Source organism: Paraburkholderia sp. SOS3, from assembly GCF_001922345.1.
Taxonomy (GTDB): domain Bacteria; phylum Pseudomonadota; class Gammaproteobacteria; order Burkholderiales; family Burkholderiaceae; genus Paraburkholderia.
Window position 1 is genome coordinate 1,201,493 of the sequence record NZ_CP018811.1, and the last position, 57,671, is coordinate 1,259,163.

General features: G+C 61.6%; 49 protein-coding genes (1 of these 49 cut by a window edge). 24 read left to right on the forward strand and 25 right to left on the reverse strand.

The window, feature by feature from the left end:
• The 5 genes from BTO02_RS05515 to BTO02_RS05535 all read right to left on the reverse strand — a co-directional run.
• Positions 1-948 carry the 5' portion of a zinc-binding alcohol dehydrogenase family protein gene (locus BTO02_RS05515; protein ID WP_075156183.1) on the reverse strand. 63 nt of this gene lie to the left of the window's left edge, so the window shows 948 of its 1,011 coding nt (coding positions 1-948); its start codon is at positions 946-948; the stop codon falls past the left edge of the window.
• 67 nt (positions 949-1,015) lie between these two features.
• The gene (locus tag BTO02_RS05520; RefSeq protein WP_075156184.1) at positions 1,016-2,032 is read right to left on the reverse strand and encodes an aldo/keto reductase; all 1,017 of its coding nucleotides are present in this window, start codon (positions 2,030-2,032) and stop codon (positions 1,016-1,018) included.
• Positions 2,033-2,135: 103 nt separating this feature from the next.
• Positions 2,136-3,083: an ABC transporter substrate-binding protein gene (locus BTO02_RS05525; protein WP_075156185.1), complete on the reverse strand. Its 948-nt coding sequence runs from the start codon at positions 3,081-3,083 to the stop codon at positions 2,136-2,138.
• Between the two features lie 76 nt (positions 3,084-3,159).
• A complete protein-coding gene (locus BTO02_RS05530; protein ID WP_075156186.1) occupies positions 3,160-4,191 on the reverse strand; it encodes an ABC transporter permease in 1,032 nt (343 codons plus the stop codon).
• A complete protein-coding gene (locus BTO02_RS05535; RefSeq protein WP_075156187.1) occupies positions 4,184-5,737 on the reverse strand; it encodes a sugar ABC transporter ATP-binding protein in 1,554 nt (517 codons plus the stop codon). The genes BTO02_RS05530 and BTO02_RS05535 overlap by 8 nt, the downstream gene beginning before the upstream one ends.
• 243 nt (positions 5,738-5,980) lie before the next feature.
• On the opposite strand from BTO02_RS05535, the gene BTO02_RS05540 reads away from it, so the two are divergent.
• Positions 5,981-6,682, forward strand: coding sequence for a FadR/GntR family transcriptional regulator (locus BTO02_RS05540; RefSeq protein WP_075156188.1), 702 nt, complete (start codon positions 5,981-5,983; stop codon positions 6,680-6,682).
• A gap of 34 nt (positions 6,683-6,716) precedes the next feature.
• Here the strand turns inward: BTO02_RS05540 and BTO02_RS05545 are convergent, their stop codons facing one another.
• Positions 6,717-7,688 (reverse strand): LysR family transcriptional regulator, encoded by a 972-nt coding sequence (locus BTO02_RS05545; protein WP_075156189.1) that lies wholly within the window; start codon positions 7,686-7,688, stop codon positions 6,717-6,719.
• Between the two features lie 135 nt (positions 7,689-7,823).
• Here BTO02_RS05545 and BTO02_RS05550 point away from each other — a divergent pair, with 135 nt between their 5' ends.
• Positions 7,824-10,127, forward strand: coding sequence for an NADP-dependent malic enzyme (locus BTO02_RS05550; protein ID WP_075156190.1), 2,304 nt, complete (start codon positions 7,824-7,826; stop codon positions 10,125-10,127).
• Between the two features lie 283 nt (positions 10,128-10,410).
• Here the strand turns inward: BTO02_RS05550 and BTO02_RS05555 are convergent, their stop codons facing one another.
• On the reverse strand, positions 10,411-11,658 hold the full coding sequence (locus BTO02_RS05555) for an MFS transporter (protein WP_083614997.1): 1,248 nt from the start codon (positions 11,656-11,658) through the stop codon (positions 10,411-10,413).
• A gap of 173 nt (positions 11,659-11,831) precedes the next feature.
• Here BTO02_RS05555 and arsH point away from each other — a divergent pair, with 173 nt between their 5' ends.
• Complete coding sequence (arsH, locus tag BTO02_RS05560) at positions 11,832-12,608, forward strand: arsenical resistance protein ArsH (protein ID WP_083614998.1); 777 nt, start codon at positions 11,832-11,834, stop codon at positions 12,606-12,608.
• Positions 12,609-12,626: 18 nt separating this feature from the next.
• Positions 12,627-12,947 (forward strand): ArsR/SmtB family transcription factor, encoded by a 321-nt coding sequence (locus BTO02_RS05565; protein ID WP_075158620.1) that lies wholly within the window; start codon positions 12,627-12,629, stop codon positions 12,945-12,947.
• Positions 12,948-12,997: 50 nt separating this feature from the next.
• Here BTO02_RS05565 and BTO02_RS05570 read toward each other — a convergent pair whose 3' ends face one another.
• Entirely contained in the window at positions 12,998-13,324 is a 327-nt protein-coding gene (locus tag BTO02_RS05570; RefSeq protein WP_075156192.1) for an ArsR/SmtB family transcription factor, read from the reverse strand.
• A gap of 86 nt (positions 13,325-13,410) precedes the next feature.
• Between BTO02_RS05570 and BTO02_RS05575 the strand changes: the two genes are divergently transcribed.
• Complete coding sequence (locus BTO02_RS05575) at positions 13,411-13,926, forward strand: arsenate reductase ArsC (protein WP_075156193.1); 516 nt, start codon at positions 13,411-13,413, stop codon at positions 13,924-13,926.
• 2 nt (positions 13,927-13,928) lie between these two features.
• The gene (gene arsB / locus BTO02_RS05580) at positions 13,929-15,002 is read left to right on the forward strand and encodes an ACR3 family arsenite efflux transporter (protein WP_075156194.1); all 1,074 of its coding nucleotides are present in this window, start codon (positions 13,929-13,931) and stop codon (positions 15,000-15,002) included.
• 43 nt (positions 15,003-15,045) lie between these two features.
• On the opposite strand, the gene BTO02_RS05585 is transcribed toward arsB, so the two are convergent.
• From BTO02_RS05585 to BTO02_RS05595, 3 genes are read right to left on the reverse strand one after another with little or no spacing between them, the layout of a single operon-like run.
• Positions 15,046-15,486, reverse strand: coding sequence for a YeeE/YedE family protein (locus BTO02_RS05585; RefSeq protein WP_075156195.1), 441 nt, complete (start codon positions 15,484-15,486; stop codon positions 15,046-15,048).
• A gap of 1 nt (position 15,487) precedes the next feature.
• Complete coding sequence (locus BTO02_RS05590; protein WP_075156196.1) at positions 15,488-15,922, reverse strand: YeeE/YedE family protein; 435 nt, start codon at positions 15,920-15,922, stop codon at positions 15,488-15,490.
• An 11-nt stretch (positions 15,923-15,933) separates the two neighbouring features.
• Entirely contained in the window at positions 15,934-16,254 is a 321-nt protein-coding gene (locus BTO02_RS05595) for an ArsR/SmtB family transcription factor (protein WP_075156197.1), read from the reverse strand.
• 83 nt (positions 16,255-16,337) lie between these two features.
• Here BTO02_RS05595 and BTO02_RS05600 point away from each other — a divergent pair, with 83 nt between their 5' ends.
• Positions 16,338-17,198, forward strand: a complete 861-nt coding sequence (locus BTO02_RS05600) for an MBL fold metallo-hydrolase (protein ID WP_075156198.1) — start codon at positions 16,338-16,340, stop codon at positions 17,196-17,198.
• Positions 17,199-17,346: 148 nt separating this feature from the next.
• Here BTO02_RS05600 and BTO02_RS05605 read toward each other — a convergent pair whose 3' ends face one another.
• Positions 17,347-18,918, reverse strand: coding sequence for a sigma-54 interaction domain-containing protein (locus BTO02_RS05605; RefSeq protein ID WP_232243459.1), 1,572 nt, complete (start codon positions 18,916-18,918; stop codon positions 17,347-17,349).
• A gap of 426 nt (positions 18,919-19,344) precedes the next feature.
• Here BTO02_RS05605 and BTO02_RS33795 point away from each other — a divergent pair, with 426 nt between their 5' ends.
• The 5 genes from BTO02_RS33795 to BTO02_RS05635 all read left to right on the forward strand — a co-directional run bounded on the left by BTO02_RS33795 (position 19,345) and on the right by BTO02_RS05635 (position 26,036).
• A complete protein-coding gene (locus tag BTO02_RS33795) occupies positions 19,345-19,713 on the forward strand; it encodes a DUF485 domain-containing protein (RefSeq protein ID WP_198039194.1) in 369 nt (122 codons plus the stop codon).
• Complete coding sequence (locus BTO02_RS05615) at positions 19,710-21,269, forward strand: solute symporter family protein (protein WP_075156200.1); 1,560 nt, start codon at positions 19,710-19,712, stop codon at positions 21,267-21,269. Before BTO02_RS33795 ends, BTO02_RS05615 begins: the two co-directional genes overlap by 4 nt.
• Before the next feature lie 59 nt (positions 21,270-21,328).
• Entirely contained in the window at positions 21,329-22,018 is a 690-nt protein-coding gene (locus BTO02_RS05620; RefSeq protein ID WP_075156201.1) for a haloacid dehalogenase type II, read from the forward strand.
• A 684-nt stretch (positions 22,019-22,702) separates the two neighbouring features.
• Positions 22,703-23,866 (forward strand): porin, encoded by a 1,164-nt coding sequence (locus BTO02_RS05630; RefSeq protein WP_075156203.1) that lies wholly within the window; start codon positions 22,703-22,705, stop codon positions 23,864-23,866.
• Between the two features lie 580 nt (positions 23,867-24,446).
• Positions 24,447-26,036 carry a sensor histidine kinase gene (locus tag BTO02_RS05635; protein ID WP_198039195.1) on the forward strand — a complete coding sequence of 530 codons (1,590 nt, stop codon included), beginning with the start codon at positions 24,447-24,449 and terminating at the stop codon, positions 26,034-26,036.
• Between the two features lie 40 nt (positions 26,037-26,076).
• Here the strand turns inward: BTO02_RS05635 and BTO02_RS05640 are convergent, their stop codons facing one another.
• Both BTO02_RS05640 and BTO02_RS05645 read right to left on the reverse strand, forming a co-directional pair.
• A complete protein-coding gene (locus tag BTO02_RS05640) occupies positions 26,077-26,760 on the reverse strand; it encodes a response regulator transcription factor (protein ID WP_075156205.1) in 684 nt (227 codons plus the stop codon).
• A 52-nt stretch (positions 26,761-26,812) separates the two neighbouring features.
• Complete coding sequence (locus BTO02_RS05645) at positions 26,813-27,979, reverse strand: acyl-CoA dehydrogenase family protein (RefSeq protein WP_198039196.1); 1,167 nt, start codon at positions 27,977-27,979, stop codon at positions 26,813-26,815.
• Positions 27,980-28,257: 278 nt separating this feature from the next.
• On the opposite strand from BTO02_RS05645, the gene BTO02_RS05650 reads away from it, so the two are divergent.
• From BTO02_RS05650 to BTO02_RS05675, 6 genes are all read left to right on the forward strand, one after another.
• A complete protein-coding gene (locus BTO02_RS05650; RefSeq protein WP_075156207.1) occupies positions 28,258-29,295 on the forward strand; it encodes an aliphatic amidase in 1,038 nt (345 codons plus the stop codon).
• A 22-nt stretch (positions 29,296-29,317) separates the two neighbouring features.
• Positions 29,318-30,127, forward strand: coding sequence for a CbbQ/NirQ/NorQ/GpvN family protein (locus BTO02_RS05655; RefSeq protein ID WP_075156208.1), 810 nt, complete (start codon positions 29,318-29,320; stop codon positions 30,125-30,127).
• Positions 30,108-31,700: a nitric oxide reductase activation protein NorD gene (locus tag BTO02_RS05660; RefSeq protein ID WP_075156209.1), complete on the forward strand. Its 1,593-nt coding sequence runs from the start codon at positions 30,108-30,110 to the stop codon at positions 31,698-31,700. Before BTO02_RS05655 ends, BTO02_RS05660 begins: the two co-directional genes overlap by 20 nt.
• A 120-nt stretch (positions 31,701-31,820) precedes the next feature.
• Positions 31,821-32,351: a YkgB family protein gene (locus BTO02_RS05665; RefSeq protein WP_075158622.1), complete on the forward strand. Its 531-nt coding sequence runs from the start codon at positions 31,821-31,823 to the stop codon at positions 32,349-32,351.
• A gap of 227 nt (positions 32,352-32,578) precedes the next feature.
• On the forward strand, positions 32,579-33,457 hold the full coding sequence (locus tag BTO02_RS05670) for an aldo/keto reductase (RefSeq protein ID WP_075156210.1): 879 nt from the start codon (positions 32,579-32,581) through the stop codon (positions 33,455-33,457).
• A 550-nt stretch (positions 33,458-34,007) separates the two neighbouring features.
• Positions 34,008-38,942 carry an ATP-binding sensor histidine kinase gene (locus BTO02_RS05675; protein ID WP_232243509.1) on the forward strand — a complete coding sequence of 1,645 codons (4,935 nt, stop codon included), beginning with the start codon at positions 34,008-34,010 and terminating at the stop codon, positions 38,940-38,942.
• Between the two features lie 160 nt (positions 38,943-39,102).
• On the opposite strand, the gene BTO02_RS05680 is transcribed toward BTO02_RS05675, so the two are convergent.
• A complete protein-coding gene (locus tag BTO02_RS05680; RefSeq protein ID WP_075158623.1) occupies positions 39,103-39,990 on the reverse strand; it encodes an alpha/beta fold hydrolase in 888 nt (295 codons plus the stop codon).
• Positions 39,991-40,329: 339 nt separating this feature from the next.
• Complete coding sequence (locus BTO02_RS05685) at positions 40,330-42,063, reverse strand: FAD-dependent oxidoreductase (protein WP_232243460.1); 1,734 nt, start codon at positions 42,061-42,063, stop codon at positions 40,330-40,332.
• Between the two features lie 699 nt (positions 42,064-42,762).
• On the opposite strand from BTO02_RS05685, the gene BTO02_RS05690 reads away from it, so the two are divergent.
• Positions 42,763-43,149: a histidine kinase dimerization/phospho-acceptor domain-containing protein gene (locus tag BTO02_RS05690; RefSeq protein WP_156883753.1), complete on the forward strand. Its 387-nt coding sequence runs from the start codon at positions 42,763-42,765 to the stop codon at positions 43,147-43,149.
• 65 nt (positions 43,150-43,214) lie between these two features.
• On the opposite strand, the gene BTO02_RS05695 is transcribed toward BTO02_RS05690, so the two are convergent.
• The 6 genes from BTO02_RS05695 to BTO02_RS05720 all read right to left on the reverse strand — a co-directional run bounded on the left by BTO02_RS05695 (position 43,215) and on the right by BTO02_RS05720 (position 49,338).
• On the reverse strand, positions 43,215-44,483 hold the full coding sequence (locus BTO02_RS05695; protein WP_075156214.1) for a cation:proton antiporter: 1,269 nt from the start codon (positions 44,481-44,483) through the stop codon (positions 43,215-43,217).
• A 73-nt stretch (positions 44,484-44,556) separates the two neighbouring features.
• On the reverse strand, positions 44,557-45,687 hold the full coding sequence (locus tag BTO02_RS05700) for a mechanosensitive ion channel family protein (RefSeq protein WP_075156215.1): 1,131 nt from the start codon (positions 45,685-45,687) through the stop codon (positions 44,557-44,559).
• A gap of 154 nt (positions 45,688-45,841) precedes the next feature.
• A complete protein-coding gene (locus BTO02_RS05705; protein WP_075156216.1) occupies positions 45,842-47,011 on the reverse strand; it encodes an osmoprotectant ABC transporter ATP-binding protein OsmV in 1,170 nt (389 codons plus the stop codon).
• Positions 47,008-47,661 (reverse strand): ABC transporter permease, encoded by a 654-nt coding sequence (locus tag BTO02_RS05710; RefSeq protein WP_075156217.1) that lies wholly within the window; start codon positions 47,659-47,661, stop codon positions 47,008-47,010. Before BTO02_RS05710 ends, BTO02_RS05705 begins: the two co-directional genes overlap by 4 nt.
• A gap of 10 nt (positions 47,662-47,671) precedes the next feature.
• The gene (locus tag BTO02_RS05715) at positions 47,672-48,625 is read right to left on the reverse strand and encodes a glycine betaine ABC transporter substrate-binding protein (RefSeq protein ID WP_075156218.1); all 954 of its coding nucleotides are present in this window, start codon (positions 48,623-48,625) and stop codon (positions 47,672-47,674) included.
• Positions 48,622-49,338 carry an ABC transporter permease gene (locus tag BTO02_RS05720; RefSeq protein WP_075156219.1) on the reverse strand — a complete coding sequence of 239 codons (717 nt, stop codon included), beginning with the start codon at positions 49,336-49,338 and terminating at the stop codon, positions 48,622-48,624. Before BTO02_RS05720 ends, BTO02_RS05715 begins: the two co-directional genes overlap by 4 nt.
• A gap of 867 nt (positions 49,339-50,205) precedes the next feature.
• Here BTO02_RS05720 and BTO02_RS35010 point away from each other — a divergent pair.
• The 5 genes from BTO02_RS35010 (at position 50,206) to BTO02_RS05740 (ending at position 53,870) form a co-directional block, all read left to right on the forward strand.
• A complete protein-coding gene (locus tag BTO02_RS35010; RefSeq protein ID WP_232243461.1) occupies positions 50,206-50,367 on the forward strand; it encodes a hypothetical protein in 162 nt (53 codons plus the stop codon).
• 288 nt (positions 50,368-50,655) lie between these two features.
• Complete coding sequence (locus BTO02_RS35015) at positions 50,656-51,042, forward strand: hypothetical protein (RefSeq protein ID WP_232243462.1); 387 nt, start codon at positions 50,656-50,658, stop codon at positions 51,040-51,042.
• Between the two features lie 21 nt (positions 51,043-51,063).
• The gene (locus tag BTO02_RS05730; protein ID WP_083615005.1) at positions 51,064-52,932 is read left to right on the forward strand and encodes a chloride channel protein; all 1,869 of its coding nucleotides are present in this window, start codon (positions 51,064-51,066) and stop codon (positions 52,930-52,932) included.
• A gap of 67 nt (positions 52,933-52,999) precedes the next feature.
• Positions 53,000-53,257: a hypothetical protein gene (locus BTO02_RS05735; RefSeq protein ID WP_156883754.1), complete on the forward strand. Its 258-nt coding sequence runs from the start codon at positions 53,000-53,002 to the stop codon at positions 53,255-53,257.
• A gap of 322 nt (positions 53,258-53,579) precedes the next feature.
• Positions 53,580-53,870: a hypothetical protein gene (locus BTO02_RS05740; protein WP_075156221.1), complete on the forward strand. Its 291-nt coding sequence runs from the start codon at positions 53,580-53,582 to the stop codon at positions 53,868-53,870.
• Positions 53,871-54,074: 204 nt separating this feature from the next.
• Here the strand turns inward: BTO02_RS05740 and BTO02_RS05745 are convergent, their stop codons facing one another.
• The 3 genes from BTO02_RS05745 to BTO02_RS05755 form a co-directional block, all read right to left on the reverse strand.
• A complete protein-coding gene (locus tag BTO02_RS05745; protein WP_075156222.1) occupies positions 54,075-55,412 on the reverse strand; it encodes a chloride channel protein in 1,338 nt (445 codons plus the stop codon).
• A gap of 4 nt (positions 55,413-55,416) precedes the next feature.
• Positions 55,417-56,595, reverse strand: a complete 1,179-nt coding sequence (locus BTO02_RS05750) for an MFS transporter (protein WP_075156223.1) — start codon at positions 56,593-56,595, stop codon at positions 55,417-55,419.
• Positions 56,596-57,102: 507 nt separating this feature from the next.
• Positions 57,103-57,426: a DUF1840 domain-containing protein gene (locus BTO02_RS05755; protein ID WP_075156224.1), complete on the reverse strand. Its 324-nt coding sequence runs from the start codon at positions 57,424-57,426 to the stop codon at positions 57,103-57,105.
• Positions 57,427-57,671: the final 245 nt, after the last annotated feature.

Genomic DNA, 57,671 nt, shown 5'->3' on the forward strand with positions numbered 1-57,671 from the left:
CGGCACGTCGGCAAGGCGCATGCGATGCGTATTGAGCGCCTGGTCCGGAATCTGGCCGCTGCGCATCGCCTCGAGCACCGTTTCGAAATCGGCGGCTGTCGCGTTGCGGCTCGCGAGCAAGGTCGTCTCCCGCTTATGGAACTCGGGGTCCGAAAACGTGACCTGGCCGGGCACGATCGAAATCAGCGTATAGGTGCCGCCATGCGCGACAAAGCCGAAACCGCGGTTCATCGCATCGATGTTGCCGGTCGCGTCGAACACGACATCGAAAAATTCGCCGTTCGTCAGCGACGAGAGTTGCGCCGTATCGTCGGGGCCGACCGGCACCGCGGCGTCGACGTGCAGTTGCGAACTGCAGAACGCGAGCCGGTCGGCGCGCGTGTCGAGACACACGACGCTGCCGCCGCGCAGCTTCGCGAAGATCATGGCCGCCATGCCGATCGGACCGGCGCCGACGACGAGCACGCGTTGCCCCGCCTGCACGTTCGCGCGCCGAACCGCGTGCGCGCCGATCGCGAGGAATTCGAGCATGGCCGCCTGGTCGAGCGACACGCCTTCGGCCTTGTGGACGAACTGGGCCGGCACGCTCAGATACTCGGTCATCGCGCCGTCGCGGTGCACGCCGAGCACCTTGATGTTCACGCAACAGTTGGTCTTGCCCTGGCGGCACGCAACGCAGGTTCCGCACGATAGATACGGCATGACATACACGCCGTCGCCGGCGGCCAGTCCCGAATCGCCATCGGCTTCGACGACGACGCCGGACAGCTCGTGGCCCATCACGCGCGGATATTGAAGGTACGGCTGGTTGCCGGTGAAGATGTGCAGATCGGTGCCGCAGATGCCGACGCGGCTCACGCGCAACAAGACCTCTCCAGTCTTGCGCTCGGGCACGTCGGATTGTTGCGCGCGAAGCACGCCGGGAGATTCGCAAATTACGCTAAGCATAGGGATATCCTCATGAGCGACGCTGGCATGGCATGCGCCGCGCCAACGCAAAAGACAGTCAGACGCGTCATGCCCGCCCGTCCGGCAGCGGCACCTGGGCGTCTATCAGGTGTGCGGCACGCAGCGCGGTCCAGAAGTCCGCGGGTATCGTCTGCTCGAGCCACGCAATGTTCTGCTGAAGCTGCGACACACTGCGCGCACCGACGACGCACGACACGACCGCCGGATGCGCGAACGGAAACTGCAGCGCGGCGGCCGGCAGCGGCACCTCGAAGCGCGCGCACAAGGCCGACAGTTGGCTCACCCTGTCGACCACTTCGGCAGGCGCATCCGCGTAGTTGAATTTGCCGTTGCCGGCCAGCACGCCCGAGTTGAATACGCCGCCGACCACGATCGCGGTTTCGCGGCGCACGCAGACATCGAGCAACGGTTCCAGCGCGGTCTGCTCCAGCAGCGTGTAGCGGCCCGCAAGCAGAATCGCGTCGAGTTCGACTTCGTTCAACGCATCGGCAGCGACTTCCCACTCGTTGACGCCCAAGCCGATGCCGCCGATCTCGCCGCTGGAACGCAGCGCGAGCAGCGCGCGAAAGCCGCCGCCGTCGGTCAGTTGCGTCCAGTAGTGCGCATGCTGTTCGCCGTGCGTCATGCGGCCGATGTCGTGCACGTAGAGCACGTCGATTCGCGCGAGCCCGAGACGCTGCCGGCTGTCTTCATACGAACGCATGATGCCGTCGTAGCTGTAGTCGTACACCGGACGGAACGGTAGCGGCTCGGCCCAGTTGTCGTCGCCCGGTTTGACGCTTGCGTCGGGGCGCATGAGCCGGCCGACCTTCGTGCTCAGCGTGTAGGCGCTGCGCTCGCGTGCGCCGAGCGCCTGGCCGACGCGCCGCTCGGAAAGCGTGTAGCCGTAGTACGGCGCCGTGTCGAAGTAACGCAGCCCGGCGGACCAGGCCGCATCGGCAAGCGCGGCGGCTTCGGCGGCTGCCATCGGCCGGTAGAGTCCGCCGAACTGGGAACAGCCGAGGCCGAGCGCGGTCATCGACAGGCCGCTGCGCGGCAGGGTGCGGGTTGCGCTTGCCTTCATGAAAGAGTAGGGAGCCCTAAGTTCGTTGCGTCGAGCCGTCGACCGGACCCGCACGCGTCGCGCGTGCGACGCTGCGGGACGGCTACGGTTCGTTGCGTTGCTGTCAGTAGAGGACGTTCTTTGCCTGCTGCGAATCGAGGTTCTGCTTGTCGACCATCACCACGCCCGTATCGATCTGCTTCGGCACGGGCTTGTGTTCGATCACGCCGACGACGGTCTCGATGCCCTTGTGTCCCATCTGCCACGAGCCCTGCACCGCAATCGCCTGCACCGTGCCGTCGCGCACGAAGCCTTGCAGATCTTCGTTGCCGTCGAAACCGATTGCGACGAGCTTGCCGGCCTTGCCCGACTGTTTGAGCGCGCGGCCCACGCCGACGGCGGTCGGTTCGTTCGCGCCGAAAATGCCCTTGAGGTCGGGATTGGCAGACAGCACGTCGGTCGTCTGATTCAAGGCCATCGCCATCTGCGATTGCGAGTAGTACGGTCCGACGATCTGCAGTTTCGAATGGCTGGCAATGTACTTGCGGAAGCCGCCGACGCGGCTCACTTCGGAGCCGGCGCCCGGCACGTACGACATGATCGCGATCTTGCCGGTCTGTCCGACGCGATCGATCAGCGCCTGCGCGCAGAGCTCGCCGGCCTTCTCGTTGTCGGTCGACAGGAACGACTGGTAATACGGCTTGCCCGAAGCGGAGATAGCGGAATCGATAAGCACGACCGGGATATGTGCGTTCCACGCCTGCTTGATCGCGGGCACGAGCGCATCAGGATCGGACGGCGCGAGCACGATGCCGGCGACATGGCGATTGACCGCGTTCACGACCATATTGACCTCGTCGGTGATATCCGATTCGGCAGCGGGGCCCTGAAACGTCATCGTGTAGCCCTTCTCCTTCGCAAGCGCTGCGTTCGCGCCTTTCTGCACGTTTTGCCAGTAGTTCGAATTGACCGTCTTGACGATCACGGCGATCTCGCCGCCGGCCGCGTACGCGCCTGTACTGAACGCCGCGCACAGCAGTGCGGAAAGTGCCAGCATCGGGAATTTCTTCATGTCTCGCTCCTGTTTTGGTGGTTAAACTTCTTTTGACTGCTTTGAATGCCTGCGCGGATCGCTTACCGCTTACCGCTTACCGCTTGCGGTTGCGAAGCTGATCGATCCACACGGTGCCGAGAATCACGACACCGATGATGATCTGCTGGATAAAGCTCGAAACGCCGTTCATGTTGAGCCCGTTGCGCAGCACGCCGATCACGAATGCGCCGATGGCCGTGCCCGAAATCGTGCCGACGCCGCCCATCAACGAGGTTCCGCCGATCACCGAACTCGCGATCGCGTCGAGCTCGTACATCACGCCTTCGTTCGGCTGCCCCGTTACGAGCCGCGACATCAGCACGCATCCGGTTACGCCGGCAAGCGCGCCGGACAGCACATACGTGAAGAGCTTCACGCCCTGAACATTGACGCCGGACAGCCGAGCCGCTTCGGCGTTCGAACCGACCGCGTAGATGTGACGGCCCAGCGAGGTCCTCGAAAGCAGAACGGAGACGACGACGAACAGCGCGACCATGATGACGACCGGGTACGGTATGCCCGGAAACGTCGTGTCCGGAAAACCGTCTGCGCCGATGTGCGAGATGCGGAACAGGGCGCCGTTGCCGAGCGCGCCGAACGCGTCGCCAAGGTCGGACACGGGGCGTGCGCCCGTGATCTGCAGCGCCATGCCGCGCGCGACGAGCATCATGCCGAGTGTCGCGATAAACGGCGGCAGGCCCATGCGCGTCACGCAGATACCGTTGATGAAACCGCAAAGCGCGCCGACCAGAATGCCGCCCAGCATCGCGACTGGAATCGGCACGCCGGTCTTGGCGAGCAGCGCGGCGCACACGCCGGCGAGCGCCAGTACCGAGCCGACCGACAGATCGATGCCGCCCGTGATGATGACGCAGGTCGCGGCCACGCCCAGATAGGCGATCGACGTCACCTGCAGGCCGACCGTCATCAGATTGTCGACCGAGAAGAACGCGGAGCTCGCCACCGAAAAGGCGATGACGAGCACGACAAGGCTGCCCAATGCCGCGAATTTCTGGATGAGTTCGCGCCGCCGCTGCTGTGCGGACCGATTGGCGGCCTGAGTGCGATCCGATGTCATTTCAAGCATGGGTGCGCCCCGAAGCGTAGTGCATGATCTCCTCCTGGCTGGTGTGTTTGGTTTCGAGCACCTTCGCGATGCGGCCTTCGTGAAATACCGCGATCCGGTCTGTCATGCCGAGCAATTCGGGCAGTTCCGAGCTGATCAGCACGACGCCGACGCCATCGGCCGCGAGCCGGTCCATCAGGCCGTAAATGGCGAATTTCGCGCCGACGTCGATACCGCGCGTCGGTTCGTCGAAGAACAGAATGTTCGATCCGCGATAGAGCCACTTGCCGATCACGACTTTTTGCTGGTTACCGCCGGAAAGGTTGCGTGCGATCTGATGGACCGAAGGCGTGCGAATCGCAAGCTCCTGGACGTAGCGGGCAGCAATGCGCGCTTCCTCGTTGAATCGCAGGAAGCCCGCACGCGACGAGATGCCGCGAACATTGGCAAGCGTGACGTTCGCGGCGACCGGCATGCTGAGCGCGAGGCCTTCTTTCTTGCGATCTTCCGAAAGATAGGCAATGCCGTGGCGAATCGCCTCGCGCGGCGAACGTATCGTGACGGGCTCGCCGCGCAGCGAAACCGTGCCGCCGTCGAGCGGATCGGCGCCGAAAATCGCGCGTGCGACCTCGGTGCGGCCCGCGCCCATCAGGCCGGCGAAGCCGAGAATCTCGCCCTTGCGCAGTTCGAACGAGAGCGGCCCGAACACGGTTTCACGGTGCAGGTCCTTGACGCTGAGCAGCACTTCGCCGGTCGGCACCGACTGACGCTGCGGATAGGCATCGTCGAGCGAGCGGCCGACCATGCGCGCAACGACGTCGTTCACGGTCAGTGCCGCGAACGGATCGGTCGAGATATAGCGGCCGTCGCGCAATACCGTTACGCGGTCGACGATCTCCGCCATCTCGTCGAGGCGGTGCGAAATGTAGAGGATCGCCACGCCTTCGGCGCGCAGTTCCTTGATGATGCGAAAGAGGTGGACGGTTTCGGACTCGGTCAGCGACGAAGTCGGCTCGTCCATGATCAGCACCTGTGCGTCGAGCGACAGGGCCTTCGCGATTTCCACCATCTGCTGCTGGGCGATGGAGAGCGCGCCGACTTTGGTGGTCGGTGCGAGGGTGAGCCCGATGCGCGCGAGACACGCTTTCGCGTCGGCGTTGAGCTTGCGCCGGTCGACGAAGGGGCCGCGCTTCGGTTCGCGCGCGAGATAGAGGTTTTCCGCAATGGAAAGATCGGGAACGAGGTTCAGTTCCTGGTGAATGATCGCAATGCCGGCCGCCTGGGCGTCCGATGTCGACCGGAAATTCACCGGCTCGCCGCGGTAGACGATGGTTCCTTCGTCGGGACGGTACTGGCCGCTGATGATCTTCATCAGCGTCGATTTGCCCGCGCCGTTTTCGCCGCAGATCGCATGGACTTCGCCGCACTGCAGGTCGAGGTTGATGCCGTCGAGCGCAATGACGCCCGGAAACTGCTTGCGAATGCCTTCGAGCCGCAGAATCTCTCCCTCCCAGGTGCGGCTGTTCGGCTTGCCGACGAAGTCGGGCAGGCTGCGCGGCGTGCTCATTCTGTCTCCTATGGCGGCTGACCGGTTGGCGCCAATTGGCGCTGGTCAGTCCAGTTGCGACACATTAGAGCGCAATATCGCCGCTTGGTCAATCCAGTTGAAAATTTACGAATTGACCTTACCAATGCTGACAGTCCAGGGTAAACGAGGTCATTTGCGGGCCCGCATCGGCCGCTGCTAGACTTCGCCACGACGCTGTTTCAAGTTTCAGGCGTCTTTTGTGTACCCGATGCTGTTCAATTTATGAAATCACAAGAGCCCAAGCGGCTTTACCAATCCGTCGCTGCAGAGATTCTTACGCTGATCCGCGAGGGCGAATTTCCCGCTGGCGAGCGTTTGCCGGCCGAGCGCGAACTCGCGCTCAGACTCGGCGTCTCCCGTCCTTCGTTGCGCGAAGCATTGATTGCGCTCGAGATTGGCGGTCGCGTCGAAATCCGCATGGGTTCGGGTGTCTACGTGCGCGATACGGGCGCCGACGATGAAAACGCGGTGGGCGCGTTGGGCGAGAGCCCATCGGAACTGATGCAGGCGCGCGCGGCCATCGAGGGCAGTGTCGCGGCGCTTGCCGCTGCGCATATGACGGCCGCCATGATCGACCGGTTGAAACGAAGCGTCGATCGGATGCGCCGGCTCGCCGCGGCCGGCAAGACACCGGTGGACGCCGACCGGCAGTTCCATATGCTGATCGCGGAGGCAGCCGGCAATTCGGTGCTGGCGCGCTTTGTCGGCGAATTGTTCGATAGCCGCCACGATCCGATTGCGGCGGCGATGCGCGGTCATACGGAGAGTGTCGAGACGTGGTCCGATGCCGTCAGGGAGCATCAGGATATCTTGCGGGCATTGCAGGCGGGCGACCCGATCGCGGCGCAGACCGCGATGCGCGCGCATCTGATGGCATCGGAAGAGCGTTGGGTCGGCGGCGTGCTCAAGCGCGATACCGATTGAGACACGCTTGAGCCGGCAGTGGTCGGTGCCGACCTCAATCGCCTGTTTTAGCGTACGTGTCAGCGCAGATCTGCCGCAACGATTCGACGAACAGCTTCTGTGCGGCCGAGTGCGAACCTTCTGCGCGCGTGAATAGCGCAATGGGCGGCAGCGTCCATTCGAACGAGTAAGGCACGATTGCGACGCCGGCAATTCGCACGAGTTCTTCGGCGATATCGGCGGGCACGATGGACACCGCTTCTTCACTGGAAGCGATCATTTCGCCGATGAGCTTGGACGAATAACTCTCGACCACCGGCACGGGCGGCGCGGTTCCCGCAGCCAGAAACAGATCGGCCACCTGTTCTCTTATCGGCGTGTGCGGGGCGCCGAGAATCCAGTCCAGCGTCAGCAGTTTGCGCCAGTCCAGATTCGTGCGCGCCAGTTTTGCCGCGAGGCGCCGGTTCGCGATCAACCGTGGCCGCTGCCGGAACAGCACCTCAAAGCTCGTCCTGCTCAGGTCCACCGACGACGACGCCCGCCCGATCACCACGTCGACGACGTGGTCCCGCAATTGCGGCAACAGCTGATCGCTGGTTCCCTCGTGGATGGTGACCGTTACGCGCCGTGCCATGCTGGAATGCACCTGCTTCAAGGCTGCCGCCAGCAACTGGCCGGAGATGAACGGAATCACGCCAATGTGCAGGTGCGCCGCGTGCCCGACCGCAACTGCGGTCATGTCGCGAGCGAGATGGTCGAGATCGTGGATCATCGCCCGCGCCCGCTCGAGCACCACGGAGCCGAGCGCGGTGGGCAACATGCCGCGCGACGAGCGCTCGAAGAGCGGCATGCCGAACATGCTCTCGAGTTCCGCCAACGCATTCGTGACGGCCGGCTGACTACTGGCCATATGTTGCGCGACACGCGTTAGCGAGCCGTGCTGCTCGATCTGCAGCAACAGCACGAGGTGCCGCATTTTCAGACGTGCGCTCAGCCGCCTGACCATGTCGTTCGACTCGAGCGTCATTGACGTTCAGCGACCATTACCAAAAAGTGATGGGGTGATACTAAAACAAAATAGTCCGCTTATGTCGGTTGTCTAGAATCGTCTCGACGGATCGCGCCGGGACGGGCCCGGCGCCTATGACACAAGGCACAGGACATGAGGCAGACAGATACCGACCAGCAAGCCGCTTTCGATTACCACGCGTACCCCACGCCGGGGAAGATCTCCGTGGTCGCCAGCAAGCCCCTCGTCACGCAACGTGATTTGTCGCTCGCTTACACGCCGGGCGTGGCCAGCGTGTGCGAGGCGATTGCAACGGACCCGATGCAGGCGCATCGGTTCACCGGGCGCGGCAACCTCGTCGGCGTCATCACCAACGGCACGTCCGTGCTGGGTCTCGGGAATATCGGCCCGCTCGCCTCGAAGCCCGTGATGGAAGGCAAAGCCGTGCTGTTCAAGAAGTTCGCCGGCATCGACGTATTCGACATCGAGATCAACGAAACCGATCCGGACAAGCTCGTTGAAATCATCGCGGGTCTCGAACCCACTTTCGGCGGCATCAATCTCGAAGATATCAAGGCGCCGGAATGCTTTATCGTCGAGCGTAAATTGCGCGAGCGAATGAAGATTCCGGTCTTCCACGACGATCAGCACGGCACGGCGATCACGGTGGCCGCCGCCTTTATCAATGGCCTGAAAGTGGTGGGCAAAGCGATCAGCGAGGTCAAGGTGGTGACCTCGGGAGCGGGCGCGGCGGCTTTGGCCTGTCTCGACTTGCTCGTCGATCTGGGTCTGCCAGTGCAAAACATCTGGGCGACCGACATCGAAGGCGTGGTTTACCGCGGCCGGACCGCGTTAATGGATCCGGACAAGGCACGCTTCGCGCAGGAAACCGGCGCACGCACGCTGGCCGAAGTGATCGAAGACGCGGATGTGTTCCTCGGGTTGTCGGTAGGCGGCATTCTCAGCGCCGGGATGCTGAAGACGATGGCGCCGCGTCCGCTGATTCTGGCGCTCGCCAATCCGACGCCGGAAATTTTTCCGGAACTCGCGCATGCGACGCGCGACGACGTCGTCATCGCTACGGGGCGCTCGGACTATCCGAACCAGGTCAACAACGTGCTGTGCTTTCCGTATATTTTCCGCGGCGCACTGGACGTCGGCGCGACGACGATCACGCGTGAAATGGAAATTGCCGCCGTGCATGCGATCGCCGGTCTCGCGGAAGAAGAGCAAAGCGAAGTGGTCGCGGCCGCATACGGTGTCTACGACGTGAAATTCGGCCCGCAGTACCTGATACCCAAGCCCTTCGATCCGCGTCTGATCGCCCGCATCGCGCCGGCGGTGGCGAAGGCGGCAATAGACGGCGGCGTGGCGACGCGCCCGTTGCCTGACCTCGCCGCTTATGTCGAGCAGTTGCAGCAGTTCGTCTATCACTCCGGCGCCTTCATGAAGCCGCTGTTTTCGACTGCGAAGCGACTCGTGCGCGATGGCGGCAAGGCTCGCATCGTCTTCACCGAGGGCGAAGACGAGCGCGTGCTGCGCGCCGTGCAAGTGCTCGTCGACGAAAAACTCGCGCGGCCGATTCTGGTCGGACGCCCCGAAGTGCTGCTCGCACGCATCGAGCGATTCGGCTTGCGCCTGAAGCTCGGGCAGGACGTGGAAGTGACCAACCCCGAGTATGACGAACGCTTCCCGCAGTACTGGACGACCTATTGGGAACTGATGTGCCGCGACGGCATTTCGAAGGAGATGGCGCGTGTCGAGATGCGCCGCCGGTTGACCTTGATCGGCGCGATGATGGTGAGGCTCGGCGATGCCGACGGCATGATCTGCGGCACGGTTGGCGCTTATCACGACCATCTGCGATTCGTCGATCAGGTGATCGGCAAGAAGAGCGGCGCGAACACCTATGCCGCGATGAATATTCTGCTGCTCGACGAGCGTACCGTGGCGCTCGTCGATACTCACATCAACGATGATCCGAGCGCCGAGCAGATCGCCGAATTTACGATCAGCGCAGCGAGGCAAATGAAATGGCTGAACCTGACGCCGAAGGCCGCCTTGCTTTCGCGCTCGAACTTCGGCTCGGGTAGCGCGGCATCGGGCGCGAAAATGCGTCATGCGCTGAAGCTCGTCAGGGAGCAGGCGCCGGAGCTCGAAGTCGACGGCGAAATGCATGGCGACTGCGCGCTCGATGAATCGCTGCGTGCTCGCGTGCTGCCGACTTCGCCGCTCAAAGGCGACGCCAACCTGCTCGTCTGTCCGAACGTGGACTCGGGCAATATCGCCTACAACCTGCTGAAGACCGGTGCAGGCAGTAACGTCGCAGTGGGGCCGTTCCTGCTCGGCGTCAATGCGCCGGTGAACATCCTGACGTCGAGCTCGACGGTGCGACGGATCATCAATATGGCGGCGTTGACGGTGATCGAAGCAAATCGCAATGCATCGCTGCCCTAAAGATCGATTTTTTCCGTGGCGGCGGCAGGCAGGCTCTGCCGCCGCCACTGGAAGTCGATGAGGGCAGGCGGGACTGGCGGACCGCAACTGCAATTCCCCCGTGATAGGCACCACCGGCGCCTATCGGCAATATGACGGCGTGCTGCTCACCGAACCGCTCGGGGACGGCACGTTCAGTCAGATGGTCACGTTGCGCCGCATCGCGAAGTAACCGCGCTAACAGGAACGTTAGCCAAAACGTTAAGATGCGGTCGTCTGTCATGAGGCGCTGTCGCCTCGCGACCTACTTGCGCCGACTGAGCCGTACGGCCGCGAAGAACGCCACCGCCGTGACTACGGAGACCAGCAGCACCGCCCACTCGACCGTGACATAGTTGTGTGCCACGCTCCATATGCCGGCTGCTGCAATCGGCGCGACACCCTTGGCAATATTCGAAGGCAACGACAACATGCCGCTCACCGCGCCGTAGCCCTCTGTCCACAACATGTCCTGGACCACCGTGCCGCGCAGGATGGTCATCATTCCATTGCCGGCGCCGTAGCACAGCGCGAATACCCACAGGAGCCAGGCCGAGTTTCCCGCGCCGATCAGAATGGCCGCCGATACGGGAAAGAGTATGACGACGATGACGCCTACGATACTGGCGTGAAGATGCCGGCCGAAAGCGAACAGGAGGGCGCGTGCAGCCACCTGTGCGGGTCCGATAAGGGCCATGGTCGTCACCAGAACAGCATTTGCGACGTGCCGCTCGACCATCAAGGGCACGAGGTGGAACGTCAGTGCGGCAAACGTCGCATAGTACGCGGTGAAACACACGGCGAGCGCCCAGAAGGTCGGCGTGCGCAGCGCGCGGCGCGTGGCTGCGTCGTGCACATCCTTGACCGATGCCTTCGGCAACTTCACACCTTCGTCGGAGCGCGACGAGCGAATTGCCACGATATGGATCGGAAGGCAGATAACAAGGTTGACGACCGCGAGTACCTCGAGGGATTCGCGCCACCCAATGGTCCCGACGAGGAACTGCGTCAACGGGATGAAGGCGGTGCTGGCAAATCCGCCGACGAGCGTGATGAGCGTAATCCTGGTCCTGAAGCTATCGGGGTACTGGTGCGTAATGACCGCGAATACCGGGTCGTACAGCGTGGCCGCCATCGCGATGCCGAGACCGATCCAGGCGACGAATAGCAAGGGCAGCCACTGAGCGTGGGCCCACAGCAGCAGCATGGCGGCCGCGACGACCGAGCCCGTGGACATGACCCTGCGCCCGAGCCCATGGTCTATCCAGCGGCCGATCGGATACGCGGCCAATCCGGAGATCAGCAGCCCGACCGACAGCGCCGCGTTCGTGGCCGTTCTGCTCCATCCCATCGACTGCTCCATCGGCACCACGAGAAGCGAGAACGGATAGTAGATCGAGCCCCAGGACATCAGTTGTGCGAGCGCCAGGGCCCACGTTGCAAGCGCGCTTTGCCTTCCGGGCGGCGTGGTCTTTTCAGTGGCGTTTTTGTTCTGGTACGACACGGGGCTCATCAATTTGGCTTTTCTGGCGGCAAGGCACCCAGGCTCGGATAATTCTACATTTCCAGAATACCGGAATTATCGTAGACTGCAAGTCAGGAAGCTGGGAGCGCGGTCGTTCATAAGCGGTTAGGGCGATCGCATATCTCCATGAAACGGGCAATATCAGATTGCGAGACATCACAATGACAATGCATTCCGTCACCGGTGACCATGCCCTTCCGGCCGCCAAGCCAGAGTTTCTCGACACGGACATTGCCGCCCGTCTGGGCATGGACGGGCAGCCGCCTGTGCGGATTCTGCTGCTTTACGGGTCTTTGCGCGAGCGTTCGTATTCGCGTCTGCTCGTCGAGGAAGCCGCACGTCTGCTCGAGCGGTTCGGTGCGCAGACCCGGATTTTCGACCCGCGAGGACTGCCGCACGCCGACGATGTCGAAGCAAAGAGTCATCCCAAAGTGAAGGAGTTGCTCGAGCTGTCGTTGTGGTCCGAAGGCCACGTGTGGTGCAGCCCCGAACGCCACGGCACGATCACCGGCCTCATCAAAACCCAGATCGACCATCTGCCGCTCGTGAGCGGCGGCATTCGCCCGACGCAGGGGCGCACGCTCGCCGTCATGCAGGTGAGCGGAGGCTCGCAGTCGTTCAATTCGGTCAATCAGTTGCGGCAGCTGGGGCGCTGGATGCGCATGTTCACCATCCCCAATCAGAGTTCGGTCGCCAAGGCGTTCGAGGAGTTCGACGAGAGCGGGCGCATGAAGCCGTCGCCGTACTACGATCGCGTCGTCGACGTGATGGAAGAGCTGGTGAAGTTCACGCTGCTGCTGCGGGGCCGCGCGGATTATCTCGTCGATCGGTATAGCGAGCGCGTCAAGCAGGAGCGTCGATTGGACCCGGCAACCGACCTGGCCAGCAGGGCTATCGCGCAGCATCCCGGTGCGCCGGCGCTGGCGGGCAACCCGTAGAGGCTAGCCATGGCAACGTTGGACTCGAAGCAGGCGGTGGAAGCGCTGGCTGCCTTGGCGCACGACACTCGACTCGCGATTTTCCGCCTGTTGGTCACGGCCGGTCGAACCGGCATGAGCCCTGGTGCGATGGCCGAGAAGCTCGGGTTGCCGGGGCCGACCCTGTCCTTCCATCTGAAAGAGCTCTCGCATGCAGGGCTCATCGAAGGGAAGAACCAGGGCCGTTTTATTTTCTACTGTGCCTGCTACGAGCATATGCAGACGTTGATGGATTTTCTGATGGAGAACTGCTGCGCGGCTGAACAATGCGGCTGCGAGCCTGACCAGACGGAGGCCTGAAATGAAGCGCTTTCACGTGCTGTCGTCCCGAAGCTCGACGGGAATGGTGCCTAGCACTTGACCTTCTTGCGCGGCTTGCAGTTGGCTGAGTCCACACCCTGACAGCAGTTCTCGGTGAGAAAGTCCACGAGCCCGTTCATCTGGTCTATCTCGGGAGCGTAGTAAATGAATCGCCCTTCCTGGCGCGACGATACGAGTCCCGCGTGTGTGAGTTCCTTGAGGTGGAACGACAGCGTGGCACTCGCGAGGTCCAGATGCTCCTGGATGACTCCAACGCTGAGGCCATCGGGGCCGGCAGATACCAGGAGCCGGAAAATGCTGAGCCTCGTCGGCTGGGCCAACGCTGCCAGAGCCTTGATTGCGTCTTTTTCCTTCATGGTGCCTGAGCGGTCGGGATAGACCGATGATTCTAATCCCATCGATCGATTCACTACTTTCACAGGCTTTGAGCCGGGAGAACCTCGTGTCCGAACACCGCAAGTACAACGTTCTGTTCCTCTGTACGCACAACTCCGCGCGCTCGATTCTCGCGGAAGCGGCCCTGAACCAGCTCGCGGGCGATCGTTTCGTCGGGTACAGCGCCGGTAGTCATCCGGGGACTGCTCCCAATCCGTTTGCACTGGACCTCCTTCGCACGCAGGGCATTCCGACAGAGGGACTCGGCAGCAAGAGCTGGGATGTATTCGCGCAGGACGGTGCGCCGAAAATGGATTTCATCTTCACCGTCTGCGACGACGCCGCGGGCGAAGTCTGTCCGATCTGGCCAGGTCATCCGGCGAAGGCGCACTGGGGTGTGGCCGACCCTTCGAAGGCAGAGGGCTCCGACGACGACAAACGCAGAGCGTTCCTGCAGGCATTCGTCCAGATGAAAAAGCGCATCGAGCTCTTCACGAATCTGCCGTTCGGCAAGCTCGACCGCATTGCCATTCAGCAGGAGATGCAGAGCATCGGCACGACGTTGCGCGCAAAGGGAGAGTGAGGATGGCAGGCAGTCAGACCGCGGCAAAGGCCACCCCAAAAGTGGCTGGCGGTATCGGCTTCTTCGAGCGGTATCTGTCGGTGTGGGTCGCGTTATGCATTGTCGCTGGCATTGTGCTGGGCAAGCTTCTGCCCGGCACGGTTCACGTGGTGTCCAGCCTCGAAATCGCACACGTCAATATCCCGGTCGGCATTCTGATCTGGGTGATGATTATTCCGATGCTGCTGCGTATCGATTTTGCCTCGCCAGGCAAGGTGCGCAGCCAGATGAAGGGCATTGGCGTGACGCTCGTCGTCAATTGGGCGGTCAAGCCGTTCACCATGGCGTTTCTCGCGTGGGTCTTCGTGCGGCATGCGTTCGCGTCGATGCTGCCTGCGGACCAGCTCGACAGCTACGTCGCCGGACTGATTCTGCTCGCGGCGGCGCCATGTACGGCGATGGTTTTCGTCTGGAGTCAGTTGACGAAAGGGGACCCGTATTTCACGCTTTCGCAGGTCGCACTGAACGACCTGATCATGGTCTTCGCGTTCGCCCCTGTCGTGGGCCTGCTGCTCGGCATCTCGAACATAACCGTGCCGTGGGACACGCTGCTGACGTCTGTCGTACTTTATATCGTTGTTCCCGTCGTCATTGCGCAAGTGCTGCGCAAAATCCTTCTTGACAAAGGCGAGCCGTATTTCCAGCGCGCGCTGGCGCGGATTGGTCCGTTCTCCATTTCTGCGCTGCTGCTCACGCTGATTCTGCTGTTCGCCTTTCAGGGCGAGCAGATCATCGCGCAGCCGGTGGTCATTGTGCTGCTCGCCGTGCCTATCCTGATTCAGGTCGTGATCAATGCGTCGCTCGCGTACCTGGCAAACCGCCGGCTAGGCGTTGCACACGACGTCGCCGCGCCGTCGTGCCTGATTGGTGCGTCCAACTTCTTCGAGCTGGCGGTGGCGACGGCAATCAGCCTGTTCGGGCTCAAATCCGGCGCGGCACTTGCAACCGTTGTTGGCGTCCTCATCGAGGTGCCCGTCATGCTTGCGGTCGTTAAGGTGGTCAATGCGTCCCGGCAGTGGTATCAACGCGCGTCGTGACTTCCGGGCGCCCGAATCGTACATTCGGTGCCGCAGACCGAGATCACGCGCGTTGCAGGGTCGACCTTGCCCGTTCGACGACTTCGAACGCGACCATGCCCGCGACCATCGCCGCGACGAAGCCGAAAGCCTTCGGATAACCCGCGCCGAGCGCAACCAGCGCAGGACCCGGACAGAACCCGGCCAGTCCCCAGCCGACGCCAAATGCGGCGCTACCGAGCACCAGTCTCGGCGTAATGGCCGTGCTGGCCGGAAGCTGGACAGCCAATCCGAGATACGAGCGGTCGCGGCGCTTCGCCACGGAAAACGCGAGCGATCCGATGGTGATGGCGCCAATCATGACCAGCGCCAGCGAGGGATCCCACTGACCGGCGACGTCGAGGAAGCCCAGCACCTTGGCCGGGTTCGCCATGCCCGACACCATGAGACCCAGGCCGAACAGCAAGCCTGCGAAGAGTGCCGTAACGGGTGCAAGTATCGCCATGTCAGCCTCCGATCAGGTGTCGTTGCACGAAAACAGTGAGGAATCCTGCGGCCATGAAGGTTGCGGTGGCAACGAGTGAACGGATCGAGCCGCGCGAGAGGCCGCACACGCCGTGGCCGCTCGTGCAGCCGCTGGCATAGCGGGTACCGACGCCCACGAGGAAACCGGCAACGACGATGTCACCCCAGGTGGACTGGATATCCAGATGCGCCGGCTTGCCCAGCAGCCCCGCTGCGATCGCGGAGCCGACCAGACCCGCGAGGAAGGCAAGCCGCCAGACCACGTCGTTGCGCGGCCAGCTCAGGAGCCCGCCGACGATGCCGCTGATGCCGGCAATGCGGCCGTTGAACAGCACCAGCACGGCGGCCGCAAGTCCGATCACAAGCCCGCCTGCCAGCGAGAGGCCGGGAGTGAAATGAGCGAAGTCGATCAGCATGACGGATCCCCTTAACGCGTAGCGCAGAACTGCTCGTAAAGCACGGCCATGACGGCAAGCGCCTGCGGACTTGCCACCGAATAAAAGATGTTCTTCCCCTCGCGACGCGTCGCCACCAGGCCGTTTTCCCGCAGCACGCCGAGCTGCTGAGAAAGCGTGGGCTGATGGATGCCGAGCAGTTCCTCGAGCTGGCCGACCGACAGCTCCTCCTGAGAAAGCTGGCACATCAGCAGCAGGCGGTCCGGGTTTGCCAGCACCTTCAGCAGCGCACACGCATTCGCCGCGGCTGTCTGCATCATGTCGAGGTCGATAGTCGGGCCGGTGGATTTCATAGCTCGCTTGCAATGTATTTTTCTATAGTATATTGAAAAATATAATATCTGTGAATAGAATTTGATCGACCAAAGGAGGCAGCATGAACCCGACCATTCACCCGTTCTTCGATCCCGTCACCGGCACGGTGACCTACGTTGTCTATCAGGATGGGCGTCCCGAATGCGCAATCATCGATTCGGTGCTGGACTACGACCCGAAGTCGGGCCGCACGTCGAAGGCGAGTGCGGACAAGGTCATCGCCTTCGTGCGAAAGCACGCGCTGCGCGTCGACTGGATTCTGGAAACGCACGCGCATGCCGATCATCTCTCTGCGGCCGCGTACCTGAAGCGCGAGCTGGGCGGGCGCATCGCGATCGGCGAAAACATTCGCCGCGTGCAGCGTGTGTTCGGAAAGCTGTTCAACCTCGAACCGGAGTTCCATCCCGATGGCTCGCAGTTCGACCACCTGTTCGAAGATGGCGAGACATTCGCTATCGGCGGGCTGACCGGAAAGGCGCTGCATGTGCCGGGGCACACGCCGGCCGACATGGCTTATCAGATTGGGGATGCCGTTTTTGTCGGCGATACGCTTTTCATGCCGGACGTCGGCACGGCGCGTTGCGACTTTCCCGGAGGCGATGCGCACGAACTGTATCGCTCGATTCGCAAGCTGCTCGATATGCGGCCCGATACACGGCTCTTCATGTGCCACGACTATCCACCGGACGGCCGCGGGCCCGCATGGGAGACGACGGTGCGGGCCCAGCGCGAAGGCAACGTTCACGTCCACGACGGAGTCGGCGAAGCCCAGTTCGTGGCTATGAGGCAGGCCCGCGATGCAACGCTCGCCATGCCGACGCTGATCCTTCCGTCGGTCCAGGTCAACGTGCGCGCCGGCGAGCTTCCGCCCGCGGAACCCAACGGCGTGCAATATCTGAAGATTCCGCTCAATGCGATATGACGAGCGGCATTGCCGGATTTGCTCCGGTATCCTCACGTTCCACGTCGACGCGCTCGCCGGGTTGCGATGCGAGCTCGAACGCCGCTGCCGATGAACGCACCGATGAACGCGCCCACAAGCGCGCCCAGGGGCGCGCCCAGGGGCGCGCCTAGGAGCCGCGTCGCAGCTTGCGCACGACGCTCGATTGTCCGAGGCCCAGCAAACGTGCCGCCTCGCGCGTATTGCCGGCCTTGCGCATCGCGTCTTCGATAAGGCGTCGCTCGAAGCGTTCGACACGCTGCCGGAACGAGTTTGGTTTCGCTTCCAGCACTTCGGCCGGTAACACGCCGTCGAGAAAGTCGGTGTCGATCACATCGCTTTCGCACGTTACGACCAGACGCTCGATCACATTGCGCAACTCGCGCACATTGCCTGGCCAATCGTGCGACAACAGCAACGCCATCGCCTGCTCGGAGACGGTGCGCCGGCAGCCGTAGCGTTCGTTGAATTCAGCCATGAAATGCAGCACGAGCGGTGCGATATCGTCCTTGCGATCGACAAGCGGCGGAACCGTAATGGGCACGACGTTGAGCCGGTAGAACAGGTCGTCGCGGAACGTGCGCGCTTCGACCATCTGCTTGAGGTCGCGATTGGTCGCCGCGATCACGCGGACGTCGACGGGAATCGTTCGCGTCCCCCCCAATCTGACGATGGTGCGGTCTTGCAGCACCTGCAGCAGCTTCACTTGCAGGTTGAGCGGCATGTCGCCGATTTCATCGAGAAAAAGCGTGCCGCGATCGGCGAGTTCGATCAGGCCGCTCTTGCCGCCGCGCTGCGCGCCCGTGAACGCACCGGCCTCGTAGCCGAATAGCTCCGACTCGAGCAGATCGTGTGGCAGCGCGCCGCAATTGATCTTGATGAAGGGTCCGGCCGCGCGCTGGCTGCGCCGGTGTATCAGATTCGTTATCACATCCTTGCCGACACCCGATTGTCCGGTGATCAGCACGGTCGCATCGACATTCGCCACGCGCGCCGCGAGCTCGGCGACGCGCTTCATGGGCTCGCTGCTCAGCACGGCGTCGGGCACCTGCAGGTTCTGCAGCCGCAGTGCCTCGTTTTCCTCGTCGGCCCGGCGCAGCTTCTCGCGCGTTTGCGCGAGCGCATCCTGCAGCTGCAATAGTTCGGTCGTGTCCCGCGAATTGATGATGACCTTGCGCACCTTGCCCGCGGCGTCGACAAGCGGAATGCCCGTCACCAGTATCGTCTTGCCGGTACGCGTGTGCTGCGTCGTCGAAATGCGCTGACCCGTGCGGGCGACCTGCGCGGCGACCACGGGCCGGATCCAGCCCGCTTTCTCGAATTCCGACACGTGGCGGCCGATCATCTCCGCGGCCGTGAGGTCGTAATTGCGTTCGCAGCCTTCATTGACCATCAGCGTATACCCGGCGCCGTCGGCGACGAAGATACCGTCGAACGAATGGCGGAAAATTTCTTCGAAATCGAGCGCGGACTGCTGCAGCCGGTCGATGCCCGGAAACACGCCTGTCTCGTTGCCAAGCGGCACCAGCATCATGACGAGGTCTGCACCGGTGCGCCAGGTGCCGAGCGCGTAGCTTTGGCCGGCGACGCTCAGCGTTTCCGCATCGCGCGGCACGTTAGGCTCGCGCGCGGCATCTTCGACAGACCTGCGCAACGTGCCGTGCGCATCGGCTTCCCAGATTCGCCGGGCGACTGCGTTCATCCATCGCGTTTCGCCGTTTGTGCACCACACCAAACCAACCGGATGGGCTTCAAGCACGGTCCTCAATACGTCGTCCGTCATGTCCACTGCCTCCTCGCTGCCAACGAGCATACACCGCCGATGGTTGAACACGCGGCGAGAATCGCGGGCGGCCGGCGTTGATCCAGAAACGGTTCAACACGATCCGCATGCGGTTCGCGAGGCGCGCCGCAGGCGCCGTTTCACGTCCGCTAGCGTCCCGTCATGCAGGCCTGCGCATCGCAGCCGCATCGCCGGGAGGCGGGCCTGCTTCTGCTTGCCGCCGTTTTCCCGCGCTCGCGCGCGGACCGCTGGCCCGGACCTTGCCTTTATGGCCGCGATGCCGGCGCGCAAGTGCGATGGCGTTCTGCGAGACCGGCTCGTCCACGAAAAAACATGGAGACAGAGATGACCGAACTATCACGGCCGATGCTGCTCGACAGCACGGCGCCGCCGAGGGTGGTCGATGCACCTGAAGCGCGTACGGTATTGCACTCGAATGCATTCCGCCTGTTGATGTCCGTCAAGCGTCGGACGGTCGTGCCTTTGCTGGGCGCGAGCCTCGCCTTCACATTTGGTGTCGCGCTGCTGTCCGGCTTTGCACCCGCGTTGCTGTCGACGAGGATAAGCGGATCGTTCACGCTCGGTTATCTGCTGGTTCTCGCGATTTATCTGACGTGTTGGGTCGTATCGGTGGCCTATGTGAGCATCGCGAACCGTGCCTTCGATGCGCGGGCGGTGGACGTCGCAAACGACATACGCGGAGACAGATCATGAGGCTCCTGACGCTCGCCATCTTTCTCGCGATTCTCGCCGTCACGCTGCTGATTACGTATTGGGCCGCGCGCAAGACGCGTACTACTTCCGAATTCTACGCGGCAGGCGGCAGCCTCAGCGCGCGCGCCAATGGCTTCGCGCTTGCGGGAGACTGGATGAGCGCGGCCGCGTTTCTCGGCTTTTCCGGCCTCGTATCGTTGTATGGCATGGACGGATCGCTGTATGCGGTTGCCGCGCTCGCCGCGTTTCTCGTGGTTCTGATGGTCGTGGCCGAACCGGTGCGCAACACCGGGCGCTTCACGTTCGGCGACGTCATTGCCGAGCGCATGAAGCGTCCGAGCGCGCGGCTTGCGGCGATCATCGGCACGATCGTGGTCAACATCGCTTATATGGTGCCGCAGATGTCGGGCGCGGGCGCGCTGATCAAGCTGATGCTCGGTGTGCCGTACGACGTTGCGGTGACGCTGGTCGGCATTGGCATGATCGTCTATGTGCTGTTCGGCGGCATGATCGCGACCACGTGGGTGCAGATCGTCAAGGCGGTGCTGCTGCTCGCGGCCGCGGTGGTGCTCGTCCTGCTGCTGCTTGCCGCCGTGCACTTCGATCCGCTCGCGCTGTTTGCTGCCGTCGAAAAGACCTACGGTGCGAAGATGCTCGCCCCGGGCGGCTACTTCAAGCATCCGCTCGATACGCTGTCGCTGTTCATGTCGTTTATCTTCGGCGTAGCGGGTCTGCCGCACATCATGACGCGCTTCTACACGGTGCCCGATGCGAAGACCGCGCGAAACTCGGTGCTGTGGCTCATGTTTCTCGCCGGCAGCTTCTTCATGGTGACGACATTGATCGGCTTCGCGTCGGCCATTTTCGTCGGGCAGGACGTGATCCGCGCCGCTGACAAGGGCGGCAACCTCGCGCTGCCGTTGCTTGCCCAGTATCTCGGCGGCGGCCCGGGGTCGCTTGCGGGACAGATTTTCCTCGCGTGCGTCTGCGCGATTGCGTTTGCCGCCATTCTCGCGGTGGTCGCGGGGCTCACGCTCGCTTCATCGGGCGCGATCGCTCACGACCTGTACGTGAATGTGATCCGGCGTGGCGCGGTCAGCGAAGCCGAGCAGGTACGCGTCGCACGCATCGCGACGCTGGCGGTCGGCGTGATCGCAGTCGCGCTCGGATTGCTCGCGCAAGGCATCAACGTCGGCGTGCTCGTGATTCTTGCGATCTCGGTGGCGGCATCGGCCAACTTTCCCATCATCGTGCTGTCGATTTTCTGGCGCCGCTTCAACTCCGCCGGCGTGATTGGCGGCATGGCGGCGGGGCTCATCTCGTCGGTGACGCTTGCCTTCGTCGGCCCGGCGTTCATGGGCTCGCACGCACTTTTCCCGATTGTGAATCCGGCCGTGGCCAGCATGCCGATCGGGTTCTTCGGCGCGTGGCTATGCACGATGCTCTCGCGCCGGTCTCCGACACACGATGACGACTTCGATGCATTTTTTGTCAGGGCTCAAACCGGTCTGGTTCGCGAGCGCGTGCAGCCGCCGACATTGCGCGACCACGCGTGAACGCCAGGCTGCCTATTTTTACGTCCGTTGTTCAACTCAACGAAAGGAAGGACACGCAAATGAAAGCGGTGAAAGCAGTCGTCTTCGATCTTTATGGCACGCTCTACGATGTGCACTCGGTGGCGGGGCGGTGCGGCGAGCGGTTTCCCGGACGCGGCCTCGAAATAAGCCTGCTCTGGCGACAGAAGCAGCTCGAGTACACGTGGTTGCGTACGTTGATGGGCCAGTACATTCCGTTCGAGGAGGCAACCGAGCAGGCGCTCGATTACGTCGCTGCGCATCTGAAACTGAATCTTTCGTCCGAAGCGCACGCCGAACTGTGCAACGAATATCTGCGGCTGCGTCCGTATCCCGAGGCCGATGCGGCGCTCACGGCGTTGCGCGCACGCGGCTTGCCGCTTGCCATCCTGTCGAATGGATCGGTCTTCTCGATTCATTCGGTTGTCGAGCACTCGCGGCTCGAACATCAATTCGATCATCTGATCAGCGTCGAAGCCGTGAAGCTGTTCAAGCCGCATACCGCCGTCTATGAGCTTGCCGAAAAGACGCTCGGCTTCGCGCGCGATGAAATCCTGTTTGTTTCCTCAAATTCGTGGGACGCGAGCGGCGCCCGTCACTTCGGGTATCAGGTGTGCTGGGTGAATCGCGTCGGAAGCACATTCGACCGTCTCGGACAAACGCCGCACTACACCGTGGCGAGTCTCGACGAATTGCCGGAACGGATCCAGGCGGTAGCGGTGGCTTCGTAAGCGCGGCGCAGCGCGCTACGGCGCGCGCCGCTGCCTGCACGTTCATGCGTCGGCGCCGGCGCGTCGCGCGGCTACGATAGATCGATGCGCGAGGCTCTATGGCGCTTACGAGCCGAAGTAAATGTTGCAGTAGCTCACCGGGCCCACGCACGAGCGGTCCGGATGTTGTGCCGCGTTAGACGCAGGCAGGGTCGTGCAGCCCGCGAACGCCGTCGATGCAACGGCGAGCGCGACCCATCTTTTCCAGCGAACACGCTGCGTTCTGAAATGCGTCCGATGGCCGGACATAGGCCCGTTGGGTTCGGGCGCGCCCGCGACCATTTGCTGTTGGCTCGGTTCGGTCATTATTGGTTATCCATATCGGTAACGGGTTGAATATCAACCTCTCTCCTCTCTTTTGTTGCTCCATGCGTAGCCGTCCGACACATCGATGTGCGGCTAACGGTGCGTAAACCGGCCGACGTATCCGGTTATTCCACGCGAGCCAGGAAAAAAACTTCATAGAGCCGCGCAGCGAAATTGTTTTGACGAGCAGGGAATACTTATCGCGCTCGCCGGTTTACACGCATAGAAATGTCCCGCTTCGCGGCTTTGGCGAGGCGCCGGAATTTCGCTCCGAGCCACTAAATACGGATATCTAATCAAGTGGCGAACATATCAACAAGTTGAAACAGAGACACTCCGATGAAAAAGACATTGGTCGCGATCGCTACGACATCGACGTTTGCATCGATCGCACATGCGCAAAGCAGCGTGACGCTTTACGGCCTGATCGACGAAGGTTTCGAGGCTATCAGCAATGTCGCGACCTCCGGTGGTGGGGCGCGGCAGTACCGACTCGATTCCGCGAGCGGTCTGAACAGTTCGCGCTGGGGCTTGCGCGGGGCCGAAGATCTCGGTGGCGGCCTGAAAGCGATCTTCCAGCTCGAGAATGGCTTCGAACTGAATAACGGCCGGCTCAGCCAGGGCGGCGCCGAGTTCGGCCGGCAAGCGTTCGTCGGCATCAGCAGCAGCAAGTTCGGTACGGTCACGCTCGGGCGGCAGTACGACAGCGTCGTCGACTACGTCGGCACGTATGCGTTTGCCGATACGAGCGTCGGCACGGCCCACTCGGCGCATCCGGCCGATCTCGACAACTTCAACAACAGCCGGCGCACGAACAATGCGGTCAAGTTCAAGAGCGCCGACTATGCAGGACTGACCTTTGGCGGCGTCTACAGCTTCGGCGGGGTGCCGGGTTCGGTCGGCACCAATCAGATCTACTCGGTCGGCGTCGGCTACAAGCACGGTCCGCTCAATCTCGGCGCCGCGTACCTCGATGCGCGTAACCCGGCCTCGTCGCTATTCGGCAGTAACCCGAGCGACACGCCAACGTCGAACGGGCTTACCGGCTCGCCTGTGTTCAGCGGCTATGCGAGCGCGAGTTCGTACCATGTGGTCGCGGCGGCCGGCACGTATTCGATCGGGCCGGCGACGATCGGCGCAAACTGGTCGAATGTGCGCTTTGCCAATATCGCCTCGCTCAATCATGGCACGGCGGTGTTCAACGACGTCGAAGCGAGCGTTCAGTATCACATCACGCCGGCTTTGGCCGCCGGCGTTGCGTACAACTATCTTCACGGCAGCGCCGCGAATGGAACGGTCGGTGGTGCGAACTACAGCCAGTTCGGGGGCGGCGTTGAGTACGCACTGTCGGTGCGCACCGACGTGTATGCGGCGGTCGACTATCAGGTGGCCAATGGACACGACTCGACCGGGCATGGCGCGACGGCGAACCTGGCCGGACTGTCGCCGTCTTCGAACCGTTATCAGACGGTTGGCCGCGTCGGTCTGCGCCACCGCTTCTGATATGCACGGTTAAGCCGCTTCGTCCGTGACGCAATGCGGCATCACGCCGCCGCGCCGGTGCTTTGCACCGGCGAAATGGAAACCCGTCGATCGAGGATCCGCACGCAGTCGACGGGTTTCAACTTTCCTCGCCCGATCAGAAGAAGCTTGCAGACCGCCTCGCTGCACATAAAAGGCCGCGGGCCGCGCGGTTGCGCTGTGGATACGCTTCCCCTTGCCGCGACGCAACGCAACGCAAAACTGAAACAAGGTCCTGCGAACGTTGTGTACCGCTAGAAGCACAAATCTTGCTTCTATTCCCTATTAGAGCGAGACTCAATATCTCCTTGCGGTGATGAACCGTTACCGGTAGGAACTGTAGCCCTCGCTGGGCCATCCTTCGACTTGTACGTTTGCTCATACCTCGCGAAAAAAATTTCAGGCGAAGCGGTGGCGTAATCGTCTGATGTGGCGTTCGCGTTCAAACGACCTGTTGCGTTTTATGGCTAGCTCACATCTGTCCTCCAGCCCAAAACGTCGGACTCGACCCTGCAGGTCGCTCGGCGCGGCCTGTCGTGCGATCGCGCGCGGGCAGACGCCCGTGGCTGTGGCCCGCCGGCTCCTTGCCGAGGTGCGCGAGCGGACCGGGGCGCTACATGGGTTCGTGAGGCTCGAGGCGCTCTCGCGGCAAGAACTGGAGGCATCCGCGGCGCCCGGCATTGCGCTGCCTGCCGGCGCACACTGGAACCATCTGTCGATGCCCAAGCCGCTCGCTTCGATCGATCCCAGCCTGCTTGAAGAAACCGAAATCAGTTTTGGCGTTCCGTTTGTCAGCGGCGGGCAGGCCGGCCGTTCTCATCCGACCATCGTGAGCAGCGCCCTCGAGGCGTCGGGCCGGCGCATCGGCATGCTCTTCGTCGAGCTTGGTCGGGCGCGCGCCGGTGACCACAATACGCTGGAAGCCATCGAGATGCTGGCTGCGAGCGGCGCGCAGGCCATTGCCTATCGGAGGCTTGGCCAGCGACTCGAAACGCAGAGGTGCCTGCGTGCCACAGCGGAGGAGACGCTTCGCGAAACGCACAACGCGATGATCAAGCATCAGCAGGTCGGCCGGATGGGTGACTTCCGCTACAACACGCGCACGGGGGAATCGTTTGGGTCGCTCGAATGCTACAAGCTCTTTGGGTATGACCCCACGCTCGCGGAAATCGACTTCGGGGAATGGACGTCAAAGATCGTCCCCGAAGACAGGCAGCGCATTATCGATACGCTGGCGGACTGCGTGTCGAGGGGCGCACCGCTCAAGTTCGAATATCGCATCGAGCTTGACGGCCAGATCAAATATATCGCGTGCGAAGGGGCGCTCGATGTCGACCATGTGGGCGATCCCACATACTATGGCGTACTGACAGACGTCACCGAACGGCGGCGTTATGAGGAACGTCTCAGCGCGGCTCAACATGAGCTGGCCACGGCAGTGCGTCTCGCCTCGCTCGGCGAACTGGCGGCGTCGATCATTCACGAAGTCAGCCAGCCCATCACGGCGATCCGCCTCGGAGCGGCAAGCGCTCTTCGCTGGCTCGACGCACCGGGAGGCGAAAAGGAAGTCCGCGCTTCCTTGAAGCGGATGTCGGAGGAGACCGCCCGAGCCGCATCCGTGATCGGCGGTCTAAGAGCGCTCGCGCGCAGTTCGGTTACGCAATTGGCAGAAATCGATATCATCGAGGCCGTGCGTGAGGCGCTTACGCTCATAGAGGGGCGTGCCTCGCGCGAACGCGTCAGCGTTGCCACCTCCTTCGACAAAGCCGCGATCCCCGTTTGTGCCGATCGCGTTCAGATTCAACAGGTCGTGGTCAATCTCGCGAACAACGCACTGGATGCCATGTTGCGCAACGGCGAGCACGCCCGGCAGCTGCATATCGCCTGCTTCAAGCCTGACGCCAGTCATTTCGGTATGTCGTTTGCCGATACGGGGCCCGGATTCACCGTCGACAATCCAGAACGGCTGTTCGATCCGCTCTACAGCACGAAAGCCGAGGGCATGGGGCTCGGCCTCGCGATATGCCGCAAGATTGTTCATGCACATCAAGGTGAGATCGTCGCGCGCGCCAATGAACCGCGCGGCGCGATTTTCGAGTTCACGATGCCGCTCATGGAGAATGCCGGAGTCGACCTGCCGCGCGTCCGATGACATGAGGTCGGGGCAGGAACCGCTCATTTTCGGATCAGCGCTAACGCAGCAGTTTCAGCGCGCGCGGGCCGATGTCTTTCGAATCGACGTCAATGGCTTGCACCTTGAGGACGAATTCGGCAAGCGAGGTCGATCCCATTTTCTTCATTGCCTGATTGCGATGGGTTTTGACGGTGGCCTCGCTCAGGCTCATTTGCGTGGCGATGTCCTTGTTGCGGTAGCCCCTGACGATAAGGTCGGTGACGTTGCGCTCGCGCTGCGTCAACGAGTCGTAGCAGCGCATCAGATCGTCGCGCGAGCGGACTTCTTCACGGCGCTTTCGATCGGTATCCAACGCTGCCATGACAGCATCGAGCAGGTCCTGATCGCGGAACGGCTTGGTAAAGAAATCGGCGGCGCCTCGCTTCAGGGCCTTGACCGACATTTCGATGTCGCCGTGCGCGGTGATGAAAATGACAGGCAGGCTTATGTGATTTTCGTTTAGACGCTCCTGCGCGTACAAGCCGCTTTGGCCTTTGAGTCGCACGTCGAGGACAACGCAAGCAACGGCGTCGGGCTTGTCGAATGCAAGAAAGTCTTCCGCGTTCGCAAAAGTCTCGACGCTAAAGCCGGCCGAGCGCAACAGATCGCGCAACGACTCGCGTACCGACTCGTCGTCGTCCACAACGTAGACAATTGCGTTATCGGCCCCATCGGTCGATCGTTCCTCAACCCGGTTACTCATCGGCGAACTCCTCCGAACTCCTCATCACCGCTTGTGCGGTTTGACGCAGCCGCTAGTCGGTAGAAGCCGGGTGGCGTTTCAATAGCAGGCTACCGCCGTTTATGAAGTTGCGCTTTTGCAGTGCCGCATGCTGCGCTGCGGCGTGCAGGTCGCGCATGCGCCGCTGCAGCGGCATGTTTTCATAAAGCATACTGCTACCGGCCAGTTCGAAGCAAACGTCGGTTGCGCGAGCACAGGTTGCCGCGATCCATGTCGTCGTTTGCGCGCCCAGAATCTGAAGGTCCTTGTCGTTCAGCTTTCCCGCGACGGCACGCTGCCAGTAGTTCGCGGTCTGATCGCGCAGGAACGCGCGCGCCGCTCGTACATCGGCATACGCGCGTCCGAGTTCGGCCTGGAAATACTCCGAGTCGCGCATCGGCGCCGAAGCCCGTTGCTGGCGATGACCGTTGGCGGCAAATGCGACAAGATCTTCCAGCGCGCCTTCGGCGATGCCTACGTTATTGGCGGCATGGAGCAGCGGGATAAACTGTTGTGCCGCGCCGTACAAGGGACCGGTCAACCACGGCTGCGCGCCGCTTGCGAAAAACTGGTCGTCGTCGACCCAGGCATCGCTCAACGAAATGTGGTGGCTGCCCGTGCCTCGAAGCCCCATGACGTGCCAGCTGTCTTCTACATGCCATTCGGTTGCCGGCGCGAGGAAGCCGCGCATGAGTGGCACACCGTCGGCCGGCCCCGGTAACGCAACGCCGTGTTCGCGCATCGTGCAGAGGCCTAGTATCCAGTCGGCGTGCAGGCATCCGCTGGCAAATGGCCAGCGGCCGGATACGCGCCAACCCTGTTCCGTTCGCTCGGCTGTGCCGCCCGGCAGAAACGAGCCGGCGAAGATCACATCCGGACCGTGCTCGTAGATACGCTCGTACGTGCCCTTAGGCAATTCGGGAATGACGAGTGCGGCGCCTGCGCCGATCATACCTATCCAGCCCAACGAGCCATCGATTTTGGCCAGCGTCGTCAAAATTTCTATCGCGCACGGCATGTCGAGTTCGAGGCCACCATAGCCGCGCGGAACGAACAGACGAAAAATTCCGATCGATCTAAGTGTTTCGACGAGATCGCGCGGAATCGTTCTGTGCGCGTCGAATTCCGCGGCGCGCTTCGCCACAGCGGGTGTCAGCGCTTCCAGGTCCTTTAGCATCTGTTCGATAACAGCTGTCTTCAATGTCTTCTCCTGAACCCCAGGACTATATAGGAGCTTCGTACGGTTAGTGAATGCCGATACGGCTCAAAAAGTTGCCTGGTCGGGGCGCGACTATGCCGTCAGTGATGGCAAGCGCTTTCGAGTTATCGCTGATCTGTTGAATTCGACCGATCGCGAGTGATTCCAACAGAACGTGCAAACGTTCGAGATCGTGTCTCTCCGTGAACTTATTCTTTGACTATTTCCTGCGCGCAGGCAAATCCGCAACGTCGGATGGTCGTTCACACGAGGAGACACTGATGAGACACGGTGACATTTCAAGCAGTAAGGATTGCGTGGGCGTCGCGGTCGTGAACTACCGGATGCCGCGTTTGCACACGAAGGATGAAGTCATCGGGAACGCGAGGAAGATCGGCGAGATGGTAGTCGGGATGAAGCGCGGCTTGCCGGGCATGGACCTCGTCGTTTTCCCCGAATATTCGACGCACGGCATCATGTACGACGCGAAGGAAATGTATGAGACCGCTGCGACGATTCCCGGCGAGGAGACTGAAATTTTTGCCGCGGCCTGTCGAAAAGCCGACGTCTGGGGCGTGTTTTCGCTTACCGGCGAGCGCCATGAAGCGCATCCGGACAAGGCGCCGTACAACACGCTGATCCTCATGAACAACAAAGGCGAGATCGTGCAGAAATATCGCAAGATCATGCCGTGGGTTCCGGTGGAGGGCTGGTATCCCGGTGACTGCACATACGTATCGGAAGGTCCGAAGGGCATCAAGATAAGCCTCATCATCTGCGACGACGGGAATTACCCGGAGATATGGCGCGATTGTGTGATGCGTGGAGCCGAACTCGTGGTTCGCTGCCAGGGCTACATGTATCCGTCGAAAGAGCAGCAGATCATGGTGTCGAAAGCCATGGCCTGGATGAACAACACCTATGTCGCGGTGGCGAACGCATCGGGATTCGATGGCGTGTATTCGTATTTCGGGCATTCGGCCATCATCGGCTTCGATGGACGAACGCTTGGCGAATGCGGCGAGGAAGATATGGGCGTGCAGTACGCGGAGCTCTCGATGGGCCTGATTCGCGACGCGCGGCGCAATATGCAGTCGCAGAATCATCTGTACAAGCTGCTGCATCGCGGTTATACCGGCACGATCAATTCGGGCGATAGTGTCAATGGCGTGGCGGTGTGCCCATTTCGCTTCTATAGCGACTGGATCCAGGACCCGGAAGGAACGCGCAAGCAGGTCGAAGCATTGACGCGCTCGACGCCGGGCACACAGGAGTGTCCGATCGACGGTATTCCGAACGAGGTTCCGACGCATCGGTGAACGATATCCGCGAGCGCCGTTCATGAAAGACACTCTCCAGCCGTATCTGATCGATTCGGAGCCGTACTATCGCGCGACAGGCCTCGAGGTGGACCTGTTCGAGAGCGCGTACGCGCGACGGCTGCCGATCATCCTCAAAGGCCCGACCGGTTGCGGTAAGACGCGATTTCTCGAACATATGGCCTGGCGTTTGCGCAAACCGCTGGTCACCGTCGCATGCAATGAAGATCTGAGTGCATCGGATCTGGTCGGCCGGTATCTGCTAGATCCGTCGGGAACCGTATGGCACGACGGACCGCTGACGCTCGCAGTCAGACACGGCGCGATCTGCTATCTCGATGAGGTGGTCGAAGCACGCGCCGATACGACCGTCGTCATTCACCCATTGGCCGACGACAGACGCATCCTGCCGATCGATCGTCGGGCCGAGCGGGTCCGCGCCCATCGGGATTTTCAGTTGGTCATGTCCTACAACCCCGGCTATCAGCGCGCATCGAAAGACCTGAAGATCTCGACGCGGCAGCGCTTCGTGTCACTCGATTTCCACTATCCCGAGGCCACGATGGAAGCAGAAATCGTCATGCGCGAATCCGGCATCGACCGCGAAACGGCGCAAAAACTGGTGGGTATCGCACAACAGTCGCGGGCACTGCGCGGGCATGGCGTCGATGAAGGCATCTCGACACGGATGGTGGTCCGCGCCGCGATGCTGATTGCTGACGGCATGGCTGCGCACGCGGCCTGCCGCATCGCGATGACGCGCCCCGTCAGCGACGATGCAGAAGTACTGAGCGCGCTGGATGGCTTTGTCGATGCGTTCTTCGGACCCTGACGAGCGCGGGTCTTCGCTCTATGCGAGAGGCTTCGGGCAGCACGGCGTGCGGGTCGGAAGGCTTGCGGGTGTCGCGCCGCGTGTCGACGGCGCAGACGCTGCGGATGCTGTCGCCGACGCGCGTTGCGCCGTCACGGAGACGACGATCCTGCTGCCGGTGGCCGCGCTGTCAGCGGACCACAGGCTCCTCGCGCATGCAACGATCGCACATGCAATCGGGCACCTCCGTTTCTCGCAGGCGGCACGGGACGCAGGCGGCCACGTCCCGATGATGATTGCCGTGCTTTCGATGCTCGAAGACGTCAGGGTCGAGCGTTTGATGGCGCGGCGATATCCGGGGCTTCGGTTGTTGTGGGGCCGCTTTCATCGACCCGCGCACGAGTTGCAGGCAATGGGGCTATCGTTCGCGACGTTGATGCAAAGGTTGAGTCTCGCATTGCACGACCCTGCATATCGCGACCCGCACCATTGGGTGCAGAAAGGCCAGGCTTTGCTCGAGGCCATTGGCGGTGACCTTCACGACGCTGCGCGTTTCGGTGAGGTGGGAGCCGTGCTCGCGAACGATCTTGGCCAGATGCGGGTGCGTTTCGATGCAGCGTCGTACCGGGTCGAACCGGCATACCGCGACGACAACACTTATCTGTGGCGTTTCGAGAACAGCGAACCGCAAGCCGCCATCGTACAACCCGACGATACGGTGACGCAGTCGGCGGACGCTGGCGGCACCGACACGGCAACACCGGATCGGCAAACGGAAATCGCGCATGCCCCGGTGACGTATCCCGAATGGGATTACAAGACGAACGTATTGCGCAGCGACTGGGTTGGCATCGTGGAGGGCGTACCGGTACGAACTGCCCGGCAACACGAGGTCGATTTATGGCCGCTTGCGTCGCGTCCGGAAGTGCCCGCGTGCTGCTACCGGGTGCGATCGATTCACCGCTTGCGGCGCCAGCCCGATGGCGACGATCTCGACCTCGATGCGGTGATCGAGCACGAAGTCATGCGGCGGGCCGGCCAGTCCGGAGATGGACGTGTGTTTACGAATCCCGCTCCGCGTGCGCGTGAGACGTCCGTATTGATTTTGCTCGACCTGTCGGAGTCGACGGCGCGAGCAGCGACCGACTCCGGATCGACACTGCTGGATCTCGAACGGCAGGCGGCGGAATCGGCAATAGCGGCCTTCGATAGCGAACACGTGCGCGTGGCCGTCCACGGCTTCTCGTCTAACGGGCGAAGTGAAGTGCGGTACGTACGCTTCAAGGACTTCGGATCGCACTTTAGCGCCGGGCACCGAGCCGCGCTCGCAGCGGTACGCCCCGCATGGTCAACGCGTTTGGGCGCCGCGCTGCGTCACGCCGGCGCGTGCATCGAGCAGGAATCGCACCGCTTGAAAAGCGTGATCGTGATGACCGATGGCCAGCCGTCGGACATCGATGTATTCGACTTGCGATATCTGATCGAAGACGCACGGCATGCAGTACGGACCTTGGCGCATCGCCGCGTACGGACCCACTGCATCGTCGTCGGCCTTCATGAGCGCCGTGTGGCTACCGAAATATTCGGATCGTGAAACGTTATGGCAGCCGCGCGAAGTACGTGGCTGCCGAAGATTCTCTGGAATTTACTCGAGATGACCGCTGCGTGATGTCACCGGCACCCAGGTTTTAACCACACCAAAATGGAGAGAAACATGAATTACCTCGTCAACATACTAGGCCGTTCGGGCCTTTTGAAGCACGACCTCGACTACCACCTGCTGCGCGCCGCGATGGTGGTGATCTTCGCGTGGTTCGGCTACGACAAATGGTTCAACGCCGAAATCACGGGGCTGGTTCCACTGATCACGCACGGCCCCCTTATCTTCTGGATGATTCCGGTGCTGGGCATTAGCGGCACGAGCATTCTGCTCGGAACCGCAGAATGGACTTTCTGCTCGCTACTGTTCCTTGGGTTCTGGAACAAGAAACTGGGCGTGCTGGGAGCGCTAGGTTCCACGTTCAGCTTCATCGCCACGTTCTCGATCTTCCCGTTCGCTCCAGGCGCATGGGAACCCGCTGCGGGAGGGTTTCCTGCGATGACCATCGTGTCAGCCTTCCTTTTGAAAGACCTTGTTTTGCTCGTCGTTTCCATCTACCTGCTCAAGCAGGACGTGTCCCGCGTGATCGAGGCGCGCGGCTCTGCCGATCAACGGAATCCCTCCCTCCACAAACTGGCCGCGTAACTGCGTTCGGAACCCGCTCCCTACTCGTGATTCATGTGCTTGGGGGCGGGCGTGCGTTGCACTTGCAAGATCTCACTGTGCAACGGCAACCCCTGAATCGGAGAACATCAAGCCGTACGGGTAACATCTGAATTGACCTGAATTCACGGTCAACTTGCTTCAAGCGTCTGTGATAGGTTTTTGTCCTTCGTCGCCAAATCCGAACATTTTTGACAGGACGGACCAAAATGCAAATCACTCCATCACGGACCATTCGAATTGGACGATCGACGGTCGCGCGGCTCGGCTATGGTGCAATGCGCACGACAGGGCCACTAGCATTCGGCGAACCGGCAGACCGGGCCGCGATGCGCAACGTGCTACGGCGCGCCGTCGAGCTTGGCGTCAACTTTATCGATACCGCCGACATATATGGCCCGCAGATAAGCGAACAGCTTATTTCAGAGGCGCTGTCGCCCTACAGGGAGGACATCGTCATCGCAACGAAGGCCGGCTATGCCTATGGCGGACCTAACACGCCGCCGCCGTTGCGCGCTATCGGACGCCCTGAATACATATTCCAGCAGGTGGAACTTAGCCTGCGCAATCTCAAGGTCGAAGCGTTAGACCTCTGGCAGCTTCACGACGTCGATCCGGCCATACCGATCGAAGAAACACTCGGCGCAGCGGCAAGATTGCAGGAGCAGGGCAAGATCAAGGACATCGGCCTGAGCAACGTGACCTTGCAGCATATCGAGCGGGCACGCAAAGTCGTAGACATCGTGAGCGTGCAACATCTGTTCAACATCGCATATCGTGAGCAGCAGCCGATCGTGGAATATTGCGAGGCGCACGACATGGCCTTCCTGCCTTATTTTCCGCTCGGCGGAGCGTTGATGCCGATGCCGGATGCTGCGCTTGCACGGGCTGCAGCGCGTCACGGCGCAACCGGTGCGCAGCTTTGCCTCGCCTGGCTCCTGCACTTCAGTCCCGCGATCCTGCCTATTCCGGGCACGTCGTCTATCCAGCACCTCGAAGAGAATATGAAAGCGGTCGACCTGATGTTGACGGGCGAACAATGGGCCGCCGTGGAGCGCGACATCGCCGCGGAGCGCAAGGTTGGCTAGACGTTGCGCCCCTTGGTTCGAATTCGTGGGGAGAATGTGCGCCGCATTTGCTGTCTCGTCTGACCGGCGTCAGGGAAGAAATATTCGTTGAGTGAAACCGGGAAAAATGTCTTTTAACGGTGGAGGAGTTTGGGCGGCAACACAACAGGTTCTCCCGACGCATGCCGAATCCGCATGTCGAGACGCATAATTTCTATTCATATCGGGTTAAAATCACCTTACGAGACCGGTTTTAGCGGTTAGCTGTCTGAAGCGACCGTATGTGCAAGCGCACGGTCAGGCAGGTGGCCATCGCAGTGAATCGATGCAGACGGCACAAGCCGTAGGAACGCCGGCTCGCATATGGGAGATTTCACCGATGGCCGGCCCCACGGAGACTGACGAGCCACTTGTGCGCCGTGACGGCGCCGGACTGTATCGAGGAACGGTCGGCGAACGAAAAGGTACGCTCAGAGCGACGCCCGGCGCGGGCGCTTATCGAACGGCGCAGGTACTGGCGCTTGGCCGTGAATACGCGCTACGGTCGTGTCTCGATCGCGAATGGGCGGCGATGCCCCTTGCGCAGACCTGCCATGACGATCAGACATCGCTGCTCCTGACAGACCCCGGCGGTCAGTTGCTGAGAGTCCGGTGCGGCTCGCCTTTACCGATTGAGCAGTTTTTGCCCTTGGCGGGCGCTATCGTCTGCGCGGTATCGCAAATGCATGCAAGTGGTTTGGTCCATCTGCGGATCAACCCGGACAATCTGCTAGTCGAGGCTGGAAAAAGCGATACCTTCGGCGCAACGAAGTCGGGCAGTTGCCGTGCCTGGCTAACTGGCTTCGGCTACGCGCAGCGGATCCGCGACGGTACGATTTCCGACTACGAGCAATCCGCTTCCGACACGACATCGTTCGCGTATCTGTCTCCCGAGCAGATGAGCGTCCCTCATCGCACCGTGGATGCCCGTGCAGACCTCTATGCGCTCGGCTGTGTGTTCTACGAACTGTTGACCGGCGTCCCGCCGTTTGCGGCGAGAGACGCGCTCGGATGGGCTCACGCGCACGCGGCAAGACGGCCGCTTGTGGTTCGTGCCCACCAGCCGGCGGTGCCGGAACAGGTCAGTGCGATCGTCATGAAGCTGCTGGAGAAAGAGCCCGACGAGCGATATTCCTCCGCGGTCAGTCTGCTGGCCGATATCGAGCGGTGCTCGCATGCATGGAAGCGGAACGGCACGCTTGAAGCGTTTCCGCTGAATCTGCACGACATTGCGCAGCGACTCGCCCGGTCCACGAGGCTATATGCGCGCGAATGCGACATCGAGCGGCTCGACACGGCGCTCGAGCAGGCGGCGCGGGGAGCCTCGCGTTGCCTTTTCGTGTGCGGTACCGCGGGCTCCGGCAAGTCGTCGCTCGTGCGCGAGCATCTTTCCAGACCGACCACGCGCGCGTGCTGGGCCGCCACATCGAAATGCGAGCCGGCAATGCAACGGGTGCCCTACGGAAGTCTCGTGCAGGTGCTGCATGGTCTCGTGCGTCCACTGCTAGGCGAGGCGGGTCCCGAGTTCGATCGCTGGCGCTCCAGACTCCGGACGGCATTGGAAGGGCTGGGGCGCGCGTTGTTGCCGCTCGTGCCTGATCTCGAGCGCATCGCCGGAGCCCAGCCTGCGTTGCCCCCTTTGCCGCCGCAGGCAGAAAAGGACCGCCTCCTGCGCGTAGTGGCGAACCTGCTTGGCGCTTTCGCATCTGCCGGGCGTCCGGTGATGCTCTTTTTCGATGATCTCCAATGGAGCGACGACGGATCATTATCCGTACTCGATTATCTTGTGCTGCGTGCGCCGGTGCCGCATCTGATGATCGTCGGCAGCTTTCGCGACGACGAAATCGCCGCGTCGAATCCTCTCCATGCGCTCGCTCACGACGGGAACGTCGAACTCATCGCGATGCGGCCACTGGCGGCGGCCGACGTGGCGGCTTTGCTGTCGGATCTGCTGCATGACAGTTCCGGGTGCGTTCTGCCGCTTGCACGCCTCATCGTCGAGAAAACCTACGGCAACCCGTTCTTCACGATCCAGTTTGTTTCCGCGCTTGCGCAAGAAGGCCTTATCGGATTCCAGACCGACGGTAGCCTTGTCTGGGACGCGACGCGCATTCGGGCAAAGGGATATACGAACAACGTAGTCGACCTGCTGCTGCAGCGGATCGAATTGCTTCCTGCCTCGACCAGAGAACTGCTGCACGTATTCTCGTGCCTTGGGCGACGCGCTGCCGACGACACCATTGCACTCGTTGCCAACCTGTCGGTACAGATCGTTCACGAAAGGCTGGATGCCGCGGTCAATGCGAGGCTCGTGCAACGCGTCGGCGACGCATACGCATTCACCCATGATCGTATTCTCGAGACTTCATATCTGACGCTTTCCGATGAAAACAGGCGTATGGAACTGCATCTGCAGATCGGACGGCGTCTCGATAGCCAGATCGCAGAGGCCCGCCCGGAGAACTCGCCTCTGGTCTATGAGGTCGTCAACCACCTGAACCGTGCCAGTCGCCTGGTCACGCTGCCCGGGGAGCGCGCCAGAATCGGCGCGTTAAATCTTCAGGCGGGCCTTCAGGCGAAAGCCACCATGGCCTATGCCGAAGCGCTGACCTATCTTGACGTCGCCGTGGCGGCGTTGTCGGGCGACTGCGATAAACGGATAGGGCAAACGGCCGCGTTTCATCTTGCCGAGTGCGAATTCATCACCGGCCATATGGACAAGGCGGAAGCACGGTTGTCGGAGCTTGCTCGCCGGAACGTGGATTTGCCGTTCGGTGCCGAAATCACCAGTCTTCGCGCAGCACTCTATACCGCACGAGACCGCTCGGATCTCGCCGTCCAGGTCGGGCTTCAGTATTTGCGCATGGTGGGAATCGACATGCCGGCCCGTCCTCGCGACGCCGACCTTGAAGCGGAATATGCGCGTTTCCGTGGCCGCTTGCACGATCGCACTTTCGACGACTGCCGAACGCAACCGGAGATGCTCGACCTCGTATGGCGCGGCGTGGTACAGGTGCTCGCCGATCTGATCCCGCCGGCGTTTTTCACGGCCGTGAATCTGTCGGACATGATCGCTCTGCATTCGGCGCGCATCAGCCTCGAACACGGTGTGACCGACGCGTCGTGTTACGGTTACATTTGCGCGAGCGAGGTTTTCCGGCGCTTCGACGACTACGACACGTGCTATGCGTTCGCTGAGCTCGCCATGCATCTGGTCGACGTACGCGGCTTCGATCGATACAAGGCGCGCGTGCACATGTGTTTCGGTCTGCAGCAATCGTGGTCGCGTCCGGTGCGCAACGCGCTGCCGCACATCCGCGGCGCATTCGATGAAGCGATGCAAGCGGGTGATCTGACGTTTGCCGCCTACTGCCGCCGCAATCTGATCTCGCCGATGCTGGTCTACGGCGCCCCGCTTGTGGAAACGCAGCGCCTGGCGTACGAATCGCTCGCCTATGCGCGCGACACGAAATTCGATCTGGTTATCGATGCAATTCGTGCGCAGATCACTTATATCGACACACTCCGCGGTACACCACCCAGTGCTGCCTGGTGGACGGATGACGAGGCAGATCGGCATACGAACCGGCCGATCTCGGTCTTCTCGTACTGGACTCACCGGATGCAGGCCCATCTTCTATTCGGCGACATCGCCGCCGCGCTCGATGCGGATGCTCGCGTGTCCGGGCTGCTCTGGTCGTCGGGCGGTCATTTTGAAACTGCGATTTTCGTGCTGCATAGCGCGCTTGCGCATGCTGCCGCCTGCCGAACGAGCGTAGGGGAGGAGCGAACCCGCCACCTCGATACGCTCCACTCGCGCATGCGTCGGCTGTGCATCTGGGCGCGCAGTTCACCGAACAATTACCGCCACGGCGCAACGCTCGTGGCTGCCGAAATTGCGCGAATCGAACACCGTGCGGCCGATGCAGTACGTCTCTATGAGGAAGCGATCAGCGGGGCTCGCGAGGAGGGCTTTCTCAACGACGAAGCGCTCGCTAACGAACTGGCTGCCCGGTTTCACACGGAACTCGGCTCGAAAACGAGCGCGCGCACTTACCTGCGCAACGCCCGGTACTGCTACGCGGCATGGGGCGCCGATGCAAAGGTGGCACAGCTGGATGCGATCTCGCCCGATCTCGCGGCATCGGACGGCGCCGGCATGTTCTCCGATCTGGTAAGCCAGCTCGATGTTGGCGCAGTCGTCAAGGCAACCCACGCGTTGTCGCGCGAAATCGTATTGGCGCGCCTCGTAGAGACCTTGATGCGGTGTACCCTCGAGCACGCCGGAGGGCAGCGTTGCGTGCTGGTTGCCATGCAGGGCGACGTCTTGCAGATCGAAGCCGAAGCCAGGGTACGCGACGAATCGGTCGAAGTCGTCATGCGATCCGGCGCCCCGACTCCGGCGGACGTGCCGCTGTCGCTCGTGCACGCTGTGATCCGCACGGGTGAAATGCTCGCGCTCGCGGACGCGCGAGACGCTCGCGAGTGGTCCGCAGACCCTTATATACGTGTGGCGCAACCGCGTTCAGTGCTGTGCCTGCCGCTGCTGAACCAGTCGCGCATCGTTGGCCTGCTGTACGTCGAGAACAACCTGGTCACGGGGGCATTCACGCCGAAACGGACTTCCGTACTTGGCGTGCTTTCGACGCACGCCGCGATTTCGCTCGAAAATGCCCGGTTATACGCGCAGCTGATCGAAGAAAGCGCGCGGCGCGAAGAGGTCTCCGAGCGCTTACGGCAAACGCAGACCGAACTCGCGCGCGTTGCGCGACTCACGACGATGGGCGAACTCGTCGGGTCGATCGTGCACGAGGTCAATCAGCCGCTTGGTTCCGCGCATACGAGCGCCCAGGCCGCGCTGCGCTGGCTGAATCGCGATGAGCCGGATGTCGGAGAAGCGCGTGTGTCACTGGAGCGGGTGGCTGCCGCTACAACCCGCGCGGCAACGATCGTTCGCGGACTGCTTTCGCTTGCGAAGAAGTCGCCGCCCGAGATGAAGCAATTCGACCTCAATGAATCGATTCGCGAGGTGCTGCAGCTGCTGCGTCGCGAGATCTCGCATCACGGCGTCGATGTCGACGTTCGGTGCGTCGCAGGCGAACTGATCGCCTATGGCGATCGCGTTCAGCTGCAGCAAGTCGTGCTGAACCTCGTCGTCAACGCAATGGAGGCGATGTCCGATTCGCCGCCGACGATGCGCAAACTCCAGTTGGCTTCCAAAGCAAACGGTCAGGGCCGGATTCTCGTTTCCGTCTCCGATACCGGGCCCGGCGTCGATCAGGCCGTATCCGGTAGAGTGTTCGAGCCGTTCGTGACGACGAAGGGCACGGGGATGGGCATGGGACTATCGATCTGCAGATCGATCGTCGAAGCACATGGCGGAGAATTGACGGTTTCGTCGAATACGCCACATGGCGCCCGCTTCGAGTTCACGATCGGGGCCGCGCCTGATCGTGCTGCCGTGTGATTTTCGACGGCCGCCGTTGCCTCGTCGGGCCGCGTTTGCGGGCCGTCTCAGCATGAGGATGTACCGGCGGACGCCACTTTCCCGCGCTCGCGGCTGCGGGGTGCGGGCCAGTCGTGATTCGGCGCGCATCCCGCGTCAGGCATCGATTCGCAAGCGTTGTTCAATTCACCGTCGATTTGAACTGTTGCAGCAGCAATGTCGCGATGGCGGACGGATCTTCATCCATCAGCCAATGCGAACGCCCTGCCAGTTGAACGAACGTGTAGGGCCCGGTACAAAAAGTCGCAGTGGCGCTCGCCGCGATCTTGCCGAGGTAGGCGTCCGCGGAACCCCAGATATAGGTGGTCGGCACGGCAATATTGCCGAGCGGCACAGTCAGATTGTCGGCGCGATAGTAGTTCAAGGCGGCCGTCAGCGCGCCCGGTTGCTGCAATTGCTGCACATACGTCGCGGCGTTGGGCACCAGACCGTTATACGAACCCGTCAGGTTCGCCGCATTATTGGCGAGCAGGAAGTTTTCACCGGCCGGGGCCGGCTGGTCGAATATCTGAATGTACGACGACATGGCCTGCTGCGATGCGTCGGTCGACAACGCGTAGGTGAAAGCGTCCTGGTGCGGCGTCGACAGGATCGATAGCGACAGCAGCACGCCGGGGTTGTTCTTTGCGAGCACCCAGGCGACGGATCCGCCGCGATCGTGTCCGACCAGATGGAACTGGCTTGCGCCGAGCGCTTGCGCAAAGCCCAGCACGTCCGCAACAAGATTCGCTGGCGAGTAGTCGCTCACGTTGGTCGGCCGCGCGTTCGGCGAATACCCGCGCTGATCGACGGCAACCGCGTGATAGCCGGCTGCGCCGAGTTGAAGAAGGATCGGGATCCACGACTCCTTGTACTCGGGAAAGCCGTGCAGACATAGCACGAGCTCGCCGTTGCCCGGTCCGGCCGATAAGGCGTCGAACTGAAGGTTTCCTACCGTGAGCCCGATCGACTGCAGAGTGCTGCTTTGCGCCGCGGCTGGTCTTGCCGCCCCGAACGATGTGGCTGCCATCAGAAGTCCGGTTTGGACCATGAAGTCTCGTCTGCTTCCCATGATTATCCTTATGCGATGGATTGATAGGGCGTCGCGCAAAAATGCGCGATGCGGGACGCCCGTGTACTCGACGTTCTTGTCGAGCCACGCATGAGACGCTTCGGAATGGGAAGTTATTCCTTCATTTCTGTCGAGCCAGCTAAAAATAAGGCGGAGTAACCTGTTATTTGCGGATTACCGGTTATTCAGAGGCGATCCGGTTATGCGTCGATATTCAGCTTTGTTCCATTCAGCTGTGACCGAAGTTATCTAGCGGGGCTTGAAGATCTGGCGATGCCATTCGATACGTCGAAGAGTCTACGGGTCTGTCAAGAACGCATGTATTTCAGACACGACCGCAGCGCCCTCGCCGACCGCGGATGACACTCGTTTGATCGACGACGAACGTACGTCGCCGACCGCGAATACACCCGTCACGTTGGTCTGGAAGGCGAACCGGTGCCCGCGTGCATCCCGCCGATCGGTATTGCCGGTGAGCACGAAGCCCTTGTCGTCCACTTCGACGCCGCACCCGCGCAGCCAGTCAGTACTGGGTTCGGCGCCGGTAAAAAGAAAAAGATGGCGTGTGCCGATCGAGGTGCGGCCATGTGGCGTGGCGAACGTCACTTCGCTTAATCCGTCCGCATCGCAGTCAACCGATTCGAGCGCGCATCGGGTGTGAATCGACACGTTCGAGAGGCCCATCACGCGCGACATCAGGTAGTGCGACATCGTGTCGGCGAGGCCGTCGCGTCGAATGAGAACATGAATACGCGATGCGTAGCTGGCAAGAAAGACGATCGCCTGGCCTGCCGAATTTCCGCCTCCGACCAGCACGATCTCGCTGTCGCGGCACAGGCGGCCTTCGATCGAGGACGCCCAGAAGTACACACCGCGACCGTCGACGCGCTCCAACCCGTCGATATGTGGACGGCGGTACGACGCGCCGCTGGCAATCACGACCGTACGCGCTGCCGCCACCCGGCCGTCTTCGATTTCGATCTCGAGCGGCGATTTCGCGCAATCGAGTCTGACGACGCGCGACTGGATTACGATATTCGCGCCGAACTTCACGGCCTGTTCAAAAGCGCGGCTCACCAGCACGTGGCCGGAAATGCCGGTGGGAAAGCCGAAGTAATTTTCGATCCGGGCGCTCGCACCGGCCTGGCCGCCGAAATTCCTTGCATCGAGCACGAGCACCGAAAGTCCTTCCGACGCAGCGTACACGGCGGACGCGAGGCCCGCCGGACCCGAGCCGACCACGACCATGTCATAGATGCGCCTTTCGTCGAAGCCGGAGAGGACACCGAGCGCCGCGGTCAGTCCAATCTCGCCGGGATCCTGAAGCACTTCGCCGTTCACCAGTACGACCGCCGGCAAGACCATGCCGTCGAGCGAGATTTTGCCCCGCAGTTGCGCGGCGTCGCTGTCCGATTCGGGATGCAGAACGCGATGCGGATGATTGGCACGGCGCAGCGTATCCGTCAGCGCCAGCAGCTTCGGGTCTGTTTGCGAGCCGATCAGCACCGGGCCGCAGCCATTCTGGATCAGCCACACGCGGCGCAGGATGAACGCACGCATGATCTCGGAACCCAGCTGCGCCTCGGCGATCATCAGCGAACGTAGCTGCTCGGGAACCACGAGGATTGTCTCGACGTCGCTGACGGCGAACGCATCCACGAGGTACGGTTTGCCGCTCAAGGTCGCGGTTTCGCCGAGAAACTGCTTTTCGCTAACCACCTCGAATACCTGCGACTGACCGAGGCCGTCCCGCGCGCGGATCTCGACTACACCGCTTGTCACGACCCGCATGCCTTCGCTGGGCTCGCCTGCGCGAAACATCGTACTGCCGGCCGGCCAGTGCTCGGTGGGGCCGAAATGCGCAATCTTCGCGAGGCGCGCGTCGCTCAGATACGGATACATCTGGTATTTGCGCCGCTCGATCTGCGTGCGCTGCGCCGCTTCTTCGACGTCGTAGCGGTCCGGCACGAGACCTCCCAACGTAACCGGTAAAACATCGGTTTTCGTTTTGGAGTCTTGGTCCGATGTCACCGAAGAGATCCGGTCGTTTTTGACGCGGCTGGAGTAAGACATGGTCGCTCTGTGCGGGTGTTTGAGGAAGCCGTGCCTCACTGTCCGGTAACGATAGCGGGCTGGCGACTTGGCCACTACGATATCGCAGCATCGCTTTGTTGTCAGGCACCCCTGTCGGAACGCCTATTTAAAGGGGCTTTGCACGATAACCTTGCAACATGCGGTTGATCTGGCCGGTCGGCGCGGCGCGCGCGGTGCACGTGACCGACTCTGCCGGGAACACTGTCGTTTTTGACACGGCGGCCTGGAATACATCCTCGATCGAACTTGCGGCCAGGGCTCGTGTTAGCCGGCCTACGTTTCCACGGTTCGAAGCAACGGAAGGAGCTTAGTATTCCTCCAGGCGAACATCGACGAATCTGCGCGCTGCAACTTTGGGCAAGGCGCAAGATAACTTGCCGCACGCAAGCCTTCGAGAAAATGAATATCTCTGTTTCATCGATTGCTGATCAGGCGTGTCGTGATGGCAATTCGATGCGCTTTAGCCAAAATTTCGTGGCGCGCTTTGTGTGAGGTAAGAGAAGGGAATGTAGCGCCAAGTATAGTTATACGAAATAGCAAATATCTGATTCAGAATCGCCGTCTTTTCTGCAAGTCCTTTGCGCTAGACTGCCTTCGTGCTGTAAAGCTACCTGTTACTTTATAAGGCGACGAAGCATGAAGAACGACGCAATCAAGCCTGTGGGCGAAAGCAGTCGTCGTGGAATGAGTGGTGATCCAAAGACGGTGAGCGCGGCGGCAGACCTGGAACAGATGACTGCGTCGATTTCGGAAGAAATAAAGCAGCCCATCACCGCGACGCTGATTTATGCGCAGGCAGCCGCAAGGTGGTTGTCCGCGAATCCACCTAATGTGGTGGAAGCACAAAGAGCATTGGACGGTATCGTTTACAACGTTATGCGATCCAACGAAATCGTCGAGTGGATTCGCGCGCTCTTCGTTTATGGTCCGAAGCAGGTCGAGGAACAGCAGCTGGTTGAAGCGATCAGGAACGCATTGGCGCTACTGCGAACCGCGATGAAAGAAGGCGACGGAGGACGATGACGGCAATGCGGTTGATTGCGCGATGCCGGTCTTGACACTCGCTTGACACTCACGCGGTCCTTCCGTCACGAGCCATCGTCGGCGGATCTTGACACCGAGGCGGGGCGAAGCGCGTTGCGCACGACCGGGGCAATAGTCAAACCCTGAATCATGATCGACGAAACGACGACGCAATACGTGATGGCCAGGATGCTGTCGCGGGCCGGGCCAGCGGGAATGGAAAGCGCGAGCGCGACCGAAATGCCTCCGCGCAACCCACCCCACGTCAGAACCTTCCAGGACCCTGCTGGCAGGTCGAAATGACGGCCGGCCAGCGCCACCGGCGCCCCAACGGTGATCAGCCGCGATAGCACCGATACCGCAAAGGCCACAAGGCCCGCTACGATCACGCGCGCGGGAAACGCGATCAGCAGAACCTCCAGACCAATGAGCACAAACAGCAGCGCATTCAGAATTTCGTCGATGATCTCCCAGAACATGTCGACGTAGCGCCGGGTGGTTTCCGACATGGCGTGTTCGCGCGCGCGATTGCCTGTCAACACGCCGGCCACGACCATCGCGAGCGGCCCCGAAACGCCGAGGTGAATCGCTGCGGCATAGCCTGCGAGCACGCCGGCAAGCGTAATCAGCACTTCAACCTGATACTGATCGACGGATTTCAGCAGCCGGTACATGACAAAGCCAAGCGCCGCGCCAAAGACCATCCCTCCGCCCGCTTCGCGAAGCAGATCGAGGGCGCCCACGGACGGCGATGGAGCCCGGCCGCTGTTGACGAGCACCATAATTAGCGAGAACAGGACGACGCCCACCCCATCGTTGAACAGTGATTCGCCCGTGATGACGGTTTCGAGTTCGGGCGGGGATCCCGACGTCCTCATGAGTCCCATGACCGCGACCGGGTCCGTGGGCGAGATCAGCGCCCCGAAGAGAAGACAGTACGGCAGCGGAAGCTCGAGGTGCAGATACGGCGAAACGAACCACACCGCCGCGCCGACGATGACCGTCGACGCGGCGGTGCTGACGAACGCCAATGCCAGTATCTGAAGGCGGTATCGCCTTAACCTTGCGAGATTGACATGCAAGGCCCCCGCAAAGAGAAGCAGCGAGAGCATTCCCTGAAGCAGCAATTCGCTGAAATCGATCGAGTCGACGAAAGAGCGCGCGAAAAGCTTCGGCAGATGCGCGATGCCGAGTGCGTCCAGTCCGACGATCGCGAGGCTGAGCGTCAGCGCCGTCACCATGACACCGATCGTGGTCGGCAATCCGATGAAGCGGTAATTGATATAGGCGAGAAGCGCCGTGACGGAAAGCCCAATGGCGACGATGTCAAGCAACTCCCGTCTCCTTCGATGGAATTTTCTGGCGAGCCTGGGGGCGAATCACGCCCATCCGCGCGCCATACGGCGCTCAGTTCATGCCGGGTGTAGCACGCGGTACGGCGCGGATGTGCGGCTTGCCGTCCTTGCCCGTAGGGGACGTCTCCTTTGCGGGCGTCGCGACGTATAGCGTTCGCGTGGGAAAGGCGAAATCGACACCCAACGTGGCAAGCCCTTTCATCAGTTCGAGGTTGATGCGTTGCTGGACATCCATGTACAGGTTGTAGCCCGGGTCCGTGACGTAGTACACGACCTCGAAATCGAGTGAGCTTTCGCTGAACTGCTTGAAGTGAGCCCGATCGAAGCGGGCATTTTCCTCGGCTTCGACCGCCTTTCGGACGATCCCGGGCACTGCCTGCAGCTGTTCGGGTGTGGCGTCATAGGTGATGCGAAATCCAAACAGAATACGACGCTCCGCCATGCGCTTGTAGTTGTGAATCGTGTTTTTCAGCAGCTCCGTGTTGCTGCAGATAATCTCTTCGCCGCTCAGCGAGCGGATGCGCGTCGTTTTCAGGCCGATGTGCTCGATGCTCCCGGCCACGTCGTTGAACACGATGAAGTCACCCGTTTCGAATGGCTTGTCGAGGCCGATGGCGAGCGAAGCGAACAGATCGCTCAGAATGCTCTGCACGGCCAGCGCAACCGCAACGCCGCCGACGCCCAGACTGGCGACGAAGGCGGTGATATTGACGCCCATATTGGCGAGCACGGCAAGCAGCAGCACGGCCCAGAGCAGCGCGCGCAGGCTCCACGACATCATGGTCGTGATCACGGGATTGTGTGAGGCAATCGCCTCGCTGCGAAGACGGCGTGTGGTCCATAGGGTCACGCCATGATTGACCCAGAGCGCCAGCTGGAACCCGATGACGAGAAACCAGAGGTGACCGAGTCGCACGTCCCATTTTTCCGGTAGCGCGATGAATTCCGAGCCGACGAGCAAAGCCGCAACCAGTATGGTTAGCCTGTGTGTGCGTTCGAGAACCTCGACGGCTACATCGTCGATATGCGTGGACGTGCGTGCAGCGAGCCGTTCGAGACGGGCAATCGCGAATCGCAGTACCGCCGAAATGAGCATGTATGCAACCACTGCCGCGATAACCGCATACACCCATTGCGTGGCTGGGATACCGAGGAAGGCGTTCAGGTCGAGCCAGCGTTTCATCTTGGTTTTCCGGGCATGTGGACGGTAATGGAATGATCAGCTTTCACTTTCTGTCAAATGGCTTTCCGGGAAGTTCCCAATAAATTGACGCTGCACGACGTCGCCTCGCTGCAGAGCTGTTCGAGACTGCACGGATCGTACCGGGTAGGGCATGTCACGCGGCAGACGGCGCTGTGTGCGCGGGGTTTCCCGGCGCCTGTCCGGTCTGATGCCGCGAGCGACCCGAGCTCAGATAATCGGCAATCGAGTCTTGTGTGATTTCGCCCAGGTAGTTTCCGTCTGCATCGAGTACCGGCATCCACGACGAGCGATACTGATACAGCTTCGACAGCACGATGCGCAGATTGTCGTCTGGCGCGGCCGTGGCCGGAAACGGGCTGAGCTTGTCGGCGCATACGCCTTGCGCGCCGCGCGCTGCCCGCCGCGTCACGAAGCCCAACGCGCGATGGTTCGCATCGACAACGGTCAGATAGCGATTGTCGCTCTCGTCCATCATCGCGTACGCGTCGGCGAGCGGCGTATCCGGATGCGCGGTCGCAGGCTGCGTCGCCGCGTCGCCGGCTTTGACCAGCAGCAGACGCTTCAGCGTGCTGTCCTGGCCGACGAACTGGCCCACGAACTCGTCGCGCGGGTGCGCGAGCAGCGTGTCCGGGTGATCGTATTGAACGAGCTTGCCGCGACGGAACACCGCGACGCGGTCGCCGAGCTTGATCGCCTCGTCGATGTCGTGGCTGACCATGATCACGGTCTTGTTCAATTGCCGCTGCATCTGGAAGAACTCGTTCTGGATCGCCTCGCGATTGATCGGATCGACCGCGCCGAACGGTTCGTCCATGAGCAGTACCGGCGGGTCTGCCGCCAGCGCGCGAATCACGCCGATGCGCTGCTGCTGGCCGCCCGACAGTTCGCGTGGATAGCGCTTCAGATACAGCTTCGGATCGAGCGCCACCATCGACATCAATTCGGTCGCGCGCTGCGCACAGCGCTTTTTGTTCCAGCCAAGCAGGCGGGGCACGACCGTGATGTTCTCCTCGATCGTCATATTCGGAAACAGGCCGATTTGCTGAATCACGTAACCGATGTGACGCCGCAAATCGACTTCGTTCAGCTTGCCGGTGTCTTCGCCGTTGATCAGAACGCGGCCCGAGGTCGGTTTGATCAGCCGGTTGATCATCTTCAGCGTGGTGGTCTTGCCGCAGCCCGACGGCCCGAGGAAAACACAGATTTCGCCTTCCTGCACCTTCAGGCTCACTGTATCGACGGCGCGCACCGGCTGGCCGTTTTTTTGCGTGAAGGTCTTGGTCAACTGGTCGAGTTCAATCATGTCTTCTGCATCCCCTTTGGTGTCAGCGCACGCTGCAGCGCCTGCAGCAGTAAATCCGCCACGATCGCGAGCATGCTGACGAGCACGGCACCCACCAGCAACTTCATCATGCTGCTCTGCCCGATTGCGCGAATGATCAGCGAGCCGAGTCCGCCGGCGCCGATCACGGCGGCGATGGTCATCACGCCGATGTTCATTACCACCGCGGTGCGCACGCCCGCGAGAATCAGCGGCACGGCGAGCGGCAACTCGACCAGACGCAGCCGCTGCCACGACGTCATGCCGATGCCGATACCGGCTTCCTTGATGCCGCCATCGACATTGCGCAACGCGAGGTAGGTGTTGCGCATGATCGGCAGCAAGGAGTACAGAAATACCGCGGTGATGGCGGGCACCGCGCCGATGCCTGCGCCGAAGCGTGAAAACACGGGAATCATCAGGCCGAATAGTGCGATTGAGGGCAGGGTCAGGATCACGGTGGCGATGCCCAGCAGCGGTGCGGCGAGCCATTCGTAGCGGCTCATCAGAATGCCGAGCGGCACGCCTGCGATGATCGCGCAGCCCACGGCGGAACCGACGAGGTAGCAGTGCTGCAGCGTCAATTGCAACAGCTCGGGCCAGTTGGCGGACAGATAGTCGAATACGCTCATACGATCTTCCTCACGGCAGCTTGTGCGTGCGCAGGAACTGGTCGGCGACGGCCTGCGCGGACTGGCCGTCGAGGTCTACTGCCTTGTTCATGTCCTGCATCACGTCGTTGTTGAGCGCGGCGGACAGTGCATCGAGCTGCGCCGCGAGTTTGGGATTGCGGTCGAGCACTTCCTTGCGCACGATCGGCGTCGCGTTGTAGGGCGGGAAGTACTGCAGATCGTCCTCGAGCGGTACGATGCCGAAGCCTTTCACGCGTCCGTCGGTCGTGTAGACGAGACCGATCGTCAGCTGATCGTTGTGCAGTGCCGTGTAGACAAGCCCCGGATCCATCTGCTTCAACTGCGGCCGCGTGAAGTGCATGCCGTACTTTGCGAGCAGCGGCTTGAGTCCGTCCGGGCGGTTCGCAAATTCCGCATCCATGCCGAACACGTAATGGCGCGACTCGTCTGGAGCGGCTGCCATGTGGGCCGCCAGCTGCGAGATCGTGCGGATGCCCGTGCGTTCGGCGAACGCACTCGGCAAACCGAGTGCATACGTGTCATTGAGCGGCGATTCGGCGAGCCAGATCAGCCCGCGCGGCGCATCGAGCGCTTTGACTCGGCGATACATCTCGTCCGGGCCGAGCTTTTCCTTGATCTTGTCGTACACGAGCGCGGCCGTGCCGGTGTAATCCCATACGACATCGAGCTGGCCATTCTCGAGTGCGCTGCGCATCAGCGTGCTGCCGAGGCCGGCATGCACTTCCACGCTATAGCCGCGCGCACGCAGATATTGCGACGTGATTTCCGCAAGCACGTACTGTTCGGTGAAGTTCTTCGCGCCGAGCACAATGTCGGCGGCGATTGCCGGGGCGCTTGTCACGGCGAGCAGCGCACCGAGCGCGCCGGCGACGGCCAGGCGCCGCCAGGCGCCGCGCGTGGCGCGCGCAATGCGGGCCGATAGTTCGAGCGTGGCGCGCTTCATGCCGCACCTCCGTGGCGCATGACCCAGCATCTCCCGCCCGCCGCGACCACGCCGTCGAGCATCAACGCGACGATGGCGGTGGTCGCCGCGCCCATCAGCAGCAACGACTGATTGTCGAGGTAGATGCCCGGAAAGATCAGCGATCCGAGGCTGTCGGCGCCGATCAGATAGGCGAGCGGCGCGGTGCCGACGTTGATTGCCAGCGCAGTGCGGATGCCGCCGACCACGATCGGCATCGCGTGTGGCAGTTCGACGCGCAACAGCGCTTGCCAGCCGGTCATGCCGAGTCCTTGCGCTGCCTCGCGCAAAGCGGATGGCGTACTTTTCACGCCCTCATAGGTGTTGCGCATGATCGGCAGCAGCGACGCAAGAAACAGCGCGATGACGGCCGGCACATCGCCGATGCCGAACACGCCAAGCGCGATCGCGAGTACCGCAAGCGACGGGATCGTGTTGCCGACGTTGAAGATCTGCATCAGATGCTCCGCCGAGCGCCGCAACGCGGGCCGGCTCAACAGTACACCGAACGGTATGCCGACTACGATCGCAAGCGCCATCGAGTAACCGACCAGCAGCAGATGCCGTTCTGTGTAGTACAGCAGGTCGCCGGCCCGATTTTCCAATGCGCCGGCACCGATACCGCGCACGAGGGTCCAGGCGACGATGCTTATCGCTAGCAGGCTGATCAGGTATCGGGCTGTGCGCCGTGTCATGTAACAACACCTCCTTTCGATGCAGCGGACGATAGCCCGCTGATGCGCGCCGGGCCGGGCCGCGCATGTGCATATGGATTCCGTGGACTGCGATGGAATCGACGGGAACGGTTTCGCATCGGCCGCGAACACGCATGGTCGATACGAAGGGGAACGCCCGGGGCGTTCGTCTGGTCGTCACGTTCGGCCCGGCAACGCGATACGCGCGCGGGCAAGGCACCGCCTAAAAAAGACGGCAAGGATACGGAGGGAAACCCCGAACCGCTGAGGCCGAAGCCCCGTTTGGTCTGGCGAAGCCGATGCAACCCCGATACTTCGAAGAGAACTGCATCAAGGCACGCACGAATTAGTCACATTGAGATAGAAACGGGCCGATTATAGGCCACCAAATTGGTCACGTCCACCCTGCACCCGGAATTCGATGCTGCGCGAAGCACGAGAAACGTCGAAACATCATGCATTCAATTTCAATAAAAAATTCGTAGTTATGGAATACGAAATATTATTCAATGGGTGTCGCGCACATCTGTCCACGATCTGTTCTCGCTGCGCCGACGCCGCTATACAAGCCCCATAAGCTTATGAACGCTCGATCACGGTCGAGAAAAGACGGCTTTGCAAGAGTTGGAATCCGGCATGCGAGCAACCTGCGAATGTCGTCGAATTCGTGTATTCAGGTGCGTAGCGGTGGGCACACCGGATGCTTACTGGGGCAACTGAATCGACCCGGGTACGAGCAGGAAATTTGCGACGGCGCACATGGATTTATGGCATGCCGTGACATAACATGAATAAGAGATGAAATTCCACGATGCCATGCGACGGCAACGGGATTGACGCGGTAAGTTGCACGAAAGGAGGCCAGCCATGAGCACCATCCGGAACCTGACATTATCCGGACGGCTGCGCCGCGAAGCCGGTCTCGTCGGGTTGCTGTTTGCCAGCACCACGAGCATGATCGGATCGGGTTGGCTATTCGGTGCGTACCATGCGTCGAAGATAGCCGGGCCGCTGAGCATAGGCAGCTGAGCCCTGGGGGCGATCATCATCATGCTGATCGCACTATGTTTCGCTGAGCTGGCAGCCATCTTTCCACGCAGCGGCGCGCTCGTGCATATGAGCCACGCGAGTCACGGCGAAGGGCTCGGGCGAATCTGGGTGGAAGATACGGGTGCCGGTCGTGACGATTGCCGGGCTGATGACGGCTAGCACTCATTGGAACGTCGCGCGCGCGGCGCCCGGGACATATGAGCTTTCGGGCATGTTCACCGCGCTGTGTTGCGGCGCAATCTTCCAGACGTGCCGCGGCCGTTCCGCATGTGGGGCGCTCGCATCCTTGCGCCGCTCGCGTTTATCTGCAGCAACCTCGTTATCTATTGGACCGGATATCGAACGAATACCTTTCTGTTCTCGCTCGTTGCAATCGGCTTCGTGCTTTATGCGCTGCACTATCACCTGATTGCGCGCAAACCTCGTGGCGAATTCGGCTGGAAACACATCGGCTGGCTGTTGCCATGGTTCGGGGGAATCTGGATGCTGTCGTACCTCGGTGGAATCGGCGGAGGAACCGGCGCGATCGGCTTCGGGTGGGACATCGTGCTCGTGACGATCTGGAGCGTCGTGGTCATGCTGCTGGCGATGCGTTGTGCCCTCGCGAGAGAACAGACCGCAGCCATGATGGCGCGGATGAACAGGACAAGCTGATTCGCGCACTGGCACCTAACGATGGCGAGCAAACTTTCCGACTCCGATGTTGCAGAGAGCAATCATTCGCGCCATGTGAAGGTCGCGCCTTCCCAGCCATACAAGACCGCGCATCCGGACGACGACCCGGGCGAATCAGTCGGTCTGTACTGGTTGTGCTTTCTTGCGCTCATCGTCGGGGTTGTGACGGGATTCGGCGCAGTCGTCTTCCGCGGCCTGATCGGACTCGTGCACAACATGTCTTTTCTGGGACGATTTTCATTCGCGTACGACGCCACCCAATTTACGCCTGCATCGCCATGGGGCGGTTTTGTCATTCTCGTGCCGGTGGCCGGCGGCCTGGTCGTGACCTGGCTCGTGAGCACGTTCGCACCGGAAGCGAAAGGACACGGCGTTCCCGAAGTGATGGATGCCATCTATTACAAGCGCGGCAAGATACGCCCTGTGGTCGCCGTCGTCAAATCGATCGCTTCGGCGTTTGCGATCGGTTCAGGCGCCGCGGTGGGCCGGGAAGGGCCGATCATTCAGATTGGCTCCGCGCTCGGTTCCACGCTAGGACAAGTCATATCGATGACGGCGGGCCAGCGGATCACGCTCGTTGCGGCGGGCGCCGGCGCAGGCATCGCTGCAACCTTCAATACGCCGATCGGGGGCGTGCTGTTTGCCACCGAGCTGATGATGCCGGAGATCAGCGTCAACACTTTCCTGCCGGTCGCCATTTCGACCGGCACCGCAACGTTTATTGGACGGCTCTTTTTTGGTGCCGCGCCCGCGTTTCTTGTTCCGGCACAGCTCGGGGCGATTCCGAACCAGCCAGGGAGTGCCTTCACGCTGCTGCTGTATGCGCTTCTCGGTGCGATCGTCGGTGCCGCGGCTGCTCTGCTGGTGAAGGCGCTGCACTGGGCAGAGGACCTTTTCGACCTCGTGCCGGGACGTTACGCCCGGCATATGCTCGGCATGCTGCTGGTCGGCATTGGAATGTATGGACTGCAAAGGTACGCGGGCCATTACTTCATTGAAGGAGTCGGATACGCTCCTATCCAGGCTACCCTTTATGGGCAACTGGAAGGCGGCCTGTTTCTGCTATTGCTTGCGGCATGCAAGACGATGGCGACATCGGCGAGTCTGGGCTCCGGTTCTTCCGGCGGCGTATTCTCGCCATCGCTGTTTATCGGAGCGACGCTCGGCGCATCGCTTGCCGCGGCGATTGCCGCTGTCTTGCCTGGTGCGCCCGTCAGCGGACCCGCGTTTGCGATGGTCGGCATGGGTGCCATGGTGGGTGGCGCAACAGGCGCGGCGATGACCGCCGTCGCGATGGTCTTCGAGATGACCCGCGACTACGACATCGTGCTGCCGATGATCGTCGCAGTTGCATTCAGTCTGGGCGTGCGGCGCATGTTGTCCCCGGAGAGCATTTATACGCTCAAGCTCGTGCGTCGTGGGCATCCGATCCCGAACGCTTTGCACGCGAACATGTTTCTCGTGCAAAGCGCCGGTCAGGTCATGGAGACCGACGTCCTCATGCTGGATGCACAGATACAGTTTCGGGCAACGCTTTCACCTGCGGCGGAACAGGCGTTCCGGCATATCGTCGTCACGCGAGATAGCGAGATCTACGGTGTGTTGCGCATCAATACCGGTCTGCGCCGTGCGGTGAGCCAGGGCGCGTCCGACATCACGCTAGGTTCGCTCGCGCAGCGAAACTTCATCGTCGTGCAGGAGAGGGACGCCGTATTCGGGGTGATCAGCGAACTCAGGAAGCGCAAGGCCGTCATGGCGGTCGTGGTCAAGAGCGGTCGCCGCGACGATCCGGTTCAGGTGCTGGGCGTCATCGCGAAAGAGCACATCGCGGAAGCAGTGGCAAGCACGATCAGGATCTTTCCCGGGTAAGCGGAACCGGCGACACCCGTCAATAGCCGACGCAAACCGCGCGGGAAATCAGCAGACCAGCGAGCAGATGATGAAACTAAAAGATCAACTGGAGAGTTTCGGGCATCGCATGCGTCAGAGGCTACATCTCGATACCTTGGGTGATGCGATACGGACGATGCAAACGGCGGAGGTAGACGTCCATCCGGAATGGGTCATTGTTTATCGGACCGCCGGTGGTTTCTGCTGCATATACCGCGGCAAGGCATTCGACTTCGCCGAGATGCTGGATATACAGATATGGTCGGAAGAGATGGATGTACAGCCGTACTACATAGGCTTCTGATCGCAGGTGCCCGGGCCGAGGTCAGATTGGCGTGTCGATTGTTTGCACGAGAGATTGACGGGCGACGTGTCGCATCGCCTGCGTGAATGCCCGATCGGCTCAAAAAACCGCTGTAAGACGTCGCGAGACCCCGGCAATACCGGGGAGCCGCTTGTTTGCTGGGCTGCGCCGCTGTTTCAATCGACGCGATAGTAATTTCCGGGTAGCCAGTACAAAGATTCGAAGGTTAAGACCTACACTTTCCCTGTCGCCGCGAGAATGCTTGAACGAAAGAGCAAGCGAGTAACGGTGTAATCCTTAACCTATACGAGTTGGAGTACTTATGAACACGAAGATCATCGCAACGGTTCTTGTCGCCGCATCCGCAGCCCTGGCAGCGCCCGCTTTTGCAAGCGGCTACGGCCCGGCGCCGTTTTATCATCCGTCGGCCGGTGCGCCCGCCTCGCAACGTGGGCAAAGCGCGCAAACGCTCGCTGCCGAAGCGAAGCAGTGGAATGACAACTCGACCGCTTACGGTGGCGTGCGCAGCGGTACCAGCGAAGCCGGCTCGCGCGCACCTTCGCGAGTCGACAGGGAACCGGGCTTTGATTCCTCGCTTTTCCGTCATCACTGAGCCGTGGGTCGGGTCAATCCCGGCCATCCGGTGAGGCTCGAAGCAGCCGGGTCCTTGGGGCCCGGCTGCTGTTTTTTTGCCACGCGTGCCGCGCGTATTTGCGCGCGAGTCATTTCAGGGATGCCGGAAATTCAAGGATCGCTTGTTTCGAACCCGCAATTTACGGCGAGAGGATTGGCGGTCGTGATGAGCCGTATTGGCGATTCAATGGCGATCCGTGTGATACCGGGTCGATAGGGCTTCGTATAGCGGCGGCGCAAACATGCGCGAGACGCGGCTTGCAATTAACGCCGTGGCCATCAGCGAAATCACCAGCGCGTGCCCGTTGATCATTTCGATGACGATGACGAACGCCGTAATCGGGCTTTGCGTGACGGCGGCCAGATACCCGACCATGCCAAGCGCGATCAGCATGGTGAGCTGCATCGGCGAAAGCAGCATATGCAACGTATTGCCGAGACCTGCGCCGATCGCGAGCGACGGCGCGAACAGGCCGCCTGGCGCACCGGGCAGATACGATCCGACCATGGAGATCATTTTGAGCGCGGGGTAGAGGGCGCTGACGTTTCCTTTTCCGTCGAGCATGCCCTGAGCTTCCGCATACCCGCTTCCGAAAGTGTGGCCGTGGGCAAGAACCCCTACAACCGCGATGACGAAGCCGCAAAGCGCGCCGAACAGTACCGGCTGGCGCGTGCGCAGGTCGACGAGCGCAGCCGGCATCCAGCGGCGCGTATTCAATAGCAGCCAGCAGAAGAAACCGCCGGATAGTCCGCTTACGACGCCGATCAGGATGACGGCCGGCGCTAACAGGCGCGGCAGTTGCGACCCGATGTCGATGGTTCCGAAATAGACGTAGTTGCCCTGCAGTGCTAGCGAAACGACGCCGGCATAGATGATGGCCGTGATGAGCACGCCGCTCGTGCGCGACTCGAAGCTGCGAGTCAGCTCTTCGATAGCGAAGACGATGCCGGCGAGCGGCGCGTTGAACGCCGCGGAGAGGCCGGCAGCCGCGCCGGCGAGCGCGAGCCGGCGCTCGAGTACGCCAGGCCGGATCGCACGGAAGCGTTTCGGATAGAGCCTGCGCAGCGAATACATCAGCGACGCGCCGACGTGGATCGTCGGCCCTTCGCGGCCAATGGTGAATCCGCCGAGAATCGCCAGAAAGGAAACGAGAATCTTGCCCACCAGCACGCGCAGCGTCAACAATCGATCGGCCAGTTCGGGCGGCCCATGCAGTATGGCGATCACTTGTGGGATGCCGCTTCCTTCGGAGCCGTCGAACAGACGGCGGGTGATCCACACCGACGCGGCGCCGACTGCCGGTGTGACCAGCAACGGGAGCCACGGTCGCTGTCCTGCGTAATGCAGGAACATCTGATAGCCGAAATCGATCAATTTCGCGTAAGCGACGGCAACGAGGCCGACTGCAATCGCACCGAGCCAGAAGACGCCGTAATGCAGCCAGAGCCGACGCACGTGAGCGCGGGCGCGCCTGTCGCCGAGCAGCGGCAGGCGGCCGCCGAGCCATGTCCGCGGGTTCATTTTTCTATGCTGCGTCGACATGGCGCGATTGCCTCTGTGGTGGTGGTTTCATTCGGGCAGCAATGACCATCCAGCAGAAAACAAGCCCCGAACACGTAAAGAACACGGCACTCGATCCGTCGATTTTCAGAAGCCATCCGCCGACCACGCCGCCCAGCGCGAGCCCGATGGACTGTGTCGTGTTATAGACGCCGACCGCCGCGCCCTTGCGCGTGCCGGGCGCCAGCTTGGAGACCAGCGAAGGCTGCGACGCTTCGAGAATATTGAAGCCGAGAAAATAGACGAACAGGATCGCCGCCACGATCGCTATGGTATGCGCAGCGGCGCCCAGCAGTAACTGGCCGGTCAGGATAAGGAAAATCGCACCGACGAGCACCGCTTTCATCTTGCCGCGTTTCTCGGCCGCGATGATCGCGGGCACCATCATGACGAACGACAGCCCCATGACGGGCAGGTAGATCATCCAGTGCGAGCGCACCGGCAGGCCGTCCGCTTCGAGAATGCGCGGCACGACGAGAAAGAGCGCGGTCTGCGTGGCGTGCAGCACGAGCACGCCGAAATTGAGCCGCAGCAGTTCGACGTTGTGCAGTACCTCCCTGAACGGCGCGCGCACGTGCACGGGCTTCGGCGCATCGGGCACGACCCACAGCACGACGCCGACCGCGAGCACCGAGAACACGCCGACCAGCGCGAAGAGCCCGCTCATGCCGACCCACTGGAACACGACCGGTGCGCCGACGATCGCCACCGCGAACGAAATGCCGATGCTGCCGCCGACCATCGCCATGGCTTTCGTGCGATGTTCTTCGGAGGTCAGATCGGCGATGAACGCGATCACCGCCGACGACACCGCGCCCATGCCCTGAATGACGCGGCCGACGATGATCCACGTCATGTCGTGCGCGAGCGCGGCCACGAAGCTGCCGAGCGCGAAGATCAGCAGGCCCGTTGCGATCACGGGTTTGCGGCCGACCTTGTCCGACACCCAGCCGTAGAAGATATACAGCAGCGACTGCGTGACGCCGTACGCACCAAGCGCGACGCCGACGAGGAACACGTTGTCGCCGCCCGGGATCGTCCTCGCGTAGATCGAGAACACCGGCATGATCATGAAGAGACCGAGCATGCGCAACGCGAAGATCGACGCAAGCGCCACGGTCGCGCGCGATTCGGACGCACTCATACGTGTTGGAGGGGCGGACGGATTGGACACTGACGGTCTGGCGAAGTGAGTGCGCGACGCCGATCAAAGGTAGCGGCAGCGCAGGTTGAAAACGCGGCCTTGATACGCAGCGGCAGGCAGCGGCAGGCAGCGGCAGGTCGGGACATCGCAGAAATCTGCGGAACGGCGATCATGCAGCGACGACGAATAAGGCACAATGTGACATTCTAATCCATGTTATCGTCGCGCGCGACGCCATGGTGGTCGGCGGCTCGTGCCGCTGTTCACGGATGCCTAGTTCCGGTATGCGTTGTGTGCGATGACGTCTCCATGCAGGATTGCGTACAGACTGCCCAACAGAACGACAATGATCACTGCCAGAACGCTATAGCCGAAAAATTTCCACCATTTCATGCGCGTCCCCTTGAGCGTATTGAACGGCGGTCGTGATGCTTTTGATCGGGTACTTGCGGTTTTGACATTGATCTCATGGGGCGACACGTCGACTGACTCGTTTAATCACTCTGCCTACAAGCCCCACAAAATATCGTCGCCGTGACGATGCGCCTCGCGCATCATGTCGAGAAGGGGCCAGGCGCGATGCTTGACGGCTTCCGGGTCGTCGTGTGAGCCATGGTCATTCGGCACATGATGCAAGGCGTCGAGCGCCGCCTCGGCCAAGGCCTCCTTTTCGATCGCGCACTGCAGTCGCGATATCGCCGTGTCGAGTTCGTCATGGCTGATGACGCCGCGACTGCCGACCTGCTTGCCGATGAGTGTGAGCAGATATTGAGCCAGATTTCTCAACATGACTACATCAGGCGTCGAACGGCATTTGAAAGTGACAAGCATGCGAACACCTCCGGGCGGATGATGGCGTTGCCGCTGGGAACTCGCTTGCGGAATGGTCGTAATGAATGTGCAAGCCAGCGGACGCGAGGTCCAGATAACGGATTCTCTTCATTATGGCACATTGTGACATATGAGGATTTCGATGACTCGGGATTGCATCGGTTGGCAAAGGGCAAAGGGCAAAGGGCAAAGGGCAAAGCGTCAAACGGATTTTGCGTGATCGCGCGACCAGAAGATTGCGGCAG

What these genes read in the sequence shown, in the direction of transcription:
- BTO02_RS05745 (WP_075156222.1), bottom strand. Translation starts at nt 55,412, where the DNA reads ATGAACCCGCGGACATGGCTCGGCGGCCGCCTGCCGCTGCTCGGCGAC.
- BTO02_RS05630 (WP_075156203.1), top strand. Translation starts at nt 22,703, where the DNA reads ATGAAAAAGACATTGGTCGCGATCGCTACGACATCGACGTTTGCATCG.
- BTO02_RS05590 (WP_075156196.1), bottom strand. Translation starts at nt 15,922, where the DNA reads ATGCTGATCGACTTCGCTCATTTCACTCCCGGCCTCTCGCTGGCAGGC.
- BTO02_RS05545 (WP_075156189.1), bottom strand. Translation starts at nt 7,688, where the DNA reads ATGACGCTCGAGTCGAACGACATGGTCAGGCGGCTGAGCGCACGTCTG.
- BTO02_RS05690 (WP_156883753.1), top strand. Translation starts at nt 42,763, where the DNA reads ATGAAGAACGACGCAATCAAGCCTGTGGGCGAAAGCAGTCGTCGTGGA.
- BTO02_RS05535 (WP_075156187.1), bottom strand. Translation starts at nt 5,737, where the DNA reads ATGAGCACGCCGCGCAGCCTGCCCGACTTCGTCGGCAAGCCGAACAGC.
- BTO02_RS05550 (WP_075156190.1), top strand. Translation starts at nt 7,824, where the DNA reads ATGAGGCAGACAGATACCGACCAGCAAGCCGCTTTCGATTACCACGCG.
- BTO02_RS05615 (WP_075156200.1), top strand. Translation starts at nt 19,710, where the DNA reads ATGAGGCTCCTGACGCTCGCCATCTTTCTCGCGATTCTCGCCGTCACG.
- BTO02_RS05555 (WP_083614997.1), bottom strand. Translation starts at nt 11,658, where the DNA reads ATGAGCCCCGTGTCGTACCAGAACAAAAACGCCACTGAAAAGACCACG.
- arsB (WP_075156194.1), top strand. Translation starts at nt 13,929, where the DNA reads ATGGCAGGCAGTCAGACCGCGGCAAAGGCCACCCCAAAAGTGGCTGGC.
- BTO02_RS05735 (WP_156883754.1), top strand. Translation starts at nt 53,000, where the DNA reads ATGATGAAACTAAAAGATCAACTGGAGAGTTTCGGGCATCGCATGCGT.
- BTO02_RS05740 (WP_075156221.1), top strand. Translation starts at nt 53,580, where the DNA reads ATGAACACGAAGATCATCGCAACGGTTCTTGTCGCCGCATCCGCAGCC.
- BTO02_RS05640 (WP_075156205.1), bottom strand. Translation starts at nt 26,760, where the DNA reads ATGAGTAACCGGGTTGAGGAACGATCGACCGATGGGGCCGATAACGCA.
- arsH (WP_083614998.1), top strand. Translation starts at nt 11,832, where the DNA reads ATGACAATGCATTCCGTCACCGGTGACCATGCCCTTCCGGCCGCCAAG.
- BTO02_RS05675 (WP_232243509.1), top strand. Translation starts at nt 34,008, where the DNA reads ATGCCCCTTGCGCAGACCTGCCATGACGATCAGACATCGCTGCTCCTG.
- BTO02_RS05570 (WP_075156192.1), bottom strand. Translation starts at nt 13,324, where the DNA reads ATGAAGGAAAAAGACGCAATCAAGGCTCTGGCAGCGTTGGCCCAGCCG.
- BTO02_RS05705 (WP_075156216.1), bottom strand. Translation starts at nt 47,011, where the DNA reads ATGATTGAACTCGACCAGTTGACCAAGACCTTCACGCAAAAAAACGGC.
- BTO02_RS05730 (WP_083615005.1), top strand. Translation starts at nt 51,064, where the DNA reads ATGGCGAGCAAACTTTCCGACTCCGATGTTGCAGAGAGCAATCATTCG.
- BTO02_RS05600 (WP_075156198.1), top strand. Translation starts at nt 16,338, where the DNA reads ATGAACCCGACCATTCACCCGTTCTTCGATCCCGTCACCGGCACGGTG.
- BTO02_RS05520 (WP_075156184.1), bottom strand. Translation starts at nt 2,032, where the DNA reads ATGAAGGCAAGCGCAACCCGCACCCTGCCGCGCAGCGGCCTGTCGATG.
- BTO02_RS05525 (WP_075156185.1), bottom strand. Translation starts at nt 3,083, where the DNA reads ATGAAGAAATTCCCGATGCTGGCACTTTCCGCACTGCTGTGCGCGGCG.
- BTO02_RS05655 (WP_075156208.1), top strand. Translation starts at nt 29,318, where the DNA reads ATGAAAGACACTCTCCAGCCGTATCTGATCGATTCGGAGCCGTACTAT.
- BTO02_RS05700 (WP_075156215.1), bottom strand. Translation starts at nt 45,687, where the DNA reads ATGAAACGCTGGCTCGACCTGAACGCCTTCCTCGGTATCCCAGCCACG.
- BTO02_RS05605 (WP_232243459.1), bottom strand. Translation starts at nt 18,918, where the DNA reads ATGAACGCAGTCGCCCGGCGAATCTGGGAAGCCGATGCGCACGGCACG.
- BTO02_RS05595 (WP_075156197.1), bottom strand. Translation starts at nt 16,254, where the DNA reads ATGAAATCCACCGGCCCGACTATCGACCTCGACATGATGCAGACAGCC.
- BTO02_RS05620 (WP_075156201.1), top strand. Translation starts at nt 21,329, where the DNA reads ATGAAAGCGGTGAAAGCAGTCGTCTTCGATCTTTATGGCACGCTCTAC.
- BTO02_RS33795 (WP_198039194.1), top strand. Translation starts at nt 19,345, where the DNA reads ATGACCGAACTATCACGGCCGATGCTGCTCGACAGCACGGCGCCGCCG.
- BTO02_RS05750 (WP_075156223.1), bottom strand. Translation starts at nt 56,595, where the DNA reads ATGAGTGCGTCCGAATCGCGCGCGACCGTGGCGCTTGCGTCGATCTTC.
- BTO02_RS05660 (WP_075156209.1), top strand. Translation starts at nt 30,108, where the DNA reads ATGCGTTCTTCGGACCCTGACGAGCGCGGGTCTTCGCTCTATGCGAGA.
- BTO02_RS05755 (WP_075156224.1), bottom strand. Translation starts at nt 57,426, where the DNA reads ATGCTTGTCACTTTCAAATGCCGTTCGACGCCTGATGTAGTCATGTTG.
- BTO02_RS05720 (WP_075156219.1), bottom strand. Translation starts at nt 49,338, where the DNA reads ATGACACGGCGCACAGCCCGATACCTGATCAGCCTGCTAGCGATAAGC.
- BTO02_RS05530 (WP_075156186.1), bottom strand. Translation starts at nt 4,191, where the DNA reads ATGCTTGAAATGACATCGGATCGCACTCAGGCCGCCAATCGGTCCGCA.
- BTO02_RS35010 (WP_232243461.1), top strand. Translation starts at nt 50,206, where the DNA reads ATGAGCACCATCCGGAACCTGACATTATCCGGACGGCTGCGCCGCGAA.
- BTO02_RS05710 (WP_075156217.1), bottom strand. Translation starts at nt 47,661, where the DNA reads ATGAGCGTATTCGACTATCTGTCCGCCAACTGGCCCGAGCTGTTGCAA.
- BTO02_RS05680 (WP_075158623.1), bottom strand. Translation starts at nt 39,990, where the DNA reads ATGGCAGCCACATCGTTCGGGGCGGCAAGACCAGCCGCGGCGCAAAGC.
- BTO02_RS05670 (WP_075156210.1), top strand. Translation starts at nt 32,579, where the DNA reads ATGCAAATCACTCCATCACGGACCATTCGAATTGGACGATCGACGGTC.
- BTO02_RS05665 (WP_075158622.1), top strand. Translation starts at nt 31,821, where the DNA reads ATGAATTACCTCGTCAACATACTAGGCCGTTCGGGCCTTTTGAAGCAC.
- BTO02_RS35015 (WP_232243462.1), top strand. Translation starts at nt 50,656, where the DNA reads ATGTGGGGCGCTCGCATCCTTGCGCCGCTCGCGTTTATCTGCAGCAAC.
- BTO02_RS05540 (WP_075156188.1), top strand. Translation starts at nt 5,981, where the DNA reads ATGAAATCACAAGAGCCCAAGCGGCTTTACCAATCCGTCGCTGCAGAG.
- BTO02_RS05715 (WP_075156218.1), bottom strand. Translation starts at nt 48,625, where the DNA reads ATGAAGCGCGCCACGCTCGAACTATCGGCCCGCATTGCGCGCGCCACG.
- BTO02_RS05585 (WP_075156195.1), bottom strand. Translation starts at nt 15,486, where the DNA reads ATGGCGATACTTGCACCCGTTACGGCACTCTTCGCAGGCTTGCTGTTC.
- BTO02_RS05650 (WP_075156207.1), top strand. Translation starts at nt 28,258, where the DNA reads ATGAGACACGGTGACATTTCAAGCAGTAAGGATTGCGTGGGCGTCGCG.